This is a genomic window from Agrobacterium sp. CNPSo 2736 (assembly GCF_004005385.1).
Classification (GTDB): domain Bacteria; phylum Pseudomonadota; class Alphaproteobacteria; order Rhizobiales; family Rhizobiaceae; genus Agrobacterium; species Agrobacterium leguminum.
This window is the reverse complement of sequence record NZ_RZTX01000014.1, coordinates 1-56,999: the sequence shown is the minus strand read 5'-3', so window position 1 is coordinate 56,999 and position 56,999 is coordinate 1. Positions and strand designations below refer to the sequence as shown.

Annotated in this window: 54 protein-coding genes (1 of these 54 running past the window's edge); 21 read left to right on the top strand and 33 right to left on the bottom strand. The window is 60.1% G+C overall.

Going from position 1 to position 56,999, the window contains the following annotated elements:
- From EM858_RS20295 to EM858_RS20285, 3 genes are all read left to right on the top strand, one after another.
- A protein-coding gene (locus EM858_RS20295; protein WP_127757791.1) for a DUF4159 domain-containing protein crosses the window boundary here: on the top strand, nt 1-1,653 show its 3' portion. 1,158 nt of this gene lie to the left of the window's left edge; only the last 1,653 of its 2,811 coding nucleotides appear in the window; the start codon falls outside the window, past its left edge; the stop codon is at nt 1,651-1,653.
- Between the two features lies 1 nt (nt 1,654).
- The gene (locus EM858_RS20290; RefSeq protein WP_127757790.1) at nt 1,655-3,739 is read left to right on the top strand and encodes a hypothetical protein; all 2,085 of its coding nucleotides are present in this window, start codon (nt 1,655-1,657) and stop codon (nt 3,737-3,739) included.
- Nucleotides 3,740-3,828: 89 nt separating this feature from the next.
- A complete protein-coding gene (locus EM858_RS20285; RefSeq protein WP_127757789.1) occupies nt 3,829-4,242 on the top strand; it encodes a GNAT family N-acetyltransferase in 414 nt (137 codons plus the stop codon).
- 196 nt (nt 4,243-4,438) lie between these two features.
- Here the strand turns inward: EM858_RS20285 and EM858_RS20280 are convergent, their stop codons facing one another.
- Nucleotides 4,439-5,392 carry a LysR substrate-binding domain-containing protein gene (locus EM858_RS20280; protein ID WP_127757788.1) on the bottom strand — a complete coding sequence of 318 codons (954 nt, stop codon included), beginning with the start codon at nt 5,390-5,392 and terminating at the stop codon, nt 4,439-4,441.
- Between the two features lie 87 nt (nt 5,393-5,479).
- On the opposite strand from EM858_RS20280, the gene EM858_RS20275 reads away from it, so the two are divergent.
- Nucleotides 5,480-6,445 carry an MBL fold metallo-hydrolase gene (locus tag EM858_RS20275; RefSeq protein WP_127757787.1) on the top strand — a complete coding sequence of 322 codons (966 nt, stop codon included), beginning with the start codon at nt 5,480-5,482 and terminating at the stop codon, nt 6,443-6,445.
- Between the two features lie 59 nt (nt 6,446-6,504).
- On the opposite strand, the gene EM858_RS20270 is transcribed toward EM858_RS20275, so the two are convergent.
- Entirely contained in the window at nt 6,505-7,818 is a 1,314-nt protein-coding gene (locus EM858_RS20270; RefSeq protein WP_127757786.1) for an MFS transporter, read from the bottom strand.
- Between the two features lie 336 nt (nt 7,819-8,154).
- Nucleotides 8,155-8,724 carry an N-acetyltransferase gene (locus EM858_RS20265; protein ID WP_127757785.1) on the bottom strand — a complete coding sequence of 190 codons (570 nt, stop codon included), beginning with the start codon at nt 8,722-8,724 and terminating at the stop codon, nt 8,155-8,157.
- 296 nt (nt 8,725-9,020) lie between these two features.
- Between EM858_RS20265 and EM858_RS20260 the strand changes: the two genes are divergently transcribed.
- Nucleotides 9,021-10,013, top strand: a complete 993-nt coding sequence (locus tag EM858_RS20260; protein ID WP_127757784.1) for a glutathione S-transferase family protein — start codon at nt 9,021-9,023, stop codon at nt 10,011-10,013.
- Between the two features lie 16 nt (nt 10,014-10,029).
- Here EM858_RS20260 and EM858_RS20255 read toward each other — a convergent pair whose 3' ends face one another.
- Complete coding sequence (locus EM858_RS20255; RefSeq protein ID WP_127757783.1) at nt 10,030-10,521, bottom strand: NUDIX domain-containing protein; 492 nt, start codon at nt 10,519-10,521, stop codon at nt 10,030-10,032.
- 66 nt (nt 10,522-10,587) lie between these two features.
- Here EM858_RS20255 and EM858_RS20250 point away from each other — a divergent pair, with 66 nt between their 5' ends.
- Nucleotides 10,588-11,538: a metallophosphoesterase gene (locus tag EM858_RS20250; protein ID WP_127757782.1), complete on the top strand. Its 951-nt coding sequence runs from the start codon at nt 10,588-10,590 to the stop codon at nt 11,536-11,538.
- 214 nt (nt 11,539-11,752) lie between these two features.
- Here EM858_RS20250 and leuA read toward each other — a convergent pair whose 3' ends face one another.
- The 4 genes from leuA to EM858_RS20225 form a co-directional block, all read right to left on the bottom strand.
- Nucleotides 11,753-13,462, bottom strand: a complete 1,710-nt coding sequence (gene leuA / locus EM858_RS20240) for a 2-isopropylmalate synthase (RefSeq protein WP_127757781.1) — start codon at nt 13,460-13,462, stop codon at nt 11,753-11,755.
- 318 nt (nt 13,463-13,780) lie between these two features.
- A complete protein-coding gene (locus EM858_RS20235; RefSeq protein ID WP_170985846.1) occupies nt 13,781-14,023 on the bottom strand; it encodes a CopG family antitoxin in 243 nt (80 codons plus the stop codon).
- Nucleotides 14,004-14,273, bottom strand: coding sequence for a BrnT family toxin (locus EM858_RS20230; RefSeq protein ID WP_127757780.1), 270 nt, complete (start codon nt 14,271-14,273; stop codon nt 14,004-14,006). The genes EM858_RS20235 and EM858_RS20230 overlap by 20 nt, the downstream gene beginning before the upstream one ends.
- A gap of 34 nt (nt 14,274-14,307) precedes the next feature.
- A complete protein-coding gene (locus EM858_RS20225) occupies nt 14,308-15,486 on the bottom strand; it encodes a benzoate/H(+) symporter BenE family transporter (RefSeq protein ID WP_127757779.1) in 1,179 nt (392 codons plus the stop codon).
- A gap of 276 nt (nt 15,487-15,762) precedes the next feature.
- Here EM858_RS20225 and EM858_RS20220 point away from each other — a divergent pair, with 276 nt between their 5' ends.
- On the top strand, nt 15,763-16,845 hold the full coding sequence (locus EM858_RS20220) for an esterase-like activity of phytase family protein (RefSeq protein WP_127757778.1): 1,083 nt from the start codon (nt 15,763-15,765) through the stop codon (nt 16,843-16,845).
- Between the two features lie 63 nt (nt 16,846-16,908).
- On the opposite strand, the gene EM858_RS20215 is transcribed toward EM858_RS20220, so the two are convergent.
- Nucleotides 16,909-17,553, bottom strand: coding sequence for an NrsF family protein (locus EM858_RS20215; RefSeq protein WP_127757777.1), 645 nt, complete (start codon nt 17,551-17,553; stop codon nt 16,909-16,911).
- Nucleotides 17,550-18,098 carry a sigma-70 family RNA polymerase sigma factor gene (locus EM858_RS20210; protein WP_080816204.1) on the bottom strand — a complete coding sequence of 183 codons (549 nt, stop codon included), beginning with the start codon at nt 18,096-18,098 and terminating at the stop codon, nt 17,550-17,552. Before EM858_RS20210 ends, EM858_RS20215 begins: the two co-directional genes overlap by 4 nt.
- 186 nt (nt 18,099-18,284) lie before the next feature.
- Here EM858_RS20210 and EM858_RS20205 point away from each other — a divergent pair, with 186 nt between their 5' ends.
- Nucleotides 18,285-18,554, top strand: coding sequence for a pentapeptide MXKDX repeat protein (locus tag EM858_RS20205; RefSeq protein WP_127757776.1), 270 nt, complete (start codon nt 18,285-18,287; stop codon nt 18,552-18,554).
- Between the two features lie 72 nt (nt 18,555-18,626).
- On the opposite strand, the gene EM858_RS20200 is transcribed toward EM858_RS20205, so the two are convergent.
- Nucleotides 18,627-19,208: an ATP-dependent Clp protease proteolytic subunit gene (locus EM858_RS20200; RefSeq protein ID WP_003523060.1), complete on the bottom strand. Its 582-nt coding sequence runs from the start codon at nt 19,206-19,208 to the stop codon at nt 18,627-18,629.
- 236 nt (nt 19,209-19,444) lie between these two features.
- On the opposite strand from EM858_RS20200, the gene EM858_RS20195 reads away from it, so the two are divergent.
- Together EM858_RS20195 and EM858_RS20190 are read left to right on the top strand one after the other, a co-directional pair.
- Entirely contained in the window at nt 19,445-20,035 is a 591-nt protein-coding gene (locus tag EM858_RS20195; RefSeq protein ID WP_080816197.1) for a HupE/UreJ family protein, read from the top strand.
- 100 nt (nt 20,036-20,135) lie between these two features.
- A complete protein-coding gene (locus tag EM858_RS20190) occupies nt 20,136-20,888 on the top strand; it encodes a DUF2076 domain-containing protein (protein WP_127757775.1) in 753 nt (250 codons plus the stop codon).
- Nucleotides 20,889-20,913: 25 nt separating this feature from the next.
- Here the strand turns inward: EM858_RS20190 and queF are convergent, their stop codons facing one another.
- The 4 genes from queF to EM858_RS20170 form a co-directional block, all read right to left on the bottom strand.
- Complete coding sequence (queF, locus tag EM858_RS20185) at nt 20,914-21,378, bottom strand: preQ(1) synthase (protein WP_080816191.1); 465 nt, start codon at nt 21,376-21,378, stop codon at nt 20,914-20,916.
- Nucleotides 21,379-21,394: 16 nt separating this feature from the next.
- Complete coding sequence (locus EM858_RS20180; protein ID WP_080818656.1) at nt 21,395-22,297, bottom strand: cation diffusion facilitator family transporter; 903 nt, start codon at nt 22,295-22,297, stop codon at nt 21,395-21,397.
- 155 nt (nt 22,298-22,452) lie between these two features.
- On the bottom strand, nt 22,453-22,854 hold the full coding sequence (locus tag EM858_RS20175; protein WP_127757774.1) for a glyoxalase superfamily protein: 402 nt from the start codon (nt 22,852-22,854) through the stop codon (nt 22,453-22,455).
- 67 nt (nt 22,855-22,921) lie between these two features.
- Nucleotides 22,922-24,028 (bottom strand): branched-chain amino acid ABC transporter substrate-binding protein, encoded by a 1,107-nt coding sequence (locus EM858_RS20170; protein ID WP_080816186.1) that lies wholly within the window; start codon nt 24,026-24,028, stop codon nt 22,922-22,924.
- A 284-nt stretch (nt 24,029-24,312) separates the two neighbouring features.
- Between EM858_RS20170 and EM858_RS20165 the strand changes: the two genes are divergently transcribed.
- Nucleotides 24,313-25,488, top strand: coding sequence for a DUF3095 domain-containing protein (locus tag EM858_RS20165; RefSeq protein WP_127757773.1), 1,176 nt, complete (start codon nt 24,313-24,315; stop codon nt 25,486-25,488).
- Nucleotides 25,489-25,619: 131 nt separating this feature from the next.
- Here EM858_RS20165 and EM858_RS20160 read toward each other — a convergent pair whose 3' ends face one another.
- The 4 genes from EM858_RS20160 to EM858_RS20140 all read right to left on the bottom strand — a co-directional run bounded on the left by EM858_RS20160 (nt 25,620) and on the right by EM858_RS20140 (nt 29,614).
- Entirely contained in the window at nt 25,620-25,940 is a 321-nt protein-coding gene (locus EM858_RS20160) for a metalloregulator ArsR/SmtB family transcription factor (RefSeq protein ID WP_003524068.1), read from the bottom strand.
- Nucleotides 25,941-26,480: 540 nt separating this feature from the next.
- Nucleotides 26,481-27,527, bottom strand: a complete 1,047-nt coding sequence (choV, locus tag EM858_RS20150) for a choline ABC transporter ATP-binding protein (protein ID WP_127757772.1) — start codon at nt 27,525-27,527, stop codon at nt 26,481-26,483.
- Complete coding sequence (choW, locus tag EM858_RS20145) at nt 27,524-28,375, bottom strand: choline ABC transporter permease subunit (RefSeq protein WP_059754593.1); 852 nt, start codon at nt 28,373-28,375, stop codon at nt 27,524-27,526. The genes choV and choW overlap by 4 nt, the downstream gene beginning before the upstream one ends.
- Before the next feature lie 285 nt (nt 28,376-28,660).
- A complete protein-coding gene (locus EM858_RS20140; RefSeq protein ID WP_127757771.1) occupies nt 28,661-29,614 on the bottom strand; it encodes a choline ABC transporter substrate-binding protein in 954 nt (317 codons plus the stop codon).
- Nucleotides 29,615-29,949: 335 nt separating this feature from the next.
- Between EM858_RS20140 and EM858_RS20135 the strand changes: the two genes are divergently transcribed.
- From EM858_RS20135 to EM858_RS20125, 3 genes are all read left to right on the top strand, one after another.
- Complete coding sequence (locus EM858_RS20135) at nt 29,950-30,531, top strand: thymidine kinase (protein WP_127757770.1); 582 nt, start codon at nt 29,950-29,952, stop codon at nt 30,529-30,531.
- Nucleotides 30,532-30,644: 113 nt separating this feature from the next.
- Nucleotides 30,645-31,097, top strand: a complete 453-nt coding sequence (locus EM858_RS20130; RefSeq protein ID WP_080816172.1) for a pseudoazurin — start codon at nt 30,645-30,647, stop codon at nt 31,095-31,097.
- A 238-nt stretch (nt 31,098-31,335) separates the two neighbouring features.
- The gene (locus EM858_RS20125) at nt 31,336-32,487 is read left to right on the top strand and encodes a DUF2333 family protein (RefSeq protein WP_080816169.1); all 1,152 of its coding nucleotides are present in this window, start codon (nt 31,336-31,338) and stop codon (nt 32,485-32,487) included.
- A gap of 30 nt (nt 32,488-32,517) precedes the next feature.
- Here the strand turns inward: EM858_RS20125 and EM858_RS20120 are convergent, their stop codons facing one another.
- Nucleotides 32,518-33,234 (bottom strand): LuxR C-terminal-related transcriptional regulator, encoded by a 717-nt coding sequence (locus tag EM858_RS20120; protein WP_080816165.1) that lies wholly within the window; start codon nt 33,232-33,234, stop codon nt 32,518-32,520.
- A 100-nt stretch (nt 33,235-33,334) separates the two neighbouring features.
- Complete coding sequence (locus EM858_RS20115) at nt 33,335-33,856, bottom strand: TIGR00645 family protein (protein ID WP_003524933.1); 522 nt, start codon at nt 33,854-33,856, stop codon at nt 33,335-33,337.
- A gap of 359 nt (nt 33,857-34,215) precedes the next feature.
- Here EM858_RS20115 and EM858_RS20110 point away from each other — a divergent pair, with 359 nt between their 5' ends.
- Nucleotides 34,216-36,456 (top strand): TonB-dependent hemoglobin/transferrin/lactoferrin family receptor, encoded by a 2,241-nt coding sequence (locus tag EM858_RS20110; protein ID WP_127757769.1) that lies wholly within the window; start codon nt 34,216-34,218, stop codon nt 36,454-36,456.
- Between the two features lie 56 nt (nt 36,457-36,512).
- On the opposite strand, the gene EM858_RS20105 is transcribed toward EM858_RS20110, so the two are convergent.
- Entirely contained in the window at nt 36,513-37,436 is a 924-nt protein-coding gene (locus tag EM858_RS20105) for an extensin family protein (protein ID WP_127757768.1), read from the bottom strand.
- 282 nt (nt 37,437-37,718) lie between these two features.
- Between EM858_RS20105 and EM858_RS20100 the strand changes: the two genes are divergently transcribed.
- Both EM858_RS20100 and EM858_RS20095 read left to right on the top strand, forming a co-directional pair.
- Complete coding sequence (locus EM858_RS20100; protein WP_127757767.1) at nt 37,719-39,908, top strand: anthranilate synthase; 2,190 nt, start codon at nt 37,719-37,721, stop codon at nt 39,906-39,908.
- Entirely contained in the window at nt 39,905-40,417 is a 513-nt protein-coding gene (locus EM858_RS20095) for a GNAT family protein (protein ID WP_164865500.1), read from the top strand. The genes EM858_RS20100 and EM858_RS20095 overlap by 4 nt, the downstream gene beginning before the upstream one ends.
- On the opposite strand, the gene EM858_RS20090 is transcribed toward EM858_RS20095, so the two are convergent.
- A complete protein-coding gene (locus EM858_RS20090) occupies nt 40,414-41,358 on the bottom strand; it encodes an HD-GYP domain-containing protein (RefSeq protein WP_127757766.1) in 945 nt (314 codons plus the stop codon). The genes EM858_RS20095 and EM858_RS20090 overlap by 4 nt on opposite strands.
- A gap of 278 nt (nt 41,359-41,636) precedes the next feature.
- Here EM858_RS20090 and ade point away from each other — a divergent pair, with 278 nt between their 5' ends.
- On the top strand, nt 41,637-43,331 hold the full coding sequence (gene ade, locus EM858_RS20085) for an adenine deaminase (protein ID WP_127757765.1): 1,695 nt from the start codon (nt 41,637-41,639) through the stop codon (nt 43,329-43,331).
- 66 nt (nt 43,332-43,397) lie between these two features.
- On the opposite strand, the gene EM858_RS20080 is transcribed toward ade, so the two are convergent.
- The 3 genes from EM858_RS20080 to EM858_RS20070 form a co-directional block, all read right to left on the bottom strand.
- A complete protein-coding gene (locus EM858_RS20080; protein ID WP_127757764.1) occupies nt 43,398-43,949 on the bottom strand; it encodes a hypothetical protein in 552 nt (183 codons plus the stop codon).
- A 305-nt stretch (nt 43,950-44,254) separates the two neighbouring features.
- Nucleotides 44,255-44,713: an aminoglycoside 6'-N-acetyltransferase gene (gene aac(6'), locus EM858_RS20075; RefSeq protein ID WP_127757763.1), complete on the bottom strand. Its 459-nt coding sequence runs from the start codon at nt 44,711-44,713 to the stop codon at nt 44,255-44,257.
- Complete coding sequence (locus EM858_RS20070; RefSeq protein ID WP_127757762.1) at nt 44,710-46,374, bottom strand: alpha-glucosidase family protein; 1,665 nt, start codon at nt 46,372-46,374, stop codon at nt 44,710-44,712. Before EM858_RS20070 ends, aac(6') begins: the two co-directional genes overlap by 4 nt.
- Nucleotides 46,375-46,527: 153 nt before the next feature.
- On the opposite strand from EM858_RS20070, the gene EM858_RS20065 reads away from it, so the two are divergent.
- A complete protein-coding gene (locus EM858_RS20065) occupies nt 46,528-47,448 on the top strand; it encodes a sugar kinase (protein ID WP_164865499.1) in 921 nt (306 codons plus the stop codon).
- Between the two features lie 172 nt (nt 47,449-47,620).
- Nucleotides 47,621-48,670 carry a bifunctional monoglucosyl/glucuronosyl diacylglycerol synthase gene (locus EM858_RS20060; RefSeq protein WP_127757761.1) on the top strand — a complete coding sequence of 350 codons (1,050 nt, stop codon included), beginning with the start codon at nt 47,621-47,623 and terminating at the stop codon, nt 48,668-48,670.
- Between the two features lie 188 nt (nt 48,671-48,858).
- Here EM858_RS20060 and EM858_RS20055 read toward each other — a convergent pair whose 3' ends face one another.
- The 5 genes from EM858_RS20055 to EM858_RS20035 form a co-directional block, all read right to left on the bottom strand.
- Nucleotides 48,859-49,470 (bottom strand): hypothetical protein, encoded by a 612-nt coding sequence (locus EM858_RS20055; RefSeq protein ID WP_164865498.1) that lies wholly within the window; start codon nt 49,468-49,470, stop codon nt 48,859-48,861.
- A 121-nt stretch (nt 49,471-49,591) separates the two neighbouring features.
- Entirely contained in the window at nt 49,592-50,200 is a 609-nt protein-coding gene (locus EM858_RS20050) for a DUF2026 domain-containing protein (RefSeq protein WP_127757760.1), read from the bottom strand.
- Between the two features lie 198 nt (nt 50,201-50,398).
- Entirely contained in the window at nt 50,399-51,829 is a 1,431-nt protein-coding gene (gene der / locus EM858_RS20045; protein WP_003524225.1) for a ribosome biogenesis GTPase Der, read from the bottom strand.
- A 133-nt stretch (nt 51,830-51,962) separates the two neighbouring features.
- A complete protein-coding gene (locus EM858_RS20040) occupies nt 51,963-52,634 on the bottom strand; it encodes a tetratricopeptide repeat protein (protein ID WP_127757759.1) in 672 nt (223 codons plus the stop codon).
- Between the two features lie 155 nt (nt 52,635-52,789).
- Nucleotides 52,790-53,374 (bottom strand): NnrU family protein, encoded by a 585-nt coding sequence (locus EM858_RS20035; protein ID WP_127757758.1) that lies wholly within the window; start codon nt 53,372-53,374, stop codon nt 52,790-52,792.
- 149 nt (nt 53,375-53,523) lie between these two features.
- On the opposite strand from EM858_RS20035, the gene EM858_RS20030 reads away from it, so the two are divergent.
- A complete protein-coding gene (locus EM858_RS20030; RefSeq protein ID WP_127757757.1) occupies nt 53,524-54,507 on the top strand; it encodes a polysaccharide deacetylase in 984 nt (327 codons plus the stop codon).
- Between the two features lie 50 nt (nt 54,508-54,557).
- Here the strand turns inward: EM858_RS20030 and sbmA are convergent, their stop codons facing one another.
- Nucleotides 54,558-55,835: a peptide antibiotic transporter SbmA gene (gene sbmA / locus EM858_RS20025; protein WP_080816126.1), complete on the bottom strand. Its 1,278-nt coding sequence runs from the start codon at nt 55,833-55,835 to the stop codon at nt 54,558-54,560.
- Nucleotides 55,836-56,018: 183 nt separating this feature from the next.
- The coding region (locus EM858_RS20020) for a YbfB/YjiJ family MFS transporter (protein WP_127757756.1) at nt 56,019-56,999 on the bottom strand (981 nt) is incomplete at its 5' end.

Genomic DNA, 56,999 nt, shown 5'->3' with positions numbered 1-56,999 from the left:
CAACGCTGGCTCGCCGGTGGCGGCACGCTGATCCGTTTTGCCGGACCGCGCCTTGCCGCAGCCCCGGCCGACGATCCGCTGGTGCCTGTAACACTCAGACAGGGCGAACGCGCGCTTGGCGGCGCGCTCTCCTGGGCCGAGCCGCAACCGCTTGCCGATTTCCCGAATTTCGGCGCCTTTGCCGGCATGCCGAAGGCCGATGGCGTCCTCGTCAAACGTCAGGTTCTGGCCGAACCGACGCCGGACCTGGCTGAACGCACATGGGCAAGCCTTGCCGATGGCACGCCCCTCGTCACCACCCGTAATGTCGAGGCAGGCCGCATCGTGCTCTTCCATGTCAGCGCTGAGGCGAGCTGGTCTGACCTGCCGATTTCAGGCCATTTCGTCGATATGCTGCGCCGTATCGTGCAATTGTCGAAGGCGGGCGGCGCTTCCGCCAACGCCAATGCCCCGGCCGCTGCCCTTCCGCCCTTCCGGCTGCTGACGGCCGAAGGTGCGCTTTCAGCCGAGATCGGCACTGCCCGGCCGCTGGAAATGCGTGCCGGCCAGCCGCCCCGCACCGGTTTCGACAATCCCCCCGGCCTCTATGGCACAGAGGATGGTTTCGTGGCTCTCAATCTCTTACCCGCAGGCGCCACACTGCGCCCGCTCGATACGTCCGCCGCCGGTGTCAGCACCACCAACGAGGCCCTGATCGGCGAAACCGCGAAATCGCTGCGCCCGGCGCTCTTCATCGCCGCCTTCCTGATGCTGATCGCCGACAGCCTGATCGTGCTCTTCATGAACGGCGCCTTCGCACGCCTGCCGAAAGCCCGCAGCGCCACCGCCGCCACCCTGCTTCTGGCGCTTGGCGCCTTTGCCGCCATGTCGCCAACCGATGCCCGCGCCGACGATCCAAAACCGGGCGACGAGCAGATTTTCGAGCGGCTGGACACCACCCATCTCGCTTATGTCCGCACCGGTGAGGATGATGTCGACCGCATTTCCGAGCAGGGTCTCCAGGGTCTCAGCGAATTCCTGACCTGGCGCACGACACTGGAACCCGGCCAGCCGGTTGGACTCGATATTTCCAAGGATGAATTGTCCTTCTATCCGATCATCTACTGGCCGGTTTCCGCCACGGCACCCATGCCGTCAAGCGCCGCGATTTCGCGCATCGACGCCTATATGCGCGCCGGCGGCACCGTGCTATTCGACACGCGCGACCAGTTCTCTTCGCTCGATACCGGCGCGACCAGCCCTAACGGCGAGCGTCTGCAGGCGATCCTCGCCAATATCGATATTCCGCCGCTGGAGCCTGTGCCGGAAGACCACGTTCTGACGCGGTCCTTCTATCTGCTCACCAATTTCCCCGGCCGTTACAATGGTTCGCCGCTCTGGGTGGAATCGCGACAGGGAGCCGCCAAGACCACCTCGGGCCTCTCCTCTTCCGGTGATGGCGTGACGCCGATCATGATAACGGGCAATGATTTCGCCGGCGCCTGGGCAGTCGATCCGCAGGGCGCGCCGGTTCTGCCCACCGTGCCGCCGGACGAGATGCAGCGCGAACACGCCTTCCGCTCCGGCGTCAACATCATGATGTATATGCTGACCGGCAACTACAAGGCCGATCAGGTTCACGTTCCCGCACTTCTCGAACGGTTGGGGCAGTGACATGACATTGACCTTCTCCCCCTTCCTGCCGTGGATCGTGATCGCCGTTCTGACCGTCGCCGCTCTTGCGCTTTCCTTCATCGGCCTGTGGCGTGGCGTGCGCGGCGCATGGCTGCGCGGGCTGGCGCTTGCCGCTTTGCTGGCTGCCATCGCCAATCCGCTTCTGACGCAGGAGGAACGCGAGCCACTTTCCACCATCGTGCCCGTCATCGTCGACCGCTCGCAGAGCCAGGACGTACAGGACCGGCCGCAAATGACCGATACGGCGCTGGAGACGCTGAAAGACCGTCTGTCGCGCTTCCCGCGCATCGAACCGCGCATCGTCGAAGTGCGCGACGATGGCGAGAGTGATTCGCCCTCGACCCAGCTTTTCTCGGCGCTCTCCTCGGCCGTTTCCGATGTCTCGCCATCACGCGTCGGCGGCGCGATTTTCCTCAGCGACGGCCAGATCCACGATATCCCGAATGCCCTGCCCAATGCCGAACAGGCGCTCGGCTTCCGCGCCCCCGTGCATGGGCTGATCACCGGCAAGGCTGATGAATTCGACCGCCGCATCGAGATCGTCCGCGCCCCGCGCTTCGGCATCGTCAACGAGGAACAGCAGCTGACGCTGCGTGTCTTCGATGACGGCCGCCCCGCAGGCGGCGGCTCGGCGGAAGTGACGGTGAAGATGAACGGCGAAGAAATCGCCACGCTTCAGGCCACACCCGGCCAGCCGACGCCGTTCAGCTTCAAGGTTCCGCGTGGCGGCAACAATGTCATGGAATTTTCCGTCGCCGAGCTTCCCGGCGAAGTGACTGCTGCGAACAACCGCGCCGTTCACCTGATCGAAGGCATCCGCCAGAACCTGCGCGTGCTGCTCGTCTCCGGCGAGCCCCATGCCGGCGAACGCGCCTGGCGTAACCTCCTGAAATCCGACGCCTCGGTCGATCTGGTGCATTTCACCATTCTGCGCCCGCCGGAAAAACAGGATGGCACGCCGATCAACGAACTCTCGCTGATCGCCTTCCCGACCCGCGAATTGTTCGTCGAAAAGATCGAGGATTTCGACCTCATCATCTTCGACCGCTACCAGCATCGCGGCGTGCTGCCGATCCTCTATTACGATTACATCGCCCAATATGTCGAAAAGGGCGGCGCGCTCTTGATTGCCGCAGGCCCGGAACATGCCGGTCAGGATTCAATCGCCATGACGCCGCTCGCCTCCGTGTTGCCGGCCCAACCCACGGGTCAGGTGCATCAGGCGGCATTCTATCCCCGCCTTTCGGAAGCGGGCAAGAAGCACCCTGTCACCCGCGGGCTGGATGGATCCGCGAACGAGCCGCCGCAATGGGGCCGCTGGTTCCGCACCATCAGCGTTGACCCGCCGCAGGGCCAGACCGTGATGCTGGGCGATGGGCAGGACCCGCTTCTCGTGCTGAACCGTCAGGGCGAAGGCCGTGTCGCCATGCTTCTGTCCGATCAGGGCTGGCTGTGGGCGCGTGGTTTCGAAGGCGGCGGCCCGCATGTGGCGCTTTATCGCCGCATCGCCCACTGGCTGATGAAGGAACCCGAGCTTGAGGAAGAGGCGCTGACGGCACGTGCCAATGGCCGCACATTGCAGATCACCCGCCAGACCATCGGCGACGATCCCGGTCAGGCCAGCGTACGTTTCCCTTCTGGCAAAACGGAAAACATGGCCTTCACCACCACCGAGCCCGGTCTTTACAAGATCGAGCGCCGCATGGACGAAACCGGCCTGTTCGAAATCAAGAACGGCGATTTCACCACCCTCGTCCATGTCGGCGCGGTAGATGCGCCGGAGTTCAAGGCGATGATTTCGACGACAGAGACGCTGAAGCCGCTGGCCGACGCCACCAGGGGCAGCGTGCACCGTGTCGCCGATAATTCCGGCCGCATCGCGCTGCCGGATATATTGCCGGTGCGGGGTGACATCAGGGTTGCCGACGAGGATCGCATGCTGATACGTCTGACCGACGAGACGGTGCTGAAAGGCGTCAACACCCTACCGCTCTTTGCCGGTTTTGCCGGACTTGCCGCCCTGCTGCTCGCCTTCTCCGCGCTGTGGTGGCGTGAGGGCAGGTAAGGGCGTTTCCAGCGAAAAGCTCAAGGCGTTTCACGTCTCGGAATGGAAAACGGGAAACGGCCGCCGCCCGGCGGCCCGGGAAGATGAACATGAATTTCGTTTTGAGCGACATCGCGGATGCAGAGGCCGAAAAGGCCATTCGCGATCCGCTGGTGGCCTATAATCTCGCCCGTTTCGGCGAAAGCGACAAACGCGAACTCAACATCACCATTCGCGATGACGACAATATCGTCACCGGCGGTCTGGTTGGCCATACCGCTCGCGGCTGGCTCTACGTGCAGCTTCTTTTCGTGCCGGAAACCATGCGCGGTCAGGGCACAGGCCCGAAGCTGCTTGCCATGGCGGAGGCGGAGGCCAGAAAGCGCGGCTGCATGGGGGCCTATATCGACACGATGAACCCGGATGCCCTGAGAACCTATGAGCGCTACGGTTTCACGAAGATTGGCTCGCTTGGCCCCCTTTCCAGCGGCCAGTCGATCACATGGCTCGAGAAACGTTTCTAGCAGGTGTTGAAAATCGTCGACGACCGCGCGTGTCGTTACCCCCTCTGTCCTGCAGGACAGAGGGGGTAACAACACCCAGCGCCGTCGATGATTTCAACTGTCGTGTACTGTGGAAGCAGATTAAATGCGACGCGCTTTATCTCTTTGTTTTTATGCATGTCTGCCAAAACCGCTGCACAGTTTTGGGAGACATGCTTTAGGCGGCGATCCCCGATACCCCACCGTCCACCGTTCGGCCCATGGCCTCGCGGATTTGCTGGCGAAGCCACACGGCTCCGGCATCCGCATCTGTCTGCAATGTCCAGACCATGGCGACCGGCGGGAAACTAAGCGTCACCGGCACGGGGCTTATTTCCAGCCCCAGCATTGGCGCATAACGCAGCGCGATGCGTGAGGACACGGTCGCCAGTACCGCCGAGGACCGCGCGGTCGCCAGCACCGAGAGGAAATCCGGCGCGGCCGCGACGACATCGATTTCCAAGCCGCTCAGTTCCAGTGCATCCTTGATGCAGCCATGCAGGCTGTCCGTCTGCGATATGACCGCATGTTTCGCCTCCATATAGGCATCCAGCCCGACGGGATTGGGCAGATCGAGCAAGGCCGGGTTGAAACAGCAGAGCACGCTGGAGGAATAAAGCGGCTCGCAATGGTGGCGTTGCTCCTTCGAATAGGTGCATCCGACAGCCATGTCGATCACGCCCGTATCGAGCATCGCGGTAATTTCCTGCTCTTGACCGCTGCGGGCCAGAATGCGGATACCGGGCGCAATCTCCCGCAGCCGCGCCGTCAGATCCGGCAAAAGCAACAGCTCCACCTCGCTCGACATGCCGAGCCGGAACGTGCGGCGCTCGGTGGCCGGATCGAACACATCCGCCGTCAACACCGCCGCCTGCGCCTGCCTGAGCGCCTGCCGCACCGGGCCGGCCAGATGGAGCGCCCGTGCCGTCGGCTTCATCTCCTGCCCCACGCGGATGAAAAGCTCATCCTGAAACAGGGTGCGCAGGGTGGAGAGATTATGGCTCATGGCCGGCTGCTGGATTTTCAGCCGACGCGCGGCGCGCGTGACGTTCATCTCCTCCATCATCGCATCGAAAGCGATGAGAAGATTGAGGTCGAATGAACGGAGATTGAAATGATCGATAGTTTGCATAAGTCACATCGATTTGATTGCTAACCTCTCTACACTTAGCTGGAGTGCGGAAAGTTTCAAGACATTCCCTCAACCCAGGAGCCCCCAATGCCGTCCCGTCGCTCACTTCTCAAAGGCGCCGCCAGCGCCATCTTCGCCGCCCCTTTCGTTGCCCCCGTCGTCGCATTCGCCAAGGCGCCCTTGGCCGCCACACAGGCACCCGGCTTTTACCGGTTGATGATCGGCAAGGTGGAGGTCACCGCCCTTTCGGACGGCGTCATCGCGCTGCCGCTCGCCAAGATTTACACCAACACCACGCCGGAACATGCGGCAAAGGTCTTGCAGGACGCTTTCCTGCCGGAACAGACACCTACCTCGGTCAACGCATTTCTCGTCAACACCGGAGACAGGCTGGTGCTGATCGACGCCGGCACCGGCACCTATCTCGGCCCATCCCTCGGCAGGCTCGTCGCCAATATCGAGGCCTCCGGTTATAAAACCGACGAGATAGACGACATTGTCCTCACCCATATCCACACGGACCATTCCGGCGGGCTATCGGCAGATGGCAAACGCGTCTTTGCCAATGCGACGCTGAGGGTCAATGCGCGCGAAGCCGAGTTCTGGCTTGATGAGGCAAAGGCCAAGGCAGCCCCTGAAGCGCTGAAGAAGGGTTATGCCGAAGCCAAGGAAAGCATCCAGCCCTATATCGACGCCGGTAAATTCGAGACATTCGGTGACAACGCCGCGCCGGTTCCCGGTCTCGGCTCTATCCTTTACGCTGGCCACACGCCCGGCCACAGCGCTGTCGTTCTCGAAAGCGATGGCCAGAAAATCGTCTTCTGGGGCGATATCACCCATGGAGATATCCTCCAGTTCGATGAGCCGGATGTGACCATCGAATTCGACGTCGACCAGAAGGCCGCCGTCGTCGCGCGCGATCTGGCATTCCGGCAGGCGGTGAAAGGCAGATATCTGGTGGCCGGCGCGCATATCGCCTTCCCCGGCATCGGCCATGTGCGCACCGACAGCACCAATTACGATTGGCTGCCGGTCAATTACACGGCGCTGTAAAGTGGTAAATAGCATGACCTGATCCTCAACGGGTCAGGTCATTGCGCGGGAACGACGCGTCAGCTCAGCGCCACCTGCCGCGTTTCCGCATTGATCATCGTCGCGGCAATGGCGGCAAGCACCAGAAGACCGGCGAAGATGCCGATTGCGACGCCAAAACCCTGCGCTATGGCATAACCAAGCAGAGACGGCGCCAGCAGGCCGCCAAGCCTTGCCATGGCGCCCGCAGCCCCCATGCCGGTCGCCCGCGATTCCGTCGGGTAAAGCTCCGGCGTATAGGCATAAAGCGCGCCCCAGGTGCCCAGCAGCGCAAAACTCATGATGAGAAGCGAGGCGGCGATCATCGCGCCGGCTGACGCCAGCGTGAAAAGCAGGCAACCGAGCGCGGAGAGCAGGCAGAAACCGATCAGCGTCGGCTTGCGGCCCCATTTTTCGACGCCATAGGCGGCAAGCGCATAACCGGGGATCTGCGCCAGCGCCACCAGTACCAGAAAACCATAACCGCGCACGAAGCCGAACCCGTCTCCGGCCAGTTTCGCCGGCATCCACGTAAAGACACCGTAATAGGAAACGGAAACGAGGAACCAGATGGCGAGGATCATGATGCTGCGCTGCCGGAGCGCCGGCGAAAATATCCCCTGCCCCTTGGCCACGTCAGGCTGGGAAAGCCCGGTCCCGGCATCGAGCGGCGCGCGCCCATTCGTCACCAGCATGCGGTTGACGACGGCCTTGGCTTCCTCCAACCGCCCGCTGCGCAGCAGGTAAAGCGGCGATTCCGGCACCAGAAAGCGCAGGCCAAGGCCGAGAACCGCCGGAAAAGCCGTCACCGCGAATATATAACGCCAGGCATCGGCAACGCCGGCAAGGCTGGCGCCCCAGGCCGCCAGCGCCACGATCAGCGTGCCGACAGCCCAGAAACCCTCCAGAAAGACCAGCCAGCGGCCGCGATTTTTGGCAGGCAGGAATTCGGCCATCATCGCATAATCCACCGGCAGCGTGCCGCCCACGGCAGCCCCTGTGAGAAAGCGCAGAACGAGCAGGATGGTGAAATCGGGCGCGAACACCGAAAGCACGCCGAACAGCGCATCGCAGGCCACGGTGACGATCAGCACACGGCGACGTCCATACCGATCCGCCAGCCGCCCGAAACCGGCAGCACCCAGCAGCATACCGAAAAAGAACGCCGTGCCAGTCTGCAGCGCCTGCGGCACCGTCAGCCCGAAGGTTGCGGCAATCGAGGCGGCGGTGAAGCCGACGGCCAGAACCTGCATGGCATCCGCCGCCCAGACGAGGCCGAATATGCCCATCAGCCGCCGCTGATAGGCGCCTGCGCCCGCGCGCTCCAGCGCATCGTTCATGGTGATAGCCGTCATGCCCCGCCCCTTTGCAGAAATCGACTTTGACTTGCTATCGTATAGGGGGAGGAAACGGAATTGAATTCTGTGGAGCGTGACGGGTTGTTTCGAGACAGACCATCGGAAGAAGATTTTACCACACAAAAAGACGTGCACGGCAGTCTCGATGTTTGCCATAGCGCGCAACGCCCCTTCCGTCATGCCGGACTTGATCCGGCATCCAGTCACGGCGCGTCTGCGCCGTGAGAAGAGTCCTTTCAGCCCAAAGACTTGGGCTGGCTGGATTCCGGCTCAAGGCCGGAATGACGGGGTTTTATGTCGTGCTAAGAAGGACGACGCCCCTTCGGATACCCCTCAGCCGTAAACCCTGAGCGGCTCCTCAAAACCCTCATCTTCCGCCGTGGCGGCCGGCATCACGGCCTCGCATTTGCGCCAGCCGATCTTGCCCTTCAGCCGCTGGTGCACGTCATCGCCAATCGGCACGACGAGCACCCGGTTCGGGTCGACCGGGCCGGGAAAATCAAGCTCCGCATAAGCGACCTTCTCGAAACCGAGCGGCATGTAATAGGGCGGATCGCCGATGAGGATCACGGCTTCGGAGCCCTTCCGCCGGGCGGCGGCAATGGCGATCCGGACGAGTTCCCGGCCGATGCCCTTGTTCTTGTGCGAGGGCCGCACCGCAAGGGGCCCGAGCATATGGCCCTTCACCCCGCCCGCCAGAACCGGCGTCATGCGCACAGAAGCAATGGTTTCGCCATCATCGGCGCAGACGAAGGACAGCGACCGATCATGCGGCCCCTGCTCACGGATGCGCGCTGCCGCACGGGTGTGCCGGCCGGGACCGAATGCTTCTTCGTTGATGATGTCGATGATGGCGTCGTGCGACGCGTCCTCGGTGAGGTAGACAAGATCGTGCTTGGACATGAAGAGACCGAAACTTCCAGAATGCGGATGCGACAATAGGTGACGGCTGCGCCGGTAAGGGCGTTCAGGAGCGTCAGCGTCGTCGGAGCATCCGTGGTTCGATCATAGTCAGCAATTTCCTCAGATTTGTGAAAATCGCAATTATCAGGAAAATTCCGACCCGTCCAGAACAAATCTCTGCGCTATCCCATTCAGTTCCCACAGGACCGGAAACGCATTGTTCAACGCCTTGCGGGTTCGCGGGCGAGTGCAGAACGGTTAGGATCGCTCAAAAGGAAACAATCAAGGAGATCGTCATGGGCATGCTGGTGGAAGGCGTATGGAAAGACGTCTGGTATGACACCAAGGAAACCAAGGGGCACTTCAAGCGCAGCGCCTCGCAATTCCGCAACTGGGTTACAGCGGATGGCGCACCCGGCCCTTCCGGAGAAGGCGGCTTCGAGGCGGAGAAGGACCGTTACCATCTCTACGTCTCCTTCGCCTGCCCCTGGGCGCACCGCACCCTGATTTTCCGGAGGCTGAAAAAGCTGGAAGACCTGATTTCCGTTTCCGTCGTCGATCCGCTGATGCTGGAAAACGGCTGGGAATTCAAGCCTGAGGGCGAGCGCACGCCGGGCGCGACCGAGGATCACCTCTTCGGCTCCTCCACACTCTGGCAGGTCTATACCAAAGCAGACCCCAAATATTCCGGGCGCGTCACCGTGCCGGTGCTCTGGGATAAAAAGCGCGGCACCATCGTCTCCAACGAATCGGCGGAAATCATCCGCATGTTCAATTCCGCCTTCAACGATCTCACCGGCTCGCAGGCAGATTATTATCCCGAAGCGCTGCGCGCCGAGATCGATGCGCTGAACGACGTCATCTACGACACCGTCAATAACGGCGTCTACAAGGCCGGCTTCGCCACCACGCAGGACGCCTATCAGCAGAATGCCGTGAAGGTGTTCGAAACGCTCGATATGCTGGAGGACCGCCTGAAGGACCGGCGCTTCCTGTTCGGCGCGCAACAGACGGAAGCGGACTGGCGCCTGTTCACGACGATGGTGCGGTTCGACCCGGTTTATGTCGGCCATTTCAAATGCAATATCCGCCGCATCCACGACTATCCGCACCTGACGGGTTATTTGCGCGATCTTTACCAGACGCCGGGCGTGCCTGACACGGTCGATATGCGCCACATCAAGGAACATTATTACCGCAGCCACCGCACCATCAACCCGACCGGCATCGTGCCCGTCGGCCCGGAACTGGACCTGACCATGGCCCATGGCCGCGAGGCGCTCTCCTGACGGAGAGCCGCCGCCGTTACCAGTGGTCAGCGATCGCCGCTTCGCCGGCAAGCTCGGCAAGGCGGCGGCGGGTTGCGGCCGTCACCCCTTGGGGCAACTCCGACAGGTCGAAAAAGCCGCTTTCGGCAATTTCATGATCCGGTTTCTTCAGCTCGGTCTGGGTGACCTCCAGCCGATAGAGCGCCACATGATCGCGATTGCTGCCTTCCAGATTGAGATAGACATGGAAAAGCTCCGGCCTGGAGGCAGCCTCGAGATTGCCCTCCTCGCGGATTTCCTTGTGCAGCGCCACGAGCAGGGTTTCGCCGCGCTCCACCCCACCACCCGGCAGATACCAGCCCGGCAGATAAGTGTGCCGCACCAGAAAAATCCTGCCCTTTTCATCGAAACAGGCCGCACGCACACCAAGGGTTGCGCCGCGCGTGAACAGAAAAACGAAATGCAGAAAACGGATGAAGACACGTATATGGAACGGACGGGCCTGCCGCCCGGTTGTTTCGTCATTCACCCTGGTTTCTCCCCGCCTGCCGGCTTTTATTGGACGCGCGGCATATCATAGGTTATCTCTGCCGCCATGTTCAAACTTGCGCATATTTCAGACGTCCATTTAGGGCCACTGCCAAAACTCACTTTCCGCGAACTTGCATCCAAGCGTATCACCGGTTTTGTCAACTGGCACCGCAACCGTCGCAAGCATCTCTTCACCGATACGCTGGAAAAGCTGCTCGACGATCTGGAGACAAAGTCTCCGGATCATCTGGCTATTACCGGCGATCTCGTCAATCTTGCGACAGGCATTGAAATCCGCGCCGCCGCCGACTGGCTGGAGGAAGTGGGCGATCCCGAAAGAACCTCCGTCGTTCCCGGCAATCACGACGCCTATGTTTCAGGCGCGCACGACAAGGCCATGCAGGCCTGGTATCCCTATGTTCGCGGCGATGGCGACCCGCCGGAATGGGACGACGACCGTAAAATCTTTCCCTATATGCGCGTGCGCGGCCCGGTCGCACTGATCGGCTGCTCCACCTCGATTGCGACGCCACCCTTTTCGGCAACCGGCTATTTCGGCAACCGGCAGGCCCGCGCCACGGCGGAGCTTTTGAAAAAAGCCGGTGAACAGGGGCTATTCCGCGTGGTGATGATCCATCACCCGCCGATCCGCGGCGCCTCCCCCACCCACAAGCGCATGATCGGCATCCGCCGTTTCGCCGCGGCGCTCGGTGTCGGCGGCGCGGAACTCGTGCTGCATGGTCATACCCATCTCAACACGGTCTACTGGCTGAATACGCATCACGGGGAAGACCACATCCCTGTCGTCGGCATCGCCTCGGCCAGCCAGGGGCCGGGTGGGGAAAAACCGCGCGCGGCCTATAATCTCTTCCACATTTCCGGTGGTCCCGGCACCTGGAACGTTACCTGCGAACGGCACAGCCTTGATGAGACGGGGACGGGCGTGGCGCTGGAGGATGTGCGGGTGTTTTATGACAACGGGCGTCCGTTGGGGTTTTCATTGCGGGGGGAATAGCGTTCGCTGCCGTGAGGTTGGAGCGTGTGGCTTCACCCCCCTCTGCCCTGCCGGGCATCTCCCCCCCAAGGGGGGAGATCAGCAGGAAGCGCTACCGCCATTTCATTCACAAACGTTGAGATGGGCGAGACCTACCCGCGAGTCGATCTCCCCCCTTGAGGGGGAGATGCCCGGCAGGGCAGAGGGGGGGTAAAGCCCCACCCTCAAAGCCCTCTTACCGCGCCCGCTCTTCCAGCACCCGATTGGCCGCCGAAACAATCGCCTCCAGCGAAGCCGCCACAATATTCGTGTTGACCCCCGCCCCGAACAGCTTCCCGCCCGGATGCTCCATCTCGACATAGGCAATAGCCGAAGCATTCGAGCCATGCTGCAGCGAATGCTCCGAATAATCATTCACTGACAGGTCAATTCCGAGATAAACCGACAGCGCATTGATGAACCCGTCGATCGGACCGGTTCCCTTGCCCTCGATACGCTTCACCTCGCCATTATCGGTGATTTCGGCGGCGACGATGCGCACGCCCTTGAAATCGCCAGCCGGATAGGTGTGGTGATCGACGAATTTGATGCGCGCATTCGGCTGCGTCACGTAACGCTCGATGAAGCGCTCATAAATGCGCCTGGCCGGCAGTTCCACACCCTCTTCATCGGTGATGCGCTGGATATCCTCGCGAAACTCCACCTGCAGGTTGCGCGGCAGGTTGATGCCGTAATCCTGCTGGAGAATATAGGCGATGCCGCCCTTGCCCGACTGCGAGTTGATGCGGATGATCGCCTCATAGGAGCGGCCGACATCCTTCGGGTCGATCGGCAGATAGGGCACTTCCCAGACGGGATGGTTGGCGACCTTGATCGCCTTCATGCCCTTGTTGATCGCATCCTGGTGCGAGCCGGAGAAGGCAGTGTAAACCAGTTCGCCCACATAAGGATGACGCTCGGGGATCGTCATCTCGTTGGAATATTCGTAGACGTCCTTAATGCGCTCGATATCGCGGCAATCCAGTTGCGGGTCCACACCCTGCGTATACATGTTCAGCGCCAGCGTCACGACGTCGACATTGCCGGTGCGCTCGCCATTGCCGAACAGCGTGCCTTCGACGCGGTCCGCGCCGGCCATCAGGCCCAGCTCGGTCGCGGCAATGCCCGTCCCGCGGTCATTATGCGGGTGCAGCGAGATGATGACGTTTTCGCGATTGTCGATATTGCGGCACATCCATTCGATCTGGTCGGCATAGATGTTTGGCGTCGCCATTTCCACCGTCGAAGGCAGGTTCAGGATCAGCTTGTTGTCGGCCGTCGGCTTCACAACCTCGACCACGGCGTTGCAGATTTCCAGCGCCACTTCCAGCTCGGTGCCGGTAAAGCTCTCCGGCGAATATTCGAAACGGTAACCGCCGCCGGCCTTGGCCGCCATGTCGGTGATCATCTTGGCCGCATCGACGGCGATCTGCTTGATGCCGTGCACATCCTTGCCGAACACCACGCGACGCTGCAGTTCCGAAGTGGAATTGTAGAAGTGGATGATCGGCTTGTTGGCGCCTTCCAGCGCCTCGAAGGTGCGGGTGATCAGCTCGGGGCGGCACTGTACCAGCACCTGCAGGGAGACATCGTCAGGCACATTGCCTTCTTCCACGCACCAGCGGGCGAAATCGAAATCCGTCTGCGAAGCGGAAGGGAACCCGATCTCGATTTCCTTGAAACCCATTTCGAGCAGCAGCTTGAACATGCGGGCCTTGCGGTCGTGACCCATGGGGTTGACCAGCGACTGGTTGCCGTCGCGCAGATCCACCGAACACCAGATCGGCGCCTTGTCGATGGTCTTGCCCGGCCAGGTGCGGTCGGGGATATTGATGGTCGGGTAAGGGCGATACTTCACGCTCGCGTCAGCCATGCCCTTGGAAATATTGGTGATCTTGCCGTCCATTTCGCTTCCTCCTTGCGCAGTCCGCGGGCGTCTTTCGCCATCGGCGGATGCGCGGCCCTTCAGGGCCTAAATCCAGTATAAAATGAGATTTCGAGATGAGGAGCGTTTGCACCAGCGGGCTTTCGGCCGCCGGGCGCTCCTCACTGGACCCGGCAACCGCGTGTAAGGTCGAGGCTAAGAAGCGAGAGTGCACCGCACGGCGAGGCCTTCGCAGAAATCTGCGCGCTCATGCCGGAAATGGTTGCAATGCTGTTGCTCATGGCGATGTGTATAAACAGCGGCTGGCGGTCTGACAAGTGATCTTGTGCCGTGCGCCGGTTATTTTCCCTGCCTGCCGCTCTCCAGCCTTTCGGCAATCCATTCGGCCATCAGGGATTGTCGTGTCCTGCCAAGGCGCACCGCTTCCGCATCCACTTTCCGCAAAAGCTTTTCAGGCAGATCGATATCGACATGCACCATTTCCAGTCCAGGACGGCTTGCCTTGGACCAGTCGAGATAGTCGTCGATGTCTTCACCATCGTCGAATTTCCTGTCAAATTCTTCAGCGCTGATCGTCTTCATAACGCTGCCTTTCCTTGTCTCTGGAACGCCTGACGGAGATGATGCGCAACCGGTCATTTCTGTAAGTATAAATGGCGCTCCAGCACTTTCCGCGTAACTGGGCGACCATAATATACCGCTCTTCCGACGTGGTTTCGAGAGGAACGACGAGTCTTTTCTCGTCCAGCCAAAGCGCTCTTGCCTCAACGAAATCTATTCCGTGTTTGTCTTTGTTACTTTCACTTTTGGCAAGATCGAATTCGAAATCCATAAATAATATTTCTTTAAAACAATAAGCTCCCTATCTAACCACGCTTCACCACCCGCTGCAACGCCATCATCAGCCCGCCGCCGATCAGGCCCCAGAAGGCTCCGGAAATACCACCGAAGGAAAGGCCGGAAGCCGTGATGAGGAAAGTGATGGCCGCCGCCTCGCGGGTTTCCGGCTCCCTGAAGGCTGCGACTGCGGAACCGGAAAAGGCGCCAACCAGTGCCAGCCCCGCCACCGCCTGAATGAGAATGGGCGGCGCCAGCGCCACGAAGGCGGTGACCACACCCGCCAAAAGACCGAAAATAATATAGCCGACACCGCCGATGATCGCCGCCCAGTAACGCCGCTTTGGATCAGGATGGGCGTCCTCGCCCGCGCACATGGCCGCCGTAATCGCCGCAAGATTGACCGCATGGCCGCCAATGGGTGCGGAAAGCAGCGAGAAAAAGCCGGTCGAGGCGAAAAGCGGTCCGGGCTGCGGATTGTAATGATTGACCTTCAGCACCGCGATACCGGGAATATTCTGCGAGGCCATGGTGACGATGAAGAGCGGCAGCGCGATGGAAACAACCGCGTGGAGACTGAAGACGGGCGTCACCCACTCCATCGGCGGCGTCAGCGATTGCGCCACGCTATCAAGTGCACCCGCCGGAATTTCGACGCCGAAAATCATCACCAGCACGAAGGCGGCAAGGGCCGCCGGTACGGCGAACAGCCGTTTAAAGGCTCCCACCACGATCCAGGCGAGGATGATGGGCAATCCGAGCGCCGGGTTGAAACCGATCGCCTTGATCGGCGCAAAACACAGGCCGATGATGACGCCGGAGAGCATGGCATTGGCAAGCGGCGCTGGAATGGAGGCGACCGCCTTTCCAAGCAGCCTGAACAGGCCTGCGATGATGATCAGGATGGCGCAGATGATGAACCCACCGACGGCCGCCGGAAAACCGCCCTCAATGACGCCGGTGGTTGCAAGCAGCGCTGCACCCGGTGTCGACCATGCGATGCTGATGGGTAGCCGGGTGGCGGCGGAGAGAATAATGGCGCAAAGCCCCATCGCCACCGAAAGCGCCATCAGCCCCGACGCCGCCTCGAAATCCGTCGCACCGACAGCTTTCAGGCCCTGCAGCACGACGGCGAATGAGCTGGCGAAACCGACAAAGGCGGTGAGGCAGCCCATGAACAGGCTCTGGACGGAAAAATCTTTCAGCATGAAGCACTCTGCGGCCTGCGGCCTGTCGCAAACAACCGCAGCGGTCCGCATTGGCGACAGGCAGAAACAAAACTGAGGCGTGACGCGCGAATCCGGGGATGGCGACACGCTTTGGATGAAGCGTGATTATATTCAGGATCAAAAAAGACGCCGCTTGGCAAGATGAGCCGCCAGATTTCAGGTACGGCAGCATGGAAAACGTCATCAAAGTTTAGCGGCACGGCGCTAATCCTCCCTGCATCGCAACCGGTCATCCGCCACAAGAGGGACCCCGCCATGCTCCGCATCGTCACCATCGTCGCCTGCTGTTTTGCGGCTCTGCCCGCCGCGGCCCAGAACCCGCCACCGCCGGCCTTTCTCGGCCAGATCGTGGTTCCATCGGGCCTCTCACTCGATGGCGTCACCTTCGGCGGCATTTCCGATCTCGCCTTTGACAGCGAAACCGGACGTTATCTCGCAATTTCCGACGACCGCGTGGAAAAAGGTCCGGCCCGTTATTACGAGCTGGAGCTGGCCGTGACAGAAGGCGCCGCCACGCTCAACATCGCCGCCACGCGCGAATTGAAGGACGAGACCGGCGCTGCTTTTGCGCCGAAGGGCATCGATGCGGAAGGCATCGCGCTCGACCGCAAGGGCGGCAAGCTCTACTGGTCCTCCGAACGCGATCTGAAGAACCAGCCGGCGCTTTACGTCTCGGACCTTGACGGCAGCAATGTGAAGCGGCTGGAACTGCCAAACGCCTATCTCGTCGATGACGCCAAGACCAGGGGCGTACAGAACAACCTCGGTTTCGAAGGCCTGACGCTGATGCCCGGCCGGCTGATCGCCGCCACCGAAAATGCGCTCACCCAGGACGGCCCCAAGGCGACGCCGCAGGCGGGCAGCCCGGCCCGCATCCTCGTCATCGACACGGCGACGCTGAAACCGGTCGCCGAGCATGTCTATGTCACCGAGGCGATCTCGAAGACGCCGACGGCCGCCGAGCCGAAATATAACGACAACGGCCTTTCCGCCATCGCGGCCCTGCCGGATGGCCGTTTCGTCTCTGTCGAGCGCAATTTTGCCTCCGGCGTCGGCAATCACATACGCTTCTTCATCGCCGACATGTCCCGCGCCGACAATATTCTCGGCAAGGACAAGATCGACCCGGCATCCGTGGCCGCCGTATCCAAATCGGCCTGGTTCGAAATCAACGAAGGGGATTTCGGCCTCGATATCGACAATATCGAGAGCTTCGCCTTCGGCCCGGTGGTGGATGGCAAGCAGCTCTTCGTCATCGCCTCCGACGACAATTTCAACACGGGCAAGCAGTTCACCCAGTTTGCGGCATTCGCAATTCCCGCCAATCTGGGTCAGTGAAATCCGCATGAAGCAGAATGCCGGCTCTGGACCATGTCCGGGCCGGCATCGGCAAACCTGCCTTCACCAGCGGAGCAGACGGGAACCGGCAAAAGCGCCGATGATGCCGGTCAACAGGATGCCCAGAGAATACCAGATCAGCACGAAAGCCATGCCGTTTTCGGTGCAGAACCACGAATAAACCCACGCCCCGGCCGCACCTGCGGCGATGCCCGCGACAAAACCCGCAAACATGGGATCAGCGGGAGCCGAACGCTTGAGAACCGCGAAATTCGCGATAAACAGCGGCAGCGCGAAAGCAACGATCAAAAACGGGCAATGCAGCGCCGACGATCCGAGAATGAGGGTCCTGTAGGTGCCGGGCACGGCAAATCCAAGCTGGACGAGCGCGATGACCGCCATGGCGACAAAAATCACCGCAAGCCACGCAAACAGGCCACCCCTGTCGCCCTCCGGCCGCGCAAGACGCATGAGGGCGAAAAATGCAGCCACGGCCAGCACGGCATTATATGCGGATTTGACCCAGAAACCCGGTTCGGTCATGGCGTCATTCATATCGCTGCGAAGCCCCAGAATGACGACCATCAGCAGCAGCGAAACGCCGAGCGCGGGCAAGGCGGCGAACGCCAGCCTCCGCTCCAGCGCAAAAGCTCGTACGGGTTTCAGATCGCCCGCCAGTTGATCGATGATGTCTTCCGTCTTCCTCACGTGTCCCCCCGCAACTTTGCCGCCAGGACTTTCAGCGTTCTGTGAATACCGACCCTCGCCGCAAGCTCGGTCTGGCCGGATTTTTGCGCCGCTTCGGCAATTGAGTGACCTTCGAGCTTCACCCTTCGAATGAGATCCCGTTGCCGTTCCGGCAACTCGTCGAGCAGCCGCTCCACATCCATGCGGGCCGTGACCGCATCGACGGAGGGTTCCGCCTCCAGCGTTTCATCGAGTTCCACTTCCGCCAGCAGGCGCGTACCCCGGCCCCGATAGTGATCGATGAGCTTGTAGCGCGCTATCGAAAAGAACCAGGCCGTGAAGGGTCGCGCACGGTCATAGGTCTCCCGCTTGGCGTGAAGCGACAACAGGGTTTCCTGCACAAGATCTTCGACATCGCCTCTGCCCGCAGCAGCCATGCGCCGGCCGTAATAGGCGATCAGCAGCCGTCTCAGGGCATGAAGCAAATGCCTGTAGGCGCCTTCGTCCCCATCGAGGGAACGCAGCATCAGCATTTTCAGTGTTTCTTCCGAAGGGCTGCCAGTCATCGTCACTATCGGGTTATTCGCAATCGGCAGGATATTGTTACATAGTGGCTTTAAAAAAATCTCGCCCGAACTTGTCGTCACAAGCGCGTGAAGATGTAACGGTCGGCCTTTCCCGGCCGAATGGACAATCGTGAGCCCCGGCACGATGCCGGCGGACATTCAACGACGTCCAGAGGAGACCCTTTCATGACCCGCATTTTCACCGCCATTGCCGCCGCTTCCCTTCTGTCCGCGCTTTCCTTCGCAGGCATCGCCCATGCCGAAGGCATGAAAACCGATACGATGAAGAAGGATACCATGCATAACGACACCATGAAGACGGAGGCGATGAAAAAGGACGGCATGTCCATGGCCGGCAAGAAGGCCAGCAAGAAGGATTGCATGGACAAGGCCGGCATGGAAATGGACAAGATGAAAAAGGCTGACATGATGAAGGCCTGCGACATGATGAAATAACACCGGCCTGAAAGGAAAAAGCCCGCACCGGTTTTCACCGATACGGGCTTTCTCAACTGAAAAATCGAAAACTCAGAGTTCCGACTGGCTCTCGACGATCTTGCCGACGAGGCCGTAGTCCTTGGCCTCTTCCGCGCCGAGCCAATAATCGCGGTCGATATCCTTGGCGATCTTTTCTTCGCTCTGGCCGGTGGCCTTGGAGAAGATCTTGATCAGGCGCTGGTTCATCTTGATGATTTCGCGGGCCTGGATTTCGATGTCGGACGCCATGCCGCGCGTACCGCCGGAGGGTTGGTGCAGCAGGAAGCGGGTGTTCGGCAGGCAGAGGCGACGTTCCTTCGGTACCGAAACGTAAATCAGCGCGCCGGCGGAAGCGACCCAGCCCGTGCCGATGATATAGACCTTCGGCTTGATGAACTTGATCATGTCGTGGATGGAATCACCCGATTCGACATGGCCGCCCGGCGAATTGACGTAAACGCGAATGTCGTCGTCGCTGGCGGCGGCAAGAGCCACGAGCTGCGTGCAGACCTTCTGCGCCAGTTCCTGCGTGATGCCACCATAGATGAAGATCGAACGCGACTTGAAAAGATTCGCTTCCGTTTCCTTGCCGATCGGCAGTTCCTTGCTCTTGTCGTCTTCGTCTTCGTTCATCAACGGCTCTCTCCAGCAAAATTCGTGCATGCCCTTCGGACATAGTGCGACTTGTTACGTAAGGCAATGAGAGAAAAAGGCAAGGTTTGCCCGCCAACAATAAACAGCACCCCCGGCAGATGACGCATGGACAGCCTGTCGGCCTTCGCGATATCGTTGACGCCTCATTGCAGCGCCGCCTGCCGCGGGAAGCCCCAAGATTCCGTTGCGGACGGCCCTAATTTCAAGAGGGAACCATGCTGAAAAGACTAAGCCTCACTGCCGCCGCACTGGGCGTTACCGCCCTGCCCGCTTTCGCCCATTTGAATCCGGAAGAACACGGCTCCTTCATGGCCGGCGTCTCCCACCCATTCTTTGGTGCGGATCACATTCTGGCGATGGTGGCCGTCGGCATCTGGGCCTCGCAGATCGCCGTGGCGCAGGGCGACCGCAAGGCATTGTGGATCGTGCCTTCCGCCTTCGTCGGCACCATGGCCGCCGGCTTCCTGATGGCGGTTTACGGCATCGACCTTCCCTTCGTCGAACCGGCAATTCTCGCCTCCGTCATCGGTCTCGGCCTGCTCGTTGCCATGGCGGCAAGGCTTCCCACGGCAGCGGCGGCGGCCGTTGTTGGCGCTTTCGCGCTTTTCCATGGCCATGCCCATGGCGGTGAACTCGGCAGCGCCGGCGCGCTTCAATTCGGCATCGGCTTCATGATCGCCACCGCCATCCTGCATGCGGCCGGCATCGCGCTCGGCCTCGGCATTGCCCGTTTCGGTTCCGCAGCCAGCCGCACCGTCGGCGCCTTGACGGCGATTGCGGGTCTCTCGCTCGCCTTCGGCGGCTGAGGATCATTACCGAAATTTAAAATTCGGGCCGCTTTGAAAAGCCAGAATTGTGGCCTACCTCCTTATCGTGGATTTTCGCTTCACGGTAAGGAGGCATCATATGTCACCGGAAGAAAGCCAGCTTCTCAAGGCCCTGTTCGACAGGACCAGAACCGCATCCGCCACCCCGCGTGACCGCGAGGCGGAAACATTGATCGCAGACGCCGTACGCGATCAGCCCGCAGCACCCTATTATCTCGCCCAGGCGGTCATCGTTCAGGAAAAAGGGCTGGAAGCGGCGGCAGCCCATATCAAGCAGCTCGAAGACCGTATCCATGCGCTGGAAAGCGCCAACCCGGCCCCTCAAGCTGCCGCGCAGGGCGGATTTCTCAGTTCCATCTTCGGCACCGGCCAGCCGCAGCCGCCGGCACCCACGCCCGCCCCTGCCCAGGCTGCCCCGCAAGCCTCATGGCGCAACGATACCGCCGGCCAGACGGCCGGTCCCTGGGAATCGCCGGCCGGCCAGCAACCCGGCGGCCCGTGGAGCCAGCAGCCCGCCGCGGTCGGGCGTGCAGGCGGTGGCTTCCTTCAGGGTGCGCTTGGCACCGCCGCCGGTGTCGCCGGCGGCATGCTGCTCGCCAATTCGCTGAGCGGCATTTTCGGCAGCCACATGTCGTCGCTCGGCCTTGGCTCGCCCTTCGGCGGCGGCAATGCTGCCGGTAACGCGCCTGTCGAGGAAACCGTCATCAATAATTATTACGGCGACAGCGCCAGCCCGCAGAACAACGACGATGACGATATCCAGCAGGCCGACTACGACGACAGCGCCGACGACGCGGATGTCGATTCAGGCGACGACGGTTCGTTCGCCTGAACCTTTAGTCCCGTAAGAAGCCGGATCAGCCGCGACCGCGATAGGTGGGAACGCCCTGATCCGGCAGCCACACGCCTTCGGGGGCCGGTCCGGTCTGCCAGAACACGTCGATCGGAATGCCGCCACGCGGATACCAGTAAGCGCCGATGCGCAGCCATTTCGGCTGCAGCAGCTCCACCAGCCGCCTCGCGATATAGACCGAGCAATCCTCATGGAATGCGCCGTGATTGCGGAAGGACTGCAAGAACAGCTTCAGCGACTTGGATTCCACCAGGAAATCCCCCGGAATATAGTCGATGACGATATGGGCGAAATCCGGCTGGCCGGTCATCGGGCAAAGCGAGGTGAATTCGGGCGCGGTAAAGCGCACCACGTAATCGGTGCCGGCATTGCCGTTCGGCACCTTTTCGAGAACGGCCTTTTCCGGGCTCTCTGGCGTATCGACCTTCGTGCCCAGCTGCGACAGGCCGGAAACATCCGTCACGGACATGGAAAACTCCTGTTTTTCAAACAATCACTTTGACGCCATGCGCCTTTTCGCCTTCCGGCTCGACGTGAATGGCAAGGCTGGCGCCCGGTATGACGTCCCTTATGGCATCTTCAAGGCGGTCGCAAATATCATGCGCCTCGCGCACCGTCATGACGGCGGGAACAACGACGTGAAAATCGATGAAGGCGGCCGAGCCGGCGCGGCGTGTCCTCAGATCGTGGACGCCAATGACGCCGCCGGAATGTTCGGCGATGGCCTTCTTGATCGCCTCGTCCTCTTCCGGCTCCACGGCCCGGTCCATCAGCCCGCCAAGCGAATGCAGAATGACCTTGGATCCCTGGAACAGGATGTTGATGGCGACCAGAATGGCGAGCAGCGGATCGAGAATGGCATAACCCGTCAGAAGCGCCAGAACGAGGCCGACGAGAACGCCTGCCGAGGTCACGACGTCGGACATAATGTGATGGCCGTCGGCGGCCAGCGCCGGTGAGGCGTGTCTTTTGCCGACACGGATCAGGATCGTCGCCCAGATGGCGTTGATGACGCCCGCCGCCGCATTGATGGCAAGACCAAGGGCCGGCGCTTCCGGCAGCCTCGGGTTGAAAAGACCGCCCCAGGCCTCCTGCACGATCAGCAGCGCGGCAACGACGATCAGGACACCCTCCACGACGGCGGAAATATATTCCGCCTTGTGGTGGCCGAACTGGTGGTCGTCATCGGCGGGCTTCTGCGCGTAACGAATGACGAAATAAGCAATGAAGGCCGCAACCACGTTGACGGTCGATTCCAGACCGTCCGATAAAAGCGCGACCGAACCGGTGACCCACCAGGCCACGAGTTTGAGACCCAGTACGCCGAACGAAAGCGGGATGCTCCAGAATGCGAGCTTCCGGACCAAAGCGTTGCCTTCACTGTTCATTTTTGCCCCCGTGCGGATGCGAACGAATTGCATGACCGATTGCCAAAACGCACGAACCGCGCGCACGGGGTCTCCGTGCGCGCGGTTCGCTGTTTGCGCGTTCTATCGTTCAAACGGAGAACAAGGTCAAGGGCCTTGCGCTCACGCGTAAAACATCACTCTTCGCTTTTCTGCTCGCAGAAACGAATGCGGTTGCCGAACGGATCGGTCACTTCCATCACATCGCCCCATGGCAGTTCTTCAACGCCCGGCTTCATGAAGCGATAGTCTTTCGCCGCCAGTTCCTGTTGATAGGCGTGAACGCCATGCATGGTGGCGAAGATGTTGGAGCCCGGCGTCGCATCTCCGTGATGGCCGCTGAGGTGAAGCCCCATCCCGGCCCGTGAAACCTGCATGTAAAGCGGGAAATTATCGCCGAAGCGGTGTTCCCAGTCGACCTCGAAACCGAGAAAATCGACATAGAACTCCCGCGCCTTGGCCTCGTCGAAAATTCTGACGATCGGGAATATCCGCCCGAAGCCGATGTCTCCAACAGTCCGCTTCCCGGCATCGCTCATGCTGCCCAACCCCTTTTCCGGCCGTAAAACGATACCGGCCGCACAAGGTGCGGCCGGTAGGATCAGCTTATTCGGCTGCGACGATCTTGCCGTCCTGCCACTTGAACAGCGAGAAGGCCTGCGAGGTCAGGTCGCCGTTTTCGCCGTAGGTCACCTTGCCGATTGCGGTCGGGAAAGCGTCACCGCTTTTCAGGGCCGTGGCGACGGCTTCGGAATCCTTGGCGCTTCCGGCCTTCTCGATGCCGGCCTTCAGCACTTCGACGGCAGCATAAGCGTTGAGCGTGAAGGCTTCCGCCGGAATGTTGGCGGCCTTCAGCGCTTCGGCAGCGGCCTTGGAATCGTCGTTCTTCAGCGCGTCGGAAGCGTTGGTGAAGATCGTGCCTTCGCCAGCCTGCGAACCGATGTTCCAGAACTCGCTGTTCGACAGGCCGTCACCGCCGATGACGGCAGCCTTGGAGCCGATATCCTTCAGCTGGCGCACCAGAAGACCCGCTTCCGGATGGTAACCGCCGAAATAGACGATGTCGGCATTGTCGGACTTCAGACGGGCCGTCAGCGCGCCGAGATCCTTTTCGCCGGGCGTCAGCGCATCGTAGAGAACTTCGGTAACGCCACCGGCATTCAGCGTGGTCTTGAAGGCGTCCGCCAGACCTTTGCCGTAAGCGCCCTTGTCGTGAATGATGGCGATCTTCTTGTCCTTGAGATTGGCGAGAACATATTTCGCCGCAACCTCGGCCTGCTGGTCGTCACGACCGCAGGTGCGGAAAACGTTGGAAAGGCCACGGTTGGTCAGGCCCGGCGCGGTCGCCGTCGGCGTTACCATCAGCACGCCGTTTTCGGCGAAGACATCCGATGCCGGAATGGCGACGCCGGACGTCACCGGACCGACGACGAAGTGGATGCCTTCGGCAACCAGCTGGTTGGCCGCGGAAACGCCCTGCTTCGGCTCGCCGCCGTCATCGGCAAGCTTCAGCACGACCTGTTCGCCGAGGATGCCGCCCTTCTTGTTGATTTCATTGACTGCCGTCTGGGCGCCGTTCTTCACCTGGTCGCCATAGGCGGCGACAGGACCGGTGAGTGGCGCAATCAGGCCGATAACGATCTCGGCATGAGCAAGGGGTGCGAATGCGAAGGACGCTGCAAGCGTCACGCTGGTCAATGTCTTCAGTTTCATCCTGGTGTCTCCTTAAAGGGGGTCGCGGGACCCGGTGAGCGCCATGGGCGCCGACCGAATGAAACTATCGGACGCCTCCCGGCGAAAACTCGTTCCATTTTTGAATTCCGAGCCTTCCACTCAACTCATACGGAAGGTTTGATGATTTATGCAAGTCACTTTGCTGGATTAGCTCTATTAGCGGTAAATCAATCGCCGGATCGGCCGTGATTGCGCCGTCTGAATGGACGCATCGACCTTCCGTAAACGCTTGGCGTTTGGCGGCCGCTGGAGGATAATACGCCATGATCGCAGCAGACGAAGAATTTCTGACGGGCCTGCCCGTCTTCCGGCATTTTGAAGACGTGGCCGACCCGGCGCTTTATCGCGCCCTGCCGCCGGGGTGGGGGCTGGCCATCGCCGATATCATTGATTCGACCTCGGCAATCGGCACCGGCCGCTACAAGGCCGTCAACATGGCGGGTGCGGCGGTCATATCGGGCGTATCGAACAGTCTCGGGCGTCACGACCTGCCCTTCGTTTTCGGCGGCGATGGCGCCGCTGTCGCGGTGCCGCCCCACGGGCTCTCTGTCGCACGCACCGCGCTTTCGAATGTGCAGCGCTGGGTGAAGGACGATCTCGATCTTGCCATGCGCGTGGCGCTGGTTCCCGTCGAGGATATTCGTGAAAATGGCTTCGATATTCGTGTCGCGCGCTTTCAGGCGAGCGAGGATGTTTCCTACGCCATGTTTTCGGGCGGCGGCAACAGCTGGGCGGAAGCGCGGATGAAGGAGGGACAATATGCCCTGCCTGCGGCCGAAACGGGCGAGCGCCCCGATCTCACCGGTCTTTCATGCCGCTGGAACCCCATTCCAGCCACGCATGGCAAGGTGGTGTCGATCATCGCCGTGCCGGGGCCGTCGCGGGACATGCCGGCATTTCGCCAACTGGTCGTCGATCTTGTCGATCTGGCTGAACAGGACGCAAGACACGGCCACCCCGTGCCGGAGGATGGGCCGAAACTCGGTTTCGTGCGCGAGGGTCTCGGCCTCGAAGCCCGCGCCGGCGCTGCCTATCACGATATCTGGGGCAAGATGCGCCGCTCGTTTCGCATTCTCGGCGAGTCCCTGCTCGTCAATTTTTTGAGCGTGACGGGGCTCTCGTTCGGACCGTTCAATGCGATACGCTACCGGCGTTCGGTCGCGAGCAACACCGATTTCAGGAAATTCGACGACGGCCTGAAGATGACGGTGGATATCGACGCCGCACGGCTCGAAAAAATCCGCGCGCGGCTGGAGCAGGGCCGCCTCTCGGGAAGCTGTTATTACGGCCTGCACGAACAGGATGCCGCATTGATGACCTGTATCGTTCCGTCTCCGCTTTCGAGAGACCACATGCATTTCGTGGATGGCGCCGACGGCGGATATGCAGCTGCGGCAAGCCGTCTCAAGCAGCAGATACAGGTTGCCGCACCGGCCTGAAAACCGCGCCAATACGCAGCCCCCGATCCCTATGCCGGATGCAACGCAGCGAAGGTAGCTGAAAAGAAAAACCGGCGTCGTGCGCCGGTTTCAATCGAGTGGTGCTGCCGGGCCTTAACAGGGCCGTGGGATCACGCAGCGGTCTTGCTGCTCTTCTGCGCCTGGCAGTAAATTTCCTCGAGGGAGGCGAGGATCTTTTTCACGGATTCGGAATTGCTGGAATAATAGATGGTCTGCGCATCCCGTCGTGTCTTCACCAGCCGCTGGGCACGCAATTTCGAAAGATGCTGCGAGAGAGCGGACTGGCTGAGACCAACCTGTGAAGCGAGAACACCGACCGGCACTTCCGTATCCACCAGCGTGCACAAGATCATCAGGCGCTTGGGATTCGCCATGGCTGAGAGCAAGTCTGCAGCGGCGATGCTATGTTCCGACAGAGATTGGTTATCCATACGCTCAAGTCTCCTGATGACAGTCGAAAAAGACGGTCATGGTGGCTATTATAGGTGTTCCAAAAGGTGTTTTTATAATTCAGTCGATACGTTGTATATACCTAAATCTTGCTTATATCGTGTCCCTTTCAAAGACTATTCTTCACCGGTTATTTACTTAAAATATTGTGACCAAATTATCAGCTTTTTGCCTGTTTTTTGTCAATTTCATGATAAACACATGTATTAGCAGCAGTATTTATAAGCAATAAACGATCAAAAGTTGAGCGCCTCAATCTTAACACCCGATGCCGGATTTTGGGGTGACAATCTATTACCACCTTAAATTTAGCAGCGAGCTAAAGAATCTAGATTAACTTTGCGCAATTTTCTCTAAGTTTGCAATATGATTTTTATTAGTAATTATTTTCATGCATAACTTGTGATATCAAAAATATTCTTTGCTACCGTGGGAAGGTATAACTTGCGCCGCGAAGATCTTCTGGAAACAGAAAAAGGGCCCTCCATGGAAGGCCCTTTCTTTTTCAGACAGGCGAATCACTATTTTTTGCGGTGACGTGTCAGCCCCGCCACGACTTCATCGGCGGAAATCGTGCCGACGATCGCACCATTGTCGACGACGCCGATCGCGCCGGGATGTTTTGACAGCGCATCGAGAATATCGATCAGCGGCGATGACGGACGGGCGGTGGCGGCGACTGTCATCTGGCCGTTGCGTTCGTCCACCCCACGCTTCATCACATCGGCGGCGGTCAGCATGGAGATCGGGTTCATGTTCTGCACGAAATCCGCGACATAGGGCGTGGCCGGCTGCTTGACGATCTGCTGCGGCGTTCCGCACTGGATGATGCGTCCGCCCTCCATCATGGCGATACGGTTGCCGATGCGGAAGGCCTCGTCCAGATCGTGGCTGACGAAGAGGATAGTTTTCTTCAGCCGGCTCTGGAATTCCAGAAGCTCGTCCTGCAGGCGGCTTCTGATGAGAGGGTCGAGCGCCGAGAACGGCTCGTCCATCAACAGGATCGGCGCGCCGGTGGCAAAGGCCCTCGCCAGCCCCACACGCTGCTGCATGCCGCCGGAAAGCTCTCCCACCTTGCGGTCGGCCCAGGCGGAGAGATTGACCAGTTCCAGCTGCTCGGCCACCATGCGCTTGCGCTCGGCTTCCGGCACGCCGGAAAGCTCAAGCCCGAAGCCGACATTGTCGGCCACATTGCGCCAGGGCAGAAGGCCGAATTGCTGGAAGACCATGGAGACCGTGTGCATGCGCAGGTCGCGCAGCGCTTTCGCCGTCGAGCGATAGGGATCGACATAGCCGGTTTTGGTCTTCACGCCGACGTTGCCGCGCACCACGGGCGCAAGCCCGTTGACAGCCCTGAGCAGGGTCGACTTGCCCGAGCCGGAAAGCCCCATGAGCACGAGTATCTCGCCCTCACTGACCGAGAGCGAGGCATTGGCGACGCCGAGAACCAGTCCGGTTTCGACATTGATCTCGTCACGCGTGCTGCCCTTGTCGATCAGCGGCAGCGCCGCATCGGGCCGGTCGCCGAAAACGATATCGACATTTCCGAAGATGATGGCGTCACTCATAGATCATCCTCCGCGCCGGGAAGGCGAAAAAGCCGGTCGAGAACGATCGCCAGTATGACGATGCACAGTCCCGCTTCGAAGCCCATGGCGATATTGACGGTGTTCAGGGCGCGCACCACGGGTACGCCGAGACCATTGGCGCCGACGAGGGCGGAAATGACCACCATCGACAGCGACAGCATGATCGTCTGGGTAAGGCCGGCCATGATCTGAGGCGCGGCGAAGGGAAGCTCCACCTTGCGTAATACTTGCGAAGGCGTGGCGCCAAACGCGACGGCCGCCTCCACCAGCGCCGGCGGCGTCGAAACGATGCCGAGGCGGGTGAGCCGCACCGGAGCCGGAATGGCGAAGATGACGGTGGCGATGAGCCCCGGAACCATGCCGAGACCGAACAGCACCAGCGCCGGGATGAGATAAACGAAGGTGGGGATGGTCTGCATCAGGTCCAGCACCGGGCGCATGCCGGCATAGATCCATTTGCGCCGCGCCGCCAATATGCCGAGCGGTATGCCGATGATCATGCACACGGCGCTGGCGGCGATGACGAGCGCCAGCGTTTCCGTCGTCGCCTTCCAGTAGCCCAGATTGATGATGAGCAGCAGGCCGAGCGCCGTGAAGACCGGCATGCCGACGGAGCGACGCGTCCAGGCGGAAAGCGCCGTCAGGATCGCCACGATGATGAGCGGATGCGGCGCCTGCAGCACATAAAGCAGGGCGTTGATGACGCTTTGGAAAATGAAGGAAAGCCAATCGAAGAAAAAAGCGAGATTGCCGGTCAGCCAGTCAATGGCCTCCTTGGCATATCGGCCGACGGGCAGGCGGTTTTCAGGAGCGCTGAGCCATTCCACGGTAAGAAAAGACCTTTCGTGAACTAAAACAATTCCGGCAAAAGTGCAGAGCGGTTTTGCGTCCGGAATTGCGCAGACAACAAAGAAACGGAGCATCGTCATCCCGTTTCACCGGGATTGCTCCAATGCAGAAATGACGGCCGGCAGCGGAACTGCCGGACGCGGTGCGGGCGCATGACCTTCAATGTCTGAAAATTCACAGGCAAGGTCATGCATGGGCATCGTTATTTCCCGCTGATCCGGCCTGCCGCACAGGCCGGATGCAGTCATGCATCGTCTTGCGGCTTAGAGGCCGAGAGCCTTCTTGGCGGCAGGCAGGGCGTCAGCGCTGCCGTCCTTGGTCTTGACGTTGGCGAGCCAGGGCTCGATCGCCGCCGGGTTGGCCTTCAGCCAGGCGGTTGCAGCCGCCTCGCCCTCAAGGCCGTCATTCAGGATCTTGCCCATGATCTCGTTTTCCATGGGCAGGGAAAATTGCAGGTTCTTGAGGAAGGCGCCGACATTCGGGCACTCCTCGACGTAACCCTTGCGGACATTGGTATGGATCGTCGCGCCGCCGAGATTGGGGCCGAAGACCTCGTCGCCGCCGGTCAGATAGGTCAGCTTGAAATTCGCATTCATGGGATGCGGTTCCCAGCCAAGGAAGACGATGGGCTCGCCGGATTTTTCGGCGCGCGCCACCTGGGAGAGCATGCCCTGTTCGGACGACTCGACCACCTCGAATGACTTCAGACCGAAACTGTCCTTGGCCACCATGTCGAGAATCAGGCGGTTGCCGTCATTGCCCGGCTCGATGCCATAGATCTTGCCGCCGAGATCGGCGCTGTGGGCGGCGATGTCCTTGAAATCCTTGATGCCGAGTTCGGCGCCCTTGGCGTTGGTCGCCAGCGTGTATTTCGCGCCGGTCAGGTTTTCCCGCAGCGTTTCCACGGATTTGTCTTCGCGATAAGGCGCGATATCGCCTTCCATCGTCGGCATCCAGTTGCCGAGGAAGACGTCGATGTCCTTGTTTTTCAGGGATGTATAGGTAACGGGTACGGAGAGAAGCTTGACGTCGGTTTCATAGCCAAGGCTTTTCAGAAGCACGGTGGCGGTCGCCGTCGTGGCGGTGATGTCGGTCCAGCCCACATCGGAAAAGCGCACTGTGCCACAGCTTGCCGGTTCCGCAGCGCCAGCCGCACTGAACGTCATGGAGGAGATTGCTGCGGCCAAGGCCAGACAGCGGCTTCTATTTGCAAACATATGGCTTGCTCCCTGTTTTTTCGTTCCCTTGCCATTATCAATATCTGCCGGACACAATCAACTCGCGTGCATTTGCGTGCTTTGGCGCACCGTTTGCGACAAAATGGTGAAAATGTCGGTATTCAGCGGTGCAATGTCGAAAAAGGGCAGACCGTAGAAATCTGTGTTTTTCCAACGGCCATACTGTTCAATCCGCGTCTTCGCCGTCAAAAGACGCTGGATGCAGCATCGGCTGGAAAACCGGGACAGGTTTGTGAGGCACGGTGTGCCGATTGAAGAGGTTGGAGCATTCAAACGCACGTCGGAATGATGCAACGGTGCTCCGGGAGTGGATAATGGCAAAACTCTATTTCAATTATTCGACGATGAATGCCGGCAAATCGACCATGCTGCTGCAGGCATCCTACAATTATCAGGAGCGCGGCATGCGCACACTGATCTTCACGGCCGCCTTTGACGACCGGGCCGGCGTCGGGCGTGTCGCCTCGCGCATCGGCCTGTCCTCCGACGCCCTGACCTTCGATGACAATACCGACCTGTTCGCCGAGGTATCGGCCCTCCACGCTGAAGCGCCCGTCGCCTGCGTTTTCGTCGATGAAGCCAACTTTCTCTCCAAACACCATGTCTGGCAGCTTGCCGACATTGTCGACAGGCTGAACATCCCGGTCATGACCTATGGCCTGCGCACGGATTTTCAGGGAAAGCTCTTCCCCGCCTCGAAAGAACTGCTCGCCATTGCCGACGAGCTTCGCGAAATCCGCACCATCTGCCATTGCGGCCGCAAGGCGACGATGGTGGCCCGCTTCGACAATGAAGGAAAGGTCGTGACGGAAGGCGCGCAGATCGATGTCGGCGGCAACGAGAAATATGTTTCCTTCTGCCGCCGCCACTGGGTGGAGACGTTCAAGGGCGAGTGAACGTCTGCGTCCGGTTGCCGCATTTGATTTTCCGCAAAGATGGCTCCCCCGCTCCTGGGCTAAGACGACGGCGACACATTCGCGTGGATGTGCTTTCTCTCAGGAGCAAAACTATGCAGAACAAAACTGCCAAATTCGCCGGCCTCGCCATTCTCGCAGGTCTTTTCGCCTTTCCCGCCCTTGCCGCCGAAATCGAAGTGAAGATGCTCAACAAGGGCAGCGACGGTCAGGCGATGGTCTTCGAGCCTGCAACCGTCAAGGCCGCGGTCGGCGACGTCATCACCTTCGTCCCGGTCGACAAGGGCCATGATGCGGCAGCCGTGAAGGACATGATCCCCGAGGGTGTCGCAGACTTCAAGGGCAAGATGAACGAGACGGTGAAGTTGACGGTCGAGAAGGAAGGCGCCTACGTCGTCAAATGCACACCGCATCTCGGCATGGGCATGATCGCGCTCGTTGTCGTCGGCGATGCCGCGCCGGCCAATCTCGACGCCGTCAAGAACGGCAAACTGCCGAAAAAGGCACGCGACCGGCTGAATGACGAGATCGCCAAGCTCGGCCTTTGAGGACATATCCCTTCGGTTCCGCGGCGGCTGTTGCTCCACAATCGGTGTGGAAAGCCATAATGGCCGGCGCGGACCGCAGGTTGAGAAAAGTTTCGCAATCATGTTGTATCCCGGTTGACCGGGACATATCTGGAAGACAGTAAATGACCGCGGTTTATAAGAAGCGCCGAAGGGCGCGGGCGGGCCGCGTGTTTTTCTTCCGGCGTCCAGCCCCACGGGCAGAGGAGACTATGACGACATGATCGACCGGATCACCGCTTTGATTCAGGCAGCCTTCAGCGCCATCGGCAGGGCCGCCGGTCTTCTCGTCGCCTGGCTTTTGTGGCCCTTCATGGCCGCCCATGGCTGGTACAGCGGCCGCAACTGGCTCATCAAGGGCCCGATCGCCCTCATCGTCATTTTTCTTGCCGGCTTCTACGGATATTTCATCTGGCAAACCCAGGTCTGGACGAATTTCGACCCGGATTACGTCGCGCGCTACAAGCTTGAAGAGCGCACCGTGCCTGCCGGGCAGGAATTGCCCGCCGCCGCCCCGGCGGGTGGCGCAACGGGTGCCGCCGCAAACACATCCGCGCCGGTCTGCCAGCGTTCGGCCATCGTTGATGCGGCCGCCGATCTCACCGATTTCAACGTCAACCAGAACGCATGGATTTCCTCCATGCTGCTCTACCGTCTCGGCCTTTTCGGCATGGACTGGGACAGCACGCCATTTCTGGACAACAAGGCGTCTTTCCAGCGTGGCGTAAACCAGGCCGTGCGCCGCACCTCGGTGGAACTGGTGGATACGCTCGGCCGCGTGCGCGGAACCTCCGGCATCAACAACAATCTCCAGGAAGCACGCGGGAACATGCAGTTCAGCGAATATTCCTGGTATTTCGGTCTCGATCCCTTCGGCCCGAAGACCCCGACCCCCAGCTATTACCGCGCCGCCATCCGCAGCTTCCAGGCCTTCAACGGCGAGCTCGCCGCCTGCAAGGCCGTCTTCGATACCCGCGCCGACAACCTCATCCAGTTCATCGACCGTATCGCCGGCGATATCGGCTCCACGTCTGCAATTCTGCGCGAGCGTTCGGAAAACTATAATGGCGGCTGGTTCGATACGCGCGCCGACGACCGCTTCTGGTTCGCCTATGGCCAGCTCTACGGCTATTATGGCGTGCTTTCCGCCGCCGGATCGGACTTCGCGCAGGTCATCCGCGAGCGTAACCTGACCAACCTTTGGAACGACACGCTGTTGCAGACCCGCGCAGCCCTGCGCATTCAGCCGGCGATCATTTCCAATGGTGAGGAAAGCGGCTGGATCATGCCCTCGCACCTCGCCACCATGGGATTTTACGTTTTGCGGGTTCGCTCTAATCTTGTCGAGCTTCGCTCGGTTCTCGACCGGTAAGGCGAGGCCTGCCGGGAACGACAGGGTCGATCAGTCTATCAGGCCAAGGCGTATCGTCTTGGCCACCAGCTGGGTGCGGTTGACGCAGTCGAGCTTGCGGATGGCGTTGTTCATATAGGCATTGACGGTATGTTCCGAGATGGACAGAAGCTCGGCGATCTCCACGGAGGTCTTTCCCTGCGCCGTCCAGCGCACAACGTCTAGTTCCCGCTTCGTCAGCGGCGACGGACCTTTTGAGTTGGTGCGGCAAAGCCGGTCATAAACCTCCAGCGCATGCAGCACGATCATGCTCAGTTCGTTGAGCGCGGCTTGCGGCAGAATATCGCGATCGCCCGCGAAATTCATCAGATGCCGGTTGCCGTACATGCCGTGCACCGGCACCATCAGACCGGACGTAATGCCCATGCTGCTCAGCGAGTCCGCCGCATCCACCAGCGGTCCGCAGGCAATATCCGGATCCTGCAGCGACCAATATTGCGGCATCATCGATGACGCGCCACGCTTGATGACGGGACAGTCCCCAAGTGCGCCGTCCCTGGTCATCGCATTCACGACCCAGACGGGCAGGCTGCTTTCGACAACCGTTGGCAAGGCATAGGCATTCTGGCCGCCGGGTAACCGCAAAAGGGTCACATAGGCATAACCGAAGGCGCGCATCACTTCCCGCAGCGCCTCCAGCCATTGGGATTTGTCGGCCGCAGCCGACAGATCGTCGCAAAGTCTGGCCTGACGTTCCGTCTTCACCATTCACACACCCTCGACACGCCGGGACGCAGCGCCCGGAGCGAGAAACATGCGGCGTGGCCAGAACGGGGTTGCGACCTTCATATCGGCTGGACCATCCTGATCAAAGCACCGGCTTTTCGGATTTGTCTTTCGGCTTGGCCATCAGTTTTTCCAGAAAACCGAGCATGACCGCCGAGACGACAAAAGCCAGATGGATGATGGTGAACCACATCAGCTTGCTGTCCGAATATTGACTGGCGTTGAGAAAGATTTGCAGCAGGTGGATTGACGAGATCGCCACGATCGACGACGCGACCTTGATTTTCAGGCTGCCGGAATCGAGCTTGCCCAGAAAGGAAACCTCGGCATCGGCATCGTCGAAGCGGCTGACGAAATTCTCGTAACCGGAAATCATCACCATGACGATCAGGCTGGCGACCAGCGCCGCATCGATCAGACCCAGCATGGCGAGGATCATGTCCGCTTCGTCGTAGGTGAAAACGTTCTTCGCAACTTTCAGAAACTTGAGCGCGAAGGAAAACGCATAAACCGCCAGTGCCGCGACGAGCCCGAGATAAAAAACGACGAGCAGCCAGCGGCTGGAGAGGATGATCCGCTCAACGAGCAGTTCAAGAGACTTCATTTCCGTATCCGATTAATAATCTGTTTATTGTTGGGGCATGGTTTGTTTCGCCATGTAAACTGGCTGCGAATATCCTAGCAAGCGGCAATGTCGGGACTTTGACCGTACCGTGGCGTTTTCACACCCCATTCGCCAGTCAGGTTCGAGAGCGGATAAGCGTCATATTTTTGCAACATACTGTTATGCTTTAAAACATGATGCGAAAAGTCATATATAATAATGTTGACAGTTATAATCATGTTTTTTAGTCCTCGCTTATCGGCTCGCCCGTAACAATCAAAACAGTTTCAGCCGCGGCGGCAAGCGCGGCGTGCCTTCGCACGCCGTGACCCGTTCGCGCGCCTACCTGGGGGTACTTAATGTCCATTTCGCGCACGCATTCCGCGCTGCTTCTGTGCACTGCCATCTCTCTTCTGCCGCTTGCCGGCCCCGCGCTGGCACAGGATGCCGCGTCGCAGGCGGACGGCGCCACCACGCTTGAAAGGATCGTCGTCAAGGGCAAGCGCGTCAAAAGCGCCAATGCCGCCGCCGACACGCCGCTGGCGAGCCAGACCACGGCGGAAGATATCCGCAAGAAGGACATCGGCAGCATCAAGGACCTCGGCAACAGCACGGAGCCGGGCGTCGATTACGTCGACGCCAAGCCCGGCCGGCCCGGCGGCCTGTTCATTCGCGGCCTCGGCGGCGCACGCGTCGTCACTTTGATCGACAATATTCCCGTTCCCTTCTTCGAAAACTTTGCCCGGCAGGGTCAGGCCACCACCACATTGAGCAATACGAATTCGAGCTTCGATTTTTCCTCACTCTCGACGGTCGATGTGGTGCGCGGCGCAGATTCCAGCCGTATCGGCTCCGGTGCTCTCGGCGGCGCGCTGGTACTGCGCACGCTCGAGCCGGAAGACCTGATCGGCGAAGGCAGGGACTGGGGCGGTGTCGCCAAGACCACCTATGACAGCGAAGACAGAAGCGTGGGCGGATCGCTCGCCGTCGCCAAGAAGATCGAGAATACCTCGGTCCTGTTCCAGGGCTCCTACAAGCGCGGCAACGAGACGGACAACAAGGGTACGGCCGATGTCTACGGAACGCGCCGCACCAAGCCCAATCCCGCCGACACCTATGAAAGCAACCTGATGTTCAAGATCCGTCAGGACCTTGAAGGCGGTCACCGCATCGGGCTGACGGCCGAGCGTTATTCGCTGAGAAACCGCAGCGACATGAAGACCCTGCAGGGCGTCAGCGTTTCGGGCTCGACCTACCGGATCGGCGACTACCGGGGCTACGAGGATACCGAGCGCGATCGCGTATCGCTCGATTACGAATACGAAGCGCCCTCGACCGACGGCTTCATCGACGCCGCCAATCTCTCGCTCTACTGGACGCGTCTTTCCAAGGAATCCGGCGCGGGTGACCGCCTGACCAACAATTCGCTCTATATTCGCGAAGACAGCATGCGCAACAGCGCATTCGGCATCGTCGGCGGCCTTGAATCCGGCTTCGAGCTTGGCGGCGTGCAGCACACGGTCCGTTTCGGCGGCAACGCCATGACGACCGATTTCAGCCAGGAGCTTTACGCCAACACGGCCGGCGTGACGTCTTCGTCCCAGTCCGACATGCCTGACGTGAGCGGCAAGAGCCTCGGCCTCTATCTCGATGACGAGATCGCCTTCGGCAACGGCTTCCGCCTGACACCCGGCCTGCGCTTCGATTCCTATGATTACGATCCGGACGGCTCGGTTTCCAGCAATGGCGGCTACAGAACCTTCGGCCTGCCGACCGGCAACAGCGGCTCGCGCTTCTCGCCGAAGCTTCTCGCGACCTATGACGTCACACCGGAACTGCAGCTCTTCGCGCAATGGTCGATGGCCTATCGCGCCCCGACGATCAACGAACTGTACCTGAACTTCTCCAACATCAGCTCCGGTTACGCGGTGGTCGGCAATTCCGCCCTCAACCCCGAGACCAGCAACGGTTTCGAAATCGGCGCGAACTACGCCTCCGGCGACCTCACGGGAAGCCTGACGCTGTTCCACAACAAGTACAAGAACTTCATCGAGCAGTACACGACCTCGACGACGCTCTTCCCCGGCTTCGGCGGCAGGGGCAACGGATCGCTCTTCACCTATCGCAACCGTAACAACGTCGAAATCTCCGGTGTCGAAGCCAAAGTCCGCAAGGACCTCGCAAACGGCTTCTTCGCCCATGCTTCGCTCGCTTACGCCTATGGCAAGGACACCGACACCAACGAATTCATTCGCACGGTCGCGCCCTTCAAGTCCGTTGTCGGCATCGGCTACGAGCAGGACGTCTGGGGCACGGAATTTACCGGTGTCTTCTCCTCCGGCATGCGTGACGACAGGGTGGCCAACACCTTCGACGCCCCCGGCTACGGCGTCTTCAACCTGACCGGCTGGTGGGAACCGGAACAGACCAAGGGCCTGCGCATCCAGGCCGGCATCTACAATCTGTTCGACAGGAAATACTGGAATGCCGTCGGCGTTCGCGACGTGAACCCGAATTCCGTCAGCACCGTCAACCAGCCGGTGGACTTCTATACGGAAGCCGGACGCACCTTCAAAATCTCTCTGACCCAGAAATTCTAAAACCGGGCAGAAACATCATCTCCAGTCGGGGCGGCCTTCGGGTCGCCCCTTTTTTATCAGCGGCAATAGAGATAGCGGCCCTTGCGCTCCAGCACGTCGAGATGCAGGTGATCCTGATGGGTGGCGTCGCTGCCGGGGGAAAGAACCGTGCGGAAGAACAGGCAGGCGGCGGCGGTAATCGTGCGCTGGAAAGCGCCTTCCGGCGTTCCGTCCTCACCCCGCGGCTTCATCACCAGCGGCTCGCCCTTATCGAAGGAGATCGTGGAAATATCGACGGCGTTGCCCTTGGCATGTTCGGAAATCTTGCCGTTTTCCGCGCTGTTGCGGTTGCGGCAGATATAGGTCGAAGCATTGGCGATGGCCGTCACCTTTTTCTCCGGCAGCGCAAGGGCCGCCGCCGGCACCATCATCTCCTTTGTCCAGCGGGAAAGCGCAAGCGCGGTTTCGCAGCGCATGGTGCCCGATGGTTCCAGCTTGATGCCGGGCAGAACCATGGAAAGCTCGACAGGCGCTTCGATGCCGCAGCCCTGCTCCGCATCGCGGATCGGCTCAAGCTGCTTGAACTCCGCGCCGATATCCTTCAACGCGCCAAGGCACGCCTGAAGCGCGGCCGGATCTTCCGGTTTCACCGGCTCGGGTGGCTTCTCCTCCGGTTTTGCGGCGTCACCATCCGGTTTCCGTTGTTCGCCCTCCTCCTTGCCTGCCCCTGCCTTGCCCTCGACGCCTTTCTTGCTGTCGTGGGATCCCTTGTCTGCCGGCGTCTTGTCGTCATCCGGTTTCCCCTCTTCCGGGACCTGCGGTTTCGGGGCCGGTTTCGGCGCTTCCACCGGGCTTTGCGGCGGCTCGTCCGATGGCTTTTCCGAGGGGGTGGAGGATTGCCCCTCGCCCGGCTTCGGTTGCGGCACCGGCACCTGCGCCGGCGGTTCAGAGGCGGAAATCAATGCGAGGCTTGTTACCAGAAGACACAGGCGATGAAGCATTTTTCGGGGCACTCCTGACCGTTTCGGCAGGAGTGCAACGCCGCGACGGCCCGTAAGGTTCATTCCCTCACCGAAATCCGCTTGCCAAGGCGGATCGTGCGCGCTAACAATTTTCCCATGAACATCGTGTCTAAGAACATTGCTAACTGGTGGTGGGGCAGCTTTTCGCGGCCTTGACCAGTCATGTCTTCAGACAAAGTCCAAGCCGCCCGAATTTTCAGGCGGCTTTTTTGTTATTATGCCGCCTGTCATCGGGCCTGAACAACGGGAAGTATGAGAGAAATGGTAACGATCATTCAGGATGACGGAGCGGAAACCTACGAGACGAAAGGCGGCATCAAGGTCAGCCGAAAGCGTCGGCCCGCCGATTACGCCAGCGCCATCGATAATTATATCGAAAAGCTCGATTCCCATCGCGGCGCGGTTTTTTCGTCCAACTACGAATATCCGGGCCGTTACACCCGCTGGGATACGGCCATCGTCGACCCGCCGCTCGGCATTTCCTGTTTCGGCCGCAAAATGTGGATCGAGGCCTATAATGGCCGCGGCGAAGTGCTGCTTTCCTTCATCACCGAGAAGCTGAAGGCGACGCCCGATCTCACGCTTGGCGCTTCCACCACGCGCCGTCTCGATCTGACTGTCAACGAACCGGACCGCGTTTTCACGGAAGAAGAACGCTCGAAAATCCCGACCGTCTTCACGGCGCTGCGCGCCATCGTCGACCTCTTTTATTCGAATGCGGATTCGGCCATCGGCCTGTTCGGCGCCTTCGGTTACGATCTCGCCTTCCAGTTCGACGCGATCAAGCTGTCGCTGGCGCGCCCGGAAGACCAGCGCGACATGGTGCTGTTTCTGCCCGACGAAATCCTCGTCGTTGACCACTATTCCGCCAAGGCCTGGATCGACCGCTACGATTTCGAAAAGGCCGGCGTGACGACGGACGGCAAATCCTCCGACATTACGCCCGATCCCTTCAAGACCACCGATACGATCCCGCCCAAGGGCGATCACCGTCCCGGCGAATATTCCGAACTGGTGGTGAAAGCCAAGGAAAGCTTCCGCCGCGGCGATCTGTTCGAGGTCGTTCCCGGCCAGAAATTCATGGAGCGTTGCGAGAGCAATCCGTCGGCGATCTCCCGCCGCCTGAAGGCGATCAATCCCTCGCCCTATTCCTTCTTCATCAATCTCGGCCATCAGGAATATCTGGTCGGCGCTTCGCCGGAAATGTTCGTGCGCGTCTCCGGCCGCCGCATCGAGACCTGCCCGATTTCCGGCACCATCAAGCGTGGCGACGATCCGATTGCCGACAGCGAGCAGATCCTGAAACTGCTCAATTCGAAGAAGGACGAATCCGAACTCACCATGTGCTCGGATGTGGACCGCAACGACAAGAGCCGCGTCTGCGAACCGGGTTCGGTAAAGGTCATCGGCCGCCGCCAGATCGAGATGTATTCGCGCCTCATCCACACGGTTGACCACATCGAAGGCCGCCTGCGCGATGACATGGACGCCTTTGACGGCTTCCTCAGCCACGCCTGGGCCGTCACCGTCACCGGTGCGCCGAAACTCTGGGCCATGCGCTTCATCGAAGGTCATGAAAAGAGCCCGCGCGCCTGGTATGGCGGCGCAATCGGCATGGTCGGTTTCAACGGCGACATGAATACCGGCCTGACGCTGCGCACCATCCGCATCAAGGACGGCATTGCCGAAGTGCGTGCGGGTGCGACGCTGCTTAACGATTCCAATCCGCAGGAAGAAGAAGCCGAAACCGAGCTGAAGGCATCCGCCATGATTGCCGCCATTCGCGATGCGAAAGCCACCAACGCCGCTTCCACCAAGCGCGACGCCGCCAAGGTAGGCACCGGTGTGAAGATCCTGCTCGTCGACCACGAAGACAGTTTCGTGCACACGCTGGCGAATTATTTCCGCCAGACGGGCGCGACCGTCTCCACCGTCAGAACGCCGGTTGCGGCAGAGGTGTTCGATCGCTTCCAGCCCGATCTCGTCGTGCTCTCTCCCGGACCGGGCAGCCCGACGGATTTCGACTGCAAGGCAACGATCAAGGCCGCCCGCGCCCGCGAATTGCCGATCTTCGGCGTCTGCCTCGGCCTTCAGGCACTGGCGGAAGCCTATGGCGGCGAACTTCGCCAGCTTGCGGTGCCGATGCACGGCAAGCCCTCACGCATCCGCGTGCTGGAGCCCGGTCTCGTCTTCTCCGGTCTCGGCAAGGAAGTAACCGTCGGCCGTTACCACTCGATCTTCGCCGACCCCTCCACCCTTCCGCGTGATTTCATCATCACGGCGGAAAGCGAGGACGGCACGATCATGGGCATCGAACATGCCAAGGAACCGGTGGCCGCCGTTCAGTTCCACCCGGAATCAATCATGACGCTCGGCCAGGACGCCGGCATGCGCATGATCGAAAACGTGGTGGTGCATCTGACCCGCAAGGCGAAGACGAAGGCGGCATGATGGCTGCTGCCGACACCATCAGCATCGAACCCATCCGGGCGGAGCACGTTGAAAGCTTTCACCGTGCTCTCGATGCGGTGTCGCGCGAGCGGAAATATCTGAGCTTCCTGGAGGCGCCGCCGCTCGATTCGGTCCGCGCCTTCGTTCTCGACATGATCGAAAACGACCATCCGCAATTCGTGGCGATTGCGGATGGCAAGGTGGTCGGCTGGTGCGATATTCGCCGCGAGAGCAGACCCACCCATGCCCATCGCGGCACGCTCGGCATGGGCATCCTGCCGGCCTATCGCGACAAGGGGCTGGGTGGACAGCTGATGCGGCAGACGCTCGATGCCGCCCGTCAATGCGGGCTGCACCGTGTGGAACTGAGCGTGCATGCGGACAATGCCCGGGCAATCGCGCTTTATGAAAAGATCGGTTTTGTGCATGAAGGCCGGGGCCGTGATGCCGTTCTGATCGACGGGCGTTACATCGACAGCCTGAACATGGCGATCATCTTCGGCAACTAACCCCTCGGCAGCGAGGCGGAAATGCACAGCGCGAATTTCTTCAGCAGCTGCATGTCGAAATGCCCCTCCCGCCGCAGCATCCAGGTCAGCGCATCATTCGCCGTCCACGGCTTCTTGTAGGGCCTGACCGAGGTGACGGCGTCATAGACGTCGCAAATCGCCGCGATACGCGCATAGAGGCTGATCTGGCTGCCCGCACGGCCGCTCGGATAACCGCCGCCATCCATCCGCTCATGATGATTGAAGCAGACATCGAGCACCATCTCCGGCATCTGCACATTGCGCGACAATATATCCCGGCCGAATGCGGGATGGAGATTAATGATTTCCCGCTCGCTGGCGCTCAACCCTTCCGCCTTGTTGAGGATCGATGAGGGGATTTCCACCTTGCCGATATCATGCAGCAACCCGCTGATGCCGAGCAGATTGACCGTTCCCCTGTCGAGCCCGAGATAATTGCCGAAGAGGATCATCAGCCCGCTGACGGAGACCGAGTGCACGAAGGTCGTTTCATCTTTCGATTTCAGGCGGGTGACGCCGATGAAAATCGCCGGGTTCGACTGTACGGCATCGGAAATCTTGCCCGCCGCCGCAGCCATGCCCTTCAGCGAAACACCACCGCCGGCTTCTGCGGAAGCAAAGGTCTCGGCAATCGCATCGGCGGCCGAGCGTACGGCGTGGGTAACCGCAGCGACGGTTTCCGGGCAATTGCCCGGTTGCGACGAAACCGCCACGGAACGCGCGCTGCCTTCGGTATCGTATCCCCTGGCCGTGTTGATGACGATGCTTTCGGCGCCGCTTGATTTCAATTGACGCATTAATTCCTCGTGCCGCAAAAGAAAGCGGTGCCGCTTTAAAAATCCCTGGTTCGAAAGCGTTCCTTCGACCGCTTCGATAAACATGCCAATCGTCAGTTGCTGGGTGGAAATTCGTTTGAGCATCAGATGCTTTTATTTTCCTTCCCGGGAATGATAACCTGAAACCGTAATTCGTAAAAATGTCGGCGCGCAACCGGCTAAACTATAAAGGTGAAGTCAAGTCTTCCCAACCCTGCCTAAACTTGCACCTCGGAAGATTAAATAACACAAATATGAAAATTTTTTACTCTGGATATATTTAAAACTCAAAGAATCAATCCGAATAGACCAAGAAACAACCACAGAATGTAAATAGTGAAAATTCTCGCATACGACGCAAATCAGGAGCCGAAGAAACCCGCATGAATTCCAGACTTGAAACGCGCATCGATCAGGGTACGGGCCGTGAACCGGCGGACATGGTTCTCAAGGGCGGGCGCTTCTTCGACCTCGTCACCGGAGAACTCGTCGCCTCGGATATCGCCATCTGTGGCGACACCATCGTCGGCACCTGCGAGAACTACAAGGGGCGACAGGAAATCGACATTTCCGGAAAGATCGTCGTTCCGGGTTTCATCGATACGCATCTCCATATCGAATCGTCGCTGGTGACGCCGCACGAATTCGACCGCTGCGTTTTACCCTATGGCGTTACCACCGCCATTTGCGACCCGCACGAGATCGCCAATGTTCTCGGCGTGGAAGGGCTTCAGTTCTTCCTCGACAGCGCCATGGAAACCATCATGGATATCCGCGTGCAGCTCTCCTCCTGCGTGCCCGCCACCCATCTGGAAACCGCCGGCGCCGATCTGCCCATCGAAAAGCTGCTGCCGTTCCGGGGGCATCCGAAGGTCATCGGGCTTGCCGAATTCATGAATTTTCCGGGCGTCATCCACAAGGATCCGGTGTGCATGGCGAAGCTCGAGGCGTTCCAGGGCCAGCATATCGACGGGCATGCACCGCTTCTCTCCGGCACGGCGCTGAACGGCTATCTCGCCGCTGGCATCCGCACCGAACATGAATGCACGAGCGCGACTGAGGCGCTGGAGAAAATCCGGAAGGGCATGCATATTCTGGTGCGCGAAGGCTCGGTCTCGAAGGACCTGCACGCCCTGATGCCGATCATCACCGAACGCCTGTCGCCCTATCTGGCCCTCTGCACGGATGATCGCAACCCGCTCGACATCGCCGAACAGGGCCATCTCGACTATATGATCCGCACCGCAATCGCCAGCGGCGTGGAACCGCTCGCCATCTACCGCGCCGCCTCCATTTCCGCCGCAAAAGCCTTCGGCCTGCGCGACCGCGGCCTTGTCGCACCGGGCTGGCGCGCCGATCTCGTGGTGGTCGACAGCCTGCAGAACTGCAAGGCAAGCATGGTGCTTTCCGGCGGGCGGATCGTCGATGACGCCCTCTTCGCCACGCGCAAACCGGTCGCACCCGTCGGCCTCGACAGCGTCAAGGCAAGACCCGTGCTCGCCTCGCATTTCGGCGTGCCGGTCACGGAGGGCGAAAGCCCCGTCATGGGCGTGCTTCCCGGCAAGATCATTACCGAGCATCGCCGTTACAGGCTGCCGGCGGATGGCAACCAGACCACCGTCGATCTTGAGAACGACATCATCAAGGTCGCCGTCATCGAACGCCACGGCAAGAACGGCAACCATGCCAACGGTTTCGTTCAGGGCTTCGGCCTGAAAAAGGGCGCCATCGCCTCCACCGTCGGCCATGACAGCCACAATATCTGCGTCGTCGGCGTCAATGAAGACGACATGGCGCTGGCCGCCAACCGTCTCGGCGAAATCAAGGGCGGCTTCGTGGTGGTGGAAGACGGCAGGGTGACGGGCGAGATCGCTTTGCCGGTCGCCGGGCTGATGAGCCTCGAACCCTATGAGACCGTTCGAGACACGCTGCACACGCTTAGAAAAGCGGCCTATGCGCTCGGCACGACACTGGAAGAACCCTTCCTGCAGGTGGCCTTCCTGCCGCTGCCCGTCATCCCGCATCTGAAGATTTCCGATATGGGCATGGTGGATGTGGACCGGTTTGCGCTGATCTGACCGTGGCTTGCCGACCGGAGGCAGCGGAAAACGCTCAATCCGCATTTTGAGGCCGCGAGAGCGGCCTCATGCTTTCGTCTCCGAAGGCCAGGTGACGTAATAATATTTGCCCGCGACCCTGCCAAAATAGGCGTGTTTTCCCGTCGCATTGTCGACATAGCTACCGCTTCCATCCCTGGAAAGCGCACCGTCTTCGCTGCGCTTCAGCTGCGTGTTGAGGAAATCCACCCAGTTGGTCTTGGCAATGTCAGTGGCTGTCGTCGGCTTGGCGTTTTTCTGGTTCGGATCCCACGCATTGATCGTTTTGCCCTGGGTGGGGTTCGAAACCTGCAGGGCCCCACGCTCGAGAGCGCTCATCATCGACCGGGCGCGCAGATATTGCGCCGGATCGTCCCCCGCCAGGGAAAGCTTGGCCCTCAGATTCCGCATGAAGTCGGGCGATGCGATATAGTCGGCTGACGAGGTTTTGGGGGCTGGTTTCGGTGTTGATGCGCGGGCTGCCGATTGTCCGGAAAGGAAGACCTCTCGGATGGATGGAGGGGCGGCCTTAGCTTTGGCGCGCGGCGAGGTGGAATTCGCGGTATTGGGCTGATTGAAATTCTTGATTGAAACGGACATGACAATCCCTGCTTCACTTTATGGGTGGAGACCGAAAATCTGTAGGTTTCAATGATTAATACTGGAAGCTTGCCCAAGGCTCGCCAACAGCGAAGTAAATGTAAAAAAATTACTGCGTAACCATTATAAAAATGAATATATTTAATCTCCAATCATGAATTAATCCAATTTGAAAATGTTATAAATTTCATCAATACTTAAATAGTACTATTCATCACCCAAGACGCGATCATGGCGACGCATGTGATCGCCGGAAGGCGCCCGCGAAAACTGACATCATCCGCTGACTGAACAACGCCGGGAGGTTATGAACCCAGAGGCAGAGACTTGCGAAAATAAACCACCCGCTGCGTTTCCTCAAATCCCAGCGCCGCATGCATGCGGTGTGAATCGACATTGGAAATATCGGCATCGGAAGCAAGCTCGCTCACACCCTTGCTGGTCGCCCAACGGGTTACTTCGGCAATCAAAGCAGCCGCAACGCCCTGTTTGCGAAATGCCTCCTCCACATAAACGCCTTCGAGAAACGCCACGGGCGAGGTGTCGCATCCGTTGACGTAATCGTGCCGCAGGCTGGCTTCGGCAAAACCGATGGCCATGCCCGCCGGATCATAGGCAATAAATCCAATCTCATTGTCGGAAACGTTCTGCAATTCCGCCCTGTGTTCGGCGGGTGAAGCATCCGGCCACAAGCGGTGCCGCAGAAGCGACCACTCATCGAGCGATGCTTCGCCAGCCGTTTCGATGACAAATTGCCCGTTCATGCAACGACCCCGCAAAACACATCCAGCCCCTCGAGCTTCACGATACCCGCATCGAATAGCGGTGCGAAACCCGGCAGCGGCAATATATCGGTGACCCGCATGGCCTTCGGTATCGGGAATTCCACCGGTTCGCGGGTGAGGTTGAAAACGAAGAGCAGTTTTTCATCGCCCTTCTGGCGCGTGAAGGCCAGCACATCGAGATTGGTCTTGATGAAGTGCATATCACCGTCGCGCAGCGCGCCGTGACCTTTTCGGAAGGACAAAACCGCGCGGTAATGGTTCAGAACCGAATCCGGCTTGCGCTCCTGCGCATCCACAGCCTGCATGGCATGAACATAGGGCACCGGCAGCCAGGGCTTTTCAGCGCTTGAAAAACCGGCATTCGGCTTGCCGGTCTCCCACGCCATCGGCGTGCGGCATCCGTCCCGCCCCTTGAAGGCGGGCCAGAAGCGGATGCCGTAGGGATCGCGCAGATCCTCAAAGGCGAGTTCCGCCTCGGTCAAACCCAGTTCTTCGCCCTGATAGAGACATATGGAACCGCGCAGGCTGGCGAGAACGCAGATGGCAAGCTTCGCCACCCGCATCTGCTCCTCCGCGCTTTCGGAAAAACGGCTGAGGTGGCGCACCACATCGTGGTTGGAAAAGGCCCAGCACACCCAGCCATCCGTCACCACCTTGCCGAAGGTCTCGACCGAGGCGCGCAGATGCTTCGCGCTGAAATCCGGACCCAGCAGGTCGAACGTATAACACATGTTGAGCTTGTCATTACCGGACGTATAGGCCGCCACCGTCTTCAGCGACCGCGCCCCGTCTCCCACCTCGCCCACCGTGGCGCGGCCGTCATATTCATCGAGCAGCCCGCGAAAACGCTTCAGGAAAGCCACGTTTTCCGGCCGCGTCTTGTCGTAGAGATGGTCCTGCATACCGTAGGGATTGACGTCGGAAGCATCGAGACCGAAACTTTCCTCATCGAAAAGCGGCGGGTTGTCGCGCAAAAGCTTGTCATGGAAATAATGGTTGACGGTATCGAGCCGGAAACCGTCCACCCCGCGATCCAGCCAGAAACGCACGGTTTCGAGGAGCGCATCCTGAACCTCGCGATTGTGGAAATTGAGATCCGGCTGTGAGGCGAGGAAGCTGTGCATGTAATATTGCTTGCGCACGCCGTCCCATTCCCATGCCGGGCCGCCGAACACGGAAAGCCAGTTGGTGGGTGCCGTGCCATCCGGCTTGGGATTGGCCCAGACATACCAGTCGGCCTTGCTGTTGGTCCGGCTCGCCCGGCTGTCCACGAACCATGGATGCTGGTCCGACGTGTGCGAGATGACCTGATCGATGATGACCTTCAGCCCCAGCCGGTGCGCCTCTGCCATCAGCGCGTCGAAATCGGCAAGCGTGCCGAACATCGGATCGACATTGCAATAATCGGAAACGTCATACCCCATATCGGCCATGGGCGAGGTGAAGAAGGGCGAGAGCCAGATGCCGTCGACACCGAGCGAGGCGATATAGGGCAGGCGTTTCGTCACCCCGGCAAGATCGCCGAAACCGTCGCCGGTCGTATCCTGAAACGAACGCGGATAGACCTGATAGATCACCGCTCCCTTCCACCAGTCCGATTGCGCTTGGGGTTTGTGGACCGGGGCATGGGTTAGCGGCATGGGCGATCTCCTGATGGTTTAAGCGGAGAATATAAAGCTGTCGCCGCCGCGTAAACCGGAACTTCGCAGATGCACAATCGGCCAGAACCGCCCTTGTCAGCGGCGCGCACTCGTCGTAAGCCGCATGGCTGGAAAAAACGGGAGGATGACGGCGTGGGCGGACGGTTTCTGTCGATTGGCGAATGCATGGTGGAACTGTCGCAGGCCGGCAACGGGCTGCTGCGCAAGGGTTTTGCCGGCGATACGTTCAATACCGCCTGGTATGCCCGGGCCTGCCTGCCAGGCGACTGGTCGGTCGATTATTTCACCGCACTCGGCGACGATCCTCTCTCTGAAGACATGCTGACCTTCATTGCCGAAGCCGGCATCGGCACGGAGAAAATCCGCCGCATCAAGGGCGGCACGCCCGGCCTTTACCTCATCAACCTGAAGGACGGCGAGCGCACCTTCAGCTACTGGCGCAACGCCGCCGCCGCAAGGCAGCTCGCCGCCGATGCGGACCACCTGCGCAGGACGGTGGAAAGCGCCGATGTGGTCTATTTCTCCGGCATCACGCTCGCCATTCTCGCCTCCGCCCATGATGTCGATACGTTCCTCGCCGAACTGCGCCGCGCCAGGGCGGCGGGCAAGCTGGTGGTCTTCGACCCCAACATCCGTCCGCGCCTGTGGGCCGACAGAGATACGATGCTCGAGACCATCTCCAACGGTGCTCGCGCCGCAACGCTTGTCATGCCGAGCTTCGATGACGAGGCGAGCCATTTCGGCGATGTCTCCGTGGAAGCGACCATCGACCGCTACCGTTCGCTTGGCGTCGAAAACATCGTCGTGAAGGACGGCGCCAAGGGCGCGACGCTCGATTTCGGCGGCAGCCGCAGTCACGCCCCGGCGGTGAAAGCCGTGGACGTGGTGGATACGACAAGCGCCGGCGACAGCTTCAACGGCGCTTTCCTCGCCCGTTATGTGACCGGCAGTTCGCCGGAGGAAGCGGCCACCTTCGCGGCAAGGGCGGCGGCAACCGTCATCGGTCACCACGGCGCGCTGATCAGCCCCGAGCTGCTGCCGCTGGTGGGATAAGGCTCCGCCGCACCGGGGGAGCGCCGTGGACAACCGCAAACTTCTGCGCGCAAACCACGCTTCCCCGCCGTCACACACCCTGACATGATCCTGTAACACGCACGCCGCATATACGGGCAGAAGCCGGGCAATGGGGATTCGCCCGCGCGCAGATGAGCAGGATCAGTGTTTCATGACGAGAATCACGATTGTCACAGATGCCTGGCACCCGCAGGTCAACGGCGTGGTTCGCTCCATAGAAAACACCAATACCGAACTCGCGCGGCTCGGCGTCGATGTACGCATGGTCACGCCGCAGAGTTTTTACAGCATCCCCTGCCCCACCTATCCGGAAATCCGCCTTTCGGTTGCCGGTTATCACCGTGTGGCGGCGGAGATCGAAAAAAGCCAGCCTTCCTTCGTGCATATTGCGACGGAAGGGCCGCTGGGTTTCATGGCGCGACGCTGGTGCGTGAAGAACCGCATGCGTTTTTCCACCAGCTATCACACCCGCTTTCCCGAATATGTGGCGGCGCGCTTCCCCGTGCCGGAAAGCTGGCTTTACGCCTTCGTGCGCTGGTTCCACAATGGCGGCAACACCTGCATGGTGGCGACGCCGAGCCTTGAGACCGAACTGGAAGCGCGCGGCGTGCGCAATCTGAAGCGCTGGAGCCGCGGCATCGACGCCGAGCTTTTCCATCCCCGCCCGAAAGCAAAGCTGCCTTTCGACCTGCCGCGCCCGATCTTCATGACGGTGGGACGTGTGGCGGTGGAGAAGAACCTGCCGGAATTTCTGGAACTGGACCTGCCGGGTTCGAAGGTGGTCATCGGCGACGGCCCTGCCCGCCAAGAATTGCAGGAGAAATATCCGGACGTTTTGTTCACCGGCGTCAAGACCGGTGAGGAGCTGGCCGACGCCTATGCGCAGGCCGATGTCTTCGTTTTCCCCTCGAAGACCGATACGTTCGGCAACACCATTCTGGAAGCGCTGGCAAGCGGCGTGCCCGTGGCCGCCTTCCCCGTCACCGGACCGATCGATATTCTCGGCGGCAACCCGGCAGCCGGTGCGCTGGACGACAATCTTCGCGATGCCTGTCTCGCGGCGCTTCATTGTTCGCCGCAGGAGGCGCTGACGCTTTCCAGAAGCTACAGCTGGGAAAAAGCCTCGCGGCAATTCCTCGACAACGTCATCCACGCCGCCGGAAAATCCCTGCCGCTGCTATCCCGTTCTCAACCTGCATGAGGGCGATCCCCGAGATTCTGTTCGGGAACGGTGGACGAAACGAAGCGGGAATGTCACAAGGCAATCAGGACGCGACTGCCGTTATCTTTAGAACGGGGTCGGGCTGCTGATTGACGTCAGGCGGCTGCCGCGAGAACACGCTGGCCGTCCTCTGTTTCCGGATGATACCGCCATTTTCAGATGCTGCTTCAGGATAAGGGAAGAAGCTCTTTCTGCTGGGCTGCGCACCAGTGATTGATCTTCTCCATGATGTCCTTTGCAGCAATCGGCAGGGCGCTGTTGGGTATGACGGCCACCGTCCCGTGGAAAACCAGCACCAGACTGTCCGGCGGCGTGAGTGCGAGATGATAGCGCGCCCAGCTCAACTGCACGGTGTCCAGTCTTGTGACCTGCTTGTAGCCCTCGGGTCCTATCTCGACCTCCGTGTGAGGCGAATACATCCGATCATTGGCAATATTCCAATGTGCCAGGACCTCGTAGTAGGATTTCATCTCCCGTCTGGCGCCTTGCCAGATAATGTACCAGATGGTGAGGGCCACAAACGGTGCGGGTGCAAACACCCAATAACCGACAACCGGCCAGACGCCCGGAAACCACGGCAGGCTTATGGAATAGATGAAACCGGCAGCCACTCCCGCAAATATCGACAGCTTCACTCTCGCCGAGGCAAAATGGCGAGCCCAGGCCTTGTCGAAAATCATGCTGTAATTTTCATAGGCCTGATGTTGATAGCCGTGGACATAGTCGGGCACATGTTTCGGATCGGGCGTGAAGCTTATTGAAATGGTGTCATCGGCCATAGGAACACGTCAATCCCGTCGCTGTTGAAGCCCAGTCTGCGTAGCAACATTGCCCTTATAAATCAAAAGACCTTTTGCTGACAAAACCTTCGGGATCGACGCCCTGCGGCTTAACCTGCCTTCACCATGCTCCGGTGAGCATCTGGCCGGAAAGCGGCACGGTTCGCGCCTTGCCGTCGCGATCCGTTACCGAAAGCGATGCGGCCATCTGTTTCGGTGACTTGCGGAACCAGTTGGCGGCAACGCTCGCCATATCGCCGATCATCGCCTGTTTGTGCCAGTCGGCAAAGCGCTTGGCCGTGGCTTCAGGCTCGGAGCGGTAAAAGAAATCGCCGGATTGTCCGAGATCGTTGATGGATGCCGCCATGGCGACAAGCGGCCGCTGGAACATTTTCGCCGGCACGGAAAGCCCATCGGCGCCTTCCGAAAATGCCGGGGCCATGAAATCGATCGCCCAGCCATCCGCCTCCACCCAGCAGTGGAAGTTCTCGCCCGCGCCCGTCACATAACCGTCTTCGCGGTGATCGGCGAACAGCAGCACGGTTCCACCGAGATTATAGGCCGCAAGCCCGCCCTTCGGCACCGCCTTCACCTTGTAATGCTGCTGCAGGATGAAGGCGCCGAAGGTGCTGAAATACATGGAGGCCGAGGCGGGATCGGCATTCTGGCTGATGAGCAGGCTGTTGATGACGCGGTAAATCCGGTGATAGTCGGTCTGCTTGATCAGCATGGTCTTTTACTCTTCAAAACCGTGAAATTGGGACGAGCGGGCGCCCCTTGTTTCTTCTCCCCGAGGGGGAGAAGTCCGCGGCAGCGGGATGAGGGGGCGAGGCCAGCAGCATACGGAGAGGTTACCCCCTCATCCGGCCCTTCGGGCCACCCTTCTCCCCGATGGGGAGAAGAAAAAGGCCCCGACGCCCGCGTCAGATCATCGCCTCTTCTTCGCCTTGCTCTCGAACGGATTGTCAGACCCACGATAATGCACACGGATCGGCACGCCCGGCATGTCGAAATCCTTGCGCAGACCGTTCACCAGATAACGCGTATAGCTTTCCGGGATAGCTTCCGGCCGCGTGCAGGAAATCATGAAGGCCGGCGGGCGGGCCTTTACCTGCGTCATATATTTCAGCTTCAGGCGACGGCCGGAAACGGCCGGCGGCGGATGCTGGGTCGTCTGCGAATCCAGCCAGCGGTTGAGGCGGGCGGTGGAGATGCGGCGGTTCCAGACCTTGTCGGTATCGATGATATTCTGCATCAGCCGGTCGAGACCATAACCCGTCTGGCCGGAAATCGGCACGGCACGAATGCCGCGCGCCTGCGGCAGAAGCCGCTCGGTTTTCTCCCGCAGATCGGCCAGATAGGCCTGCGGGTCTTCCACCAGGTCCCATTTGTTGAAGGCCAGCACGGCGGCGCGGCCTTCGCGGATGACGAGATCGACCAGCTGCAAATCCTGCTTTTCGAATGGGATGGTGCTGTCGAACACGATCACCACGGTTTCGGCAAAACGGATGGAGCGCAGCGAATCCGCCACCGAAAGCTTTTCCAGCTTCTCCGTCACCTTGGCCTTGCGGCGCATGCCGGCCGTGTCAAACATCTTGATGGTGCGGCCGCGCCAGTCCCATTCGACCGAAATACTGTCGCGGGTAATGCCGGCTTCGGGGCCGGTCAACAAACGGTCTTCACCGAGGAAGCGGTTGATCAGCGTCGACTTGCCCGCATTCGGCCGGCCGATGATGGCGACGCGCAGCGGCTTGGTCTCATCGTAAACCGGCTCTTCGTCTTCCTCGTCCTCGCTGCCCGGCTCGCTGCGCGGCAGAACGATATCCGTTTCCGCCTCATCCACCTCAGGCGGGAAAGCGACGTCTTCGCCGATTGCCTCGACAATGGCGTCGCGCAGGTCGATCATGCCCTGACCGTGTTCGGCCGAGATCGGGCAGGGATCACCGAGGCCGAGCGTGAAGGCGTCGTAGAAACCGGCGTCCGAGCCGCGCGCTTCGGACTTGTTGGCCACCAGCACCACCGGCTTGCCGCGACGGCGCAGCATCTCCGCCAGCGTCTCGTCGGCCGGCGTCAGGCCCGCCTTGGCGTCCACGACAAACAGCGTCACATCGGCATCGTCAATCGCCGCTTCCGTCTGCGCCCACATACGGCCCTGAAGCGTTTCTGGCCCGGATTGCTCCAGACCGGCGGTATCGATGATGGTGAAACGCAGGTCGACAAGCTTCGCCTCGCCGGGGCGGCGGTCGCGGGTCACACCCGGCGTATCGTCCACCAGCGCCAGCTTCTTTCCGACGAGACGGTTGAAAAGCGTGGACTTGCCGACATTGGGGCGCCCGACTATGGCGACGGTGAAGCTCATTGATCCTAGTTCCTTAAAGCACGTCTGCCCAAAACGTTACCTGTTTTGGGCAAAGGACATGCGTAAAAATAATGAGTTGGATCGCTTTGGCAATGCACAGAATGCCGGCGCGATCCTGCGTGGCGCAGCGGCGTTAGGCAGCCTTGCCGGAAGCGGTGATATTGTCGAGCATGATCTGCGCGCGGTTCGTCACGTTGCGCGGCGCCTGCGTGTCGCTGACGATCTGCTCGAACCATTGTTTCGCCTTGGCGAAATCGCCGGCCTTGTAGGCGGCGAGACCCAGAGCTTCGCGGGCGGAGGCGCGCATGGTCTGGCCCTCGGCGCTGAGCGGCTCCGCCAGCGCCACGACCTGATCGTAGGTGCCGTTATCCACCAGCAGCCAGGCTGCGCGCACCTTGGCGGTATCGCGGAAGACCTGCGGCGCGGATGTATCGTTGCCGATGGCGGTGAAGGCGGCGATGGCGCCGGCCGCATCGCCCTTCTGCGACAGCAGCGTGGCCGAGCGGAACTTCGCCAGAACCGGATAATTGCCATGACCGGAGGTTTCGAGATCGGCGAAGGCCTTCAACGCCTCATCCGTCTTGTTGTCCGAAGCGAGCTTCAGCGCCGCAAGGAACTGGTCGCCGGAATTGGAAGCGCGGCTGGTGTTCCAGTATTCGTAGATACCGGCGCCGGCGGCGCCGAGAACCACGAGAACGGCCGCACCCACGACCACGATACCGTAACGGCCCCAGAAGCGCGACAGCTGCTCGGAACGGATCTGCTCGTTCACTTCGCGGATAAAGGTATCATTTTCGTTTGCCATCAAATTCTCCGTTACCCGCGCGGAGATCGTCGCCGATCCATCCGTTCGCGGACATACCAAGCCGCTTACCCGGGTCAGCAAAAGCAAGACCGACCGGGTCATGGTCGGCCTTCTAGCCTATTTTGCCTGATATGTAAGGGGGAAACGTTGATTTCCTACAGGACGATGGGCTGAACGCCGATCAACCATTCGTGCAGTTTCAGGATGAAAGCACCCCAGAGAACGATGCCGCCGACGATGGCCACCAGATCGTAGCGGCCTGAAACGAAGTCCCGGACCACTTTTTCGCCCGCTCTTTCCCGGCGCTTCAGCGAAATCCGCATCACCACGCCCCAGGCGAGGAACGATGCGAAAAGAAGGATGGAAGACGTCTCGCCATTGGCCAGAAGATGCGCGAGCGCCCAGATCTTGACCGAGAGGATGAGCGGATGTTTCGTCTTCACCGCGATGTAGCCAGCCGGGATGAGGCTGGCGACAAGACAGATCATCGCCGGCAGCATCAGGGTCACCGCGAGATGGCTCGTCCAGACCGGCGGATACCACACCATTCCGGTTTCCTGCCGCGCTTCGCCAAAGGCATAGATGACGAGGCCGAGCGTGATGAGGCTGACGAGCGAATAGACGCCCTTGAAAGGCCCCTCTCCCATCGACGCGATCATCCGCGCGCGAAATTGCGGTGCGACCACCTTCAAAAGATGCGTCAGCAGAAACAAGGCAAGACAGAGTGCGAGAAAAAGCATGAAACACGGTCCCCCGGTGGAACGAAGCGGCCCTATCACCGCAAGCTGCAACAGGAATTAGGCCGAAAGTCATGAAAACGCCAGACTATTCAAAGCTTCGCCTTATTCCACCCGCAAAAGGCCACGGTGTTTCATATGACGGATAACTGATGTTTCGCCCATTTGCCACCTTTGCCCTGTCGCTTCTCGCCGCCCTTCCCGCCTTTGCCGAAGAGGCTGAGAAGCCGAAGCAGCTCGTCATCGTGTCCTTCGACGGTGCGGGCGACAATTCGCTGTGGGAAAGAAGCCGTGCGACGGGCAGGCAAGTCGGCGCGCATTTCACCTATTTCCTGGCCTGCACGCTGGTGATGGACAGGAAGACCAGCGCCAAGACCTATCAGGGACCCGGCCAGAAGGCGGGTCGCTCCAATGTGGGTTTCGGCCAGTCGCCGGAAGAGGTGGAGGCAAGGCTCAGAAACATCTGGGCCGCCTATCGCGAGGGTCACGAAATCGGCAACCACACCTGCGGCCATTTCGATGGCGGGCAATGGACCGCCGAACAATGGGACGGCGAATTCACCACCTTCACCAGCACGCTGGAAAACGCCTGGCAGATGATCGGCAAGAAGGGCGAGGAGCCCGAAGGCTGGCGCGAGATGGTGAAAAAGATCAATGGTTTCCGCGCGCCCTATCTCTCGCAGGGGCCGGCGCTGACCGAAGCGCAAAAAAAGCACCGTTTCGTCTATGACGCCACCAGCATCACCAAGGGACCGGAATGGCCGGTCGAGCGCGACGGCATAGAGCATTTCGGCCTGCCGCTCATTCCCGAAGGTCCGGGCAACCGCCCGATCATTGCCATGGACTACAATCTCTTCATCCGCCACTCCATCGGCGTCGAGACGCCGGATCGTTCGAAAGAATTCGAGGACCGCGCCTATACGGCCTTCCGCAATGCATTCGACAGGCAATATAATGGCGAGCGCATTCCGCTGCAGATGGGCTTTCACTTCGTGAAGATGAATGGCGGCGCCTATTGGAACGCCTATGAGCGGCTGCTGCGCGAAGTCTGCGGCAGGCAGGATGTCGCCTGTGTGAGCTATGCCGAGGCGATGCCGATGATCGAGGCGCGGAAGAAACAGAAGACCGAGGGGTGAAGCCTCTCGATTCATGAAAAAGGCGGCCGTCTGGCCGCCTTTTTGTTTGCTCAGGGGCGGTTCGCCGCCAGTTCGCCGTCCTCGGCCTCGCGTCGCAGATAGCGCTCATCAATATCCGGCAGCGGCTTGTCACCGATCGCGGCTTCGAAGGCCACAAGACGTTTGTGGATGGAAAGCAGTTCGATGATCGTCGACCAGTAATTCACCAGATACTGGAAGGAATTGCTGACCTCACCGAAGGCCGTGGCGATCTGCTGCCAGATGCCCATGGTGATCCGCCCGGCAACGAATGTCGGGATCAGGATGAAGTTCAGGAAGATCGCATCGAGCTGGCCGTAGGAATAACGTGCCACGTTGAAATAGAGATAGTGCCAGTACATGCGGAAATAGTTTCTGCGCACATTAGCGAACAGCTCCCGCACCGTTACGGGATCGGCCCGGTCGGCATGGTCCTCGCCATAAACCAGCTCCTTGCGATAGGCCGCCTCCACACGCTGGTTGCGGAAGTTAAGCCCCGGCAGCTTGATACCGGCAAGCGCAAGCAGCGCGGTGCCGAAGATCGACCAGACGATCGCCAGCCAGAAAAGCGCGTGCGGAATGGCGCCAATCACCGGCAGGTCGCCCACATGTTCGGACATGCGGAACAGGAGCGGCAGGAACACCACCAGCGTCATCACGGAATTGATGAGCGTGACGCCCAGCCCTTCGAGAATATTGGCGAACCGCATCGTATCTTCCTGGATACGCTGGGATGCACCCTCGATATGGCGCAGCTTGTCCCATTTCGACATGTAGTAGTCGTTCATGGCCGTACGCCAGCGGAACACATAATGGTTGGTGAAGAAGGCGGTCACCACATTCATCACCACGCCGACAGCGCCGATCTCAAGGAACTTGAGCTGATAATCGTAAAACTGCGCGGCCGTCACGTCGCCTTGCTTGGCGAGCGCATTTTGCAGAAGATCGAAGAACGGGCCGCGCCAGTTGTTCAGCGCCACGGAAACCTGCACCGCAAAATAGGCGATGAAAATGATGAAAGCCGATCCCCAGATGGACCATGCGGTCCATGGGTGATCCTTCGCGACCAGCTGCCATGTAATGCCGAATATGGCGACGAAGATCGTGAAATAGAGATAGAACCAAAGATTGTCGGGCGAGAAGAAATAGGCGAGCCCGATGGGCGCGGTCTGTCCGGGCGCCAATGGCGGCAGGCCGATGGCCGCGCCGATCTGCGGGCCGACACTGTACCAGACAACGATGCACACGATTGTCCACAGCGCGGCCGACGTGAAGAAGATTTTCGGTTTGGGAAAGAAGGAATGAAACACGTTTCGAACTCACGCGCGTTTGAAATCAGCCATTATTGGCGAAGCACTTATTGGCCCGAACCTAGGGCAGAAATTTGTGCACAGCAATGAAGAAGCGCTGACCTTAACAAGATGTAAGGCGCAGATGGCGGGCGATGCCCGCCGGAAACACCGAATTAGAGACAGGAAAAGACGGCCCGCAGCCTAGCGCCGCCGCTCCGTGGCGAGCACCGGCAACATCAGCAGAATGCTGACGACGAGCACAGCGGAAGCAAGAATGCTGGGCGCGGTAAAACTTCCCGTCGCCTCGGCAATCCAGCCGGCGGCCAGCGGCCCGACAATCTGGCCCGTGCCGAAAGCGGCCGTCATCAGCGCAAAGGCGCGACGCGGGCTCGGCCCGGCAAATTCCCGGCCGAGCTGCAGGCCATAGGCGGTGATGACCATGAAGGTCAGCCCGAGAAGCAGGCCTCCGACGAGAACACCCGGCACCGGCGGCAGCATGACGGAAGCGAAGACGCCGGCGGCTTCCATGGCAAGAACGATGACGAAGGCGCGTTTCAGCCCCTGCGATTTCAAGACCGGTTTCCAGAGGAAAAGCGAAATGGCGGCGGCGCAGCCGGTGATGAACCAGGCCAGAAACTCCACGAAAGCGCCGGCAGCGGCCATTCGGGCAATCGCCACGATGAAGGTGGCGGTGATGACGTAACCGAAACCGAAAAGCCCATAGGCCAGCGTTGTCAGGAAGAGCGGCCGCGTCCAGTTGAGCGGCGGCTCCGCCACCGAGGATGCATGTCGCGGCGGGCCTGCGGGCAGCACCCGCCAGACGAGAATGAATGTGATGAAGGAAAAGACAGCGCCTGCGATCCACTCCTCTCGCCATGAGGAGCCGCCACCGTCAAAAACAACGCCGATCAGATAGACCGCAAGCGAGGAGATCGCGATGCCGGCGCCGACGCCGCCATAATGCAGCGCCTGAATGCTGTCCCTGCCCGCCTTGACGGCATGGCCGATAACGATCTGCGAGGTGAAGATCATGGTCAGCGCGCTGGCGACGCCGGCCAGAAACCGGATGACGGTGAAGGCCGCAACGGAGTTGAAAGCGGCCATGGCAAGTAACAATGCCCCGGTGGAAAACAGGCCGCAAAGCGCCACCAGCCGTTCCCGCCCCGAACCCCACGAATAGGC

Bases quoted from the DNA above. Each gene is read 5' to 3' on its own strand.
- der (WP_003524225.1), bottom strand. From the start codon at position 51,829: ATGAGCTTCACCGTCGCCATAGTCGGGCGCCCCAATGTCGGCAAGTCC.
- EM858_RS20235 (WP_170985846.1), bottom strand. From the start codon at position 14,023: ATGAAGACGATCAGCGCTGAAGAATTTGACAGGAAATTCGACGATGGT.
- EM858_RS20160 (WP_003524068.1), bottom strand. From the start codon at position 25,940: ATGGATAACCAATCTCTGTCGGAACATAGCATCGCCGCTGCAGACTTG.
- EM858_RS20060 (WP_127757761.1), top strand. From the start codon at position 47,621: ATGACGAGAATCACGATTGTCACAGATGCCTGGCACCCGCAGGTCAAC.
- EM858_RS20275 (WP_127757787.1), top strand. From the start codon at position 5,480: ATGCCGTCCCGTCGCTCACTTCTCAAAGGCGCCGCCAGCGCCATCTTC.
- EM858_RS20050 (WP_127757760.1), bottom strand. From the start codon at position 50,200: ATGCTGATCAAGCAGACCGACTATCACCGGATTTACCGCGTCATCAAC.
- EM858_RS20170 (WP_080816186.1), bottom strand. From the start codon at position 24,028: ATGAAACTGAAGACATTGACCAGCGTGACGCTTGCAGCGTCCTTCGCA.
- EM858_RS20205 (WP_127757776.1), top strand. From the start codon at position 18,285: ATGACCCGCATTTTCACCGCCATTGCCGCCGCTTCCCTTCTGTCCGCG.
- EM858_RS20030 (WP_127757757.1), top strand. From the start codon at position 53,524: ATGTTTCGCCCATTTGCCACCTTTGCCCTGTCGCTTCTCGCCGCCCTT.
- EM858_RS20265 (WP_127757785.1), bottom strand. From the start codon at position 8,724: ATGTCCAAGCACGATCTTGTCTACCTCACCGAGGACGCGTCGCACGAC.
- EM858_RS20280 (WP_127757788.1), bottom strand. From the start codon at position 5,392: ATGCAAACTATCGATCATTTCAATCTCCGTTCATTCGACCTCAATCTT.
- EM858_RS20230 (WP_127757780.1), bottom strand. From the start codon at position 14,273: ATGGATTTCGAATTCGATCTTGCCAAAAGTGAAAGTAACAAAGACAAA.
- EM858_RS20195 (WP_080816197.1), top strand. From the start codon at position 19,445: ATGCTGAAAAGACTAAGCCTCACTGCCGCCGCACTGGGCGTTACCGCC.
- EM858_RS20095 (WP_164865500.1), top strand. From the start codon at position 39,905: ATGATGGCTGCTGCCGACACCATCAGCATCGAACCCATCCGGGCGGAG.
- EM858_RS20175 (WP_127757774.1), bottom strand. From the start codon at position 22,854: ATGAGCGATGCCGGGAAGCGGACTGTTGGAGACATCGGCTTCGGGCGG.
- EM858_RS20080 (WP_127757764.1), bottom strand. From the start codon at position 43,949: ATGTCCGTTTCAATCAAGAATTTCAATCAGCCCAATACCGCGAATTCC.
- EM858_RS20040 (WP_127757759.1), bottom strand. From the start codon at position 52,634: ATGGCAAACGAAAATGATACCTTTATCCGCGAAGTGAACGAGCAGATC.
- EM858_RS20105 (WP_127757768.1), bottom strand. From the start codon at position 37,436: ATGCTTCATCGCCTGTGTCTTCTGGTAACAAGCCTCGCATTGATTTCC.
- EM858_RS20290 (WP_127757790.1), top strand. From the start codon at position 1,655: ATGACATTGACCTTCTCCCCCTTCCTGCCGTGGATCGTGATCGCCGTT.
- EM858_RS20270 (WP_127757786.1), bottom strand. From the start codon at position 7,818: ATGACGGCTATCACCATGAACGATGCGCTGGAGCGCGCGGGCGCAGGC.
- EM858_RS20090 (WP_127757766.1), bottom strand. From the start codon at position 41,358: ATGCTCAAACGAATTTCCACCCAGCAACTGACGATTGGCATGTTTATC.
- EM858_RS20130 (WP_080816172.1), top strand. From the start codon at position 30,645: ATGCAGAACAAAACTGCCAAATTCGCCGGCCTCGCCATTCTCGCAGGT.
- EM858_RS20180 (WP_080818656.1), bottom strand. From the start codon at position 22,297: ATGAACAGTGAAGGCAACGCTTTGGTCCGGAAGCTCGCATTCTGGAGC.
- EM858_RS20070 (WP_127757762.1), bottom strand. From the start codon at position 46,374: ATGCCGCTAACCCATGCCCCGGTCCACAAACCCCAAGCGCAATCGGAC.
- EM858_RS20285 (WP_127757789.1), top strand. From the start codon at position 3,829: ATGAATTTCGTTTTGAGCGACATCGCGGATGCAGAGGCCGAAAAGGCC.
- EM858_RS20115 (WP_003524933.1), bottom strand. From the start codon at position 33,856: ATGAAGTCTCTTGAACTGCTCGTTGAGCGGATCATCCTCTCCAGCCGC.
- EM858_RS20135 (WP_127757770.1), top strand. From the start codon at position 29,950: ATGGCAAAACTCTATTTCAATTATTCGACGATGAATGCCGGCAAATCG.
- queF (WP_080816191.1), bottom strand. From the start codon at position 21,378: ATGTCCGTGACGGATGTTTCCGGCCTGTCGCAGCTGGGCACGAAGGTC.
- EM858_RS20260 (WP_127757784.1), top strand. From the start codon at position 9,021: ATGGGCATGCTGGTGGAAGGCGTATGGAAAGACGTCTGGTATGACACC.
- EM858_RS20250 (WP_127757782.1), top strand. From the start codon at position 10,588: ATGTTCAAACTTGCGCATATTTCAGACGTCCATTTAGGGCCACTGCCA.
- EM858_RS20190 (WP_127757775.1), top strand. From the start codon at position 20,136: ATGTCACCGGAAGAAAGCCAGCTTCTCAAGGCCCTGTTCGACAGGACC.
- EM858_RS20120 (WP_080816165.1), bottom strand. From the start codon at position 33,234: ATGGTGAAGACGGAACGTCAGGCCAGACTTTGCGACGATCTGTCGGCT.
- EM858_RS20125 (WP_080816169.1), top strand. From the start codon at position 31,336: ATGATCGACCGGATCACCGCTTTGATTCAGGCAGCCTTCAGCGCCATC.
- EM858_RS20165 (WP_127757773.1), top strand. From the start codon at position 24,313: ATGATCGCAGCAGACGAAGAATTTCTGACGGGCCTGCCCGTCTTCCGG.
- EM858_RS20220 (WP_127757778.1), top strand. From the start codon at position 15,763: ATGCTCCGCATCGTCACCATCGTCGCCTGCTGTTTTGCGGCTCTGCCC.
- EM858_RS20035 (WP_127757758.1), bottom strand. From the start codon at position 53,374: ATGCTTTTTCTCGCACTCTGTCTTGCCTTGTTTCTGCTGACGCATCTT.
- EM858_RS20110 (WP_127757769.1), top strand. From the start codon at position 34,216: ATGTCCATTTCGCGCACGCATTCCGCGCTGCTTCTGTGCACTGCCATC.
- EM858_RS20140 (WP_127757771.1), bottom strand. From the start codon at position 29,614: ATGTTTGCAAATAGAAGCCGCTGTCTGGCCTTGGCCGCAGCAATCTCC.
- leuA (WP_127757781.1), bottom strand. From the start codon at position 13,462: ATGGACGGCAAGATCACCAATATTTCCAAGGGCATGGCTGACGCGAGC.
- EM858_RS20225 (WP_127757779.1), bottom strand. From the start codon at position 15,486: ATGCTGAAAGATTTTTCCGTCCAGAGCCTGTTCATGGGCTGCCTCACC.
- EM858_RS20200 (WP_003523060.1), bottom strand. From the start codon at position 19,208: ATGAACGAAGACGAAGACGACAAGAGCAAGGAACTGCCGATCGGCAAG.
- EM858_RS20210 (WP_080816204.1), bottom strand. From the start codon at position 18,098: ATGACTGGCAGCCCTTCGGAAGAAACACTGAAAATGCTGATGCTGCGT.
- EM858_RS20055 (WP_164865498.1), bottom strand. From the start codon at position 49,470: ATGGCCGATGACACCATTTCAATAAGCTTCACGCCCGATCCGAAACAT.
- ade (WP_127757765.1), top strand. From the start codon at position 41,637: ATGAATTCCAGACTTGAAACGCGCATCGATCAGGGTACGGGCCGTGAA.
- choV (WP_127757772.1), bottom strand. From the start codon at position 27,527: ATGAGTGACGCCATCATCTTCGGAAATGTCGATATCGTTTTCGGCGAC.
- EM858_RS20100 (WP_127757767.1), top strand. From the start codon at position 37,719: ATGGTAACGATCATTCAGGATGACGGAGCGGAAACCTACGAGACGAAA.